Raw genomic sequence first — 57,671 nt, forward strand, 5'->3', positions numbered from 1 at the left:
CTGTCCCGTTTTGCTGACTTTGATCTGGTCGGCGAGAAGGGTGCGGCATCGGTAGGACATTGAGGAGTCTGACATGAAATTACTGGATTGTCCGGTGATAGGCGCCCGTCCCATCAGTGAATTTGACTACATGGGTGAAGTTCGGGTACCGCCGTTTGAAGCGGATGAAGCGGCCTGGAGTGACTATGTATTCAACCGCAATGGTGCTCCGGGTGTGTTGAGAGAGTGGTGGTATCACCGTCCTAGCGGACGTTGGTATGTCCTGATGCGTGACACCCTGACTGACCGTGTTGTCGGTCATGTCGATCTGGCTGAGGTACGTTATGAGCTCCCGTCTTAATCCCCAACCCCTGGAGTGGATCGATCGCTCCGAACAGATCACGTTTACGCTGGAAGGCAAGTCCTATAAAGCGTTCAAAGGTGATTGTGTGACATCGGCTCTGCTGGCATCTGGCCGCCAGTTGCTGGGCCGCAGTTTCAAATACCATCGTCCAAGAGGTGTGCTGAGTCTTGCCAATCATGATGTCAATGCACTGTTTCAGTCGGAGTCACATCCCAATCTGCGAGGTGATGTGACTCAGGTGACTGAGGGGCTGACTCTGCGTCCCTGTAATGTTCAGGGCAGCCTCGATCATGATCGAGACAGCTGGATTGGGCATCTGTCCCGCTTTATGCCAGTGGGGTTCTACTACAAGGCTTTCCATAAGCCGCGTCGCCTGTTTCCTGTGTGGGAAAAACTGATTCGGCGTAAAGCCGGTCTGGGTGAAGTCAATACTCAATGGACCGTCGAGCGTCAGCCAAAATCATACGTCTATGCCGATCTGCTGGTCATTGGCGGGGGCGCCAGTGGTATGCAGGCAGCCCTCAGTGCAGCACAGGCGGGTCTGGATGTGGTGCTGGTTGACGAGAACCCGCATCTTGGCGGCAGTCTGGATTATCAACTGGTCAATGAGACGGCCGCGGCGGGTCACCGTGAGCGGCTTAAATCCGCAGTGCACCAGAACCCAGGGATTCGTGTACTGTGTTCAACCCTGGCCTGTGGCTGGTATACCGACCATTACCTGCCGCTGCTGACACCCACCGGCATTATCAAGCTGCGCAGCCGTGCTGTGATTCATGCGGGTGGTGTGATGGAACAGCCTGCTGTGTTTCGTCATAACGATTTACCAGGTGTGATGTTGGCATCCGCTGCCCAGCGCCTGATCAGTCGTTATGCAATCAAACCGGGCAAGCGTGCAGTGGTCCTGACGGCTAATGACGAAGGCTACCGTGCGGCGCTGGATCTTCAGACCGCAGGTGTAGAGCTGGTTGCAGTCATAGATATGGGCGCGCTGAGCAGCCGGGGTGAGTGGGCACGCAAGCTGGTCGACCTGGGTGTGCCGGTCTGGCAACAGAGTTGTGTCTATGAAGCCTGTGGGGCGACCCGGCTGGAGCAGGTGGTACTGGCTCCCTGGCACCAGGGTGAATGTGACCTGAGCCGCACGGAAACACTCGCGTGCGACCTGCTGTTGATGAGTACGGGCTGGTCGTCCGCAGCTCAGCTGGTCTACCAGGCCGGAGGGAAACTGAGTTATCAGCCCGGGCTGGAGCAATTGCTGCCAAGTCATTTACCTGATGGCATCTTTGTCTGTGGTCGCCTCAACGGTGCCTATACTCTGGAACAGCGTCTGGCCGATGCCCGGGCGGCAGCGGAGGAGGCGGTTGCCTGGTTGGCAGGAACGCCAATTTCCCGTGATCTGGCAGCCTGCCGCGATGATCAACCTCATAGCCATCCCTGGCCTATTGTTGAGCATCCCAAGGGCAAAAACTTCATCGATTTTGACGAAGATTTGCAGCTCCGTGACCTGATCCATGCGATGCAGGAGGGGTTTGACAATATTGAATTGCTCAAGCGCTTCTCGACAGTCGGTATGGGACCTAGCCAGGGCAAACACGCCAACATGAATGCCATTCGGGTGCTGGCACGTTATCAGGGTGTCAGTATCGACGCGGCTGGCTCAACGACCGCGCGGCCATTTTTTCATCCGGTTCCTGTTGCCGCGCTGGCCGGACGGCGCTTTCGTCCGCAACGACTCACCGCGCTGCATCAGCAGCATCAGCAGTCAGGTGCGCAGTTCATGGAAGCGGGTGTCTGGCTGCGCCCGGAGTACTATGGTCCAGCTGAGCAGCGGCGAAGCAGTATTCAGGCAGAAGTACAGGCAGTCAGAGAGGCGCTGGGTATTATCGATGTCTCGACACTGGGCAAGATCGAAGTGATGGGGCCGGATGCCGCGAGACTGCTGGATTGTGCATACACCATGAAAATGTCGACTCTGGCAGTGGGTATGACCCGCTATGCCCTGATGGTGGATGATTCAGGAGTCATCGTCGATGACGGCATTGTCGGGCGCATCTGTGATGATCGCTTCTACGTTACTGCCACCACCAGCCATGCTGATGCCACCTTCAAACAGCTGTCAAAACTGATTCAGTGTGCCGGTCTGAATGTACGTCTGGTCAATCGTACCGGTTCCCTTGCGGCGATCAATCTGGCGGGTCCTCACAGTCGACGTGTATTGCAGTCGTTGACCGATATCGATCTGGATGACGCTGTATTTCCTTATCTGGGCATGCGTGAAGGTCAGCTCTGTGGCTATCCGGTACGTCTGATCCGGGTGGGTTTTGTCGGTGAGCTGGGATATGAGATTCACCTGCCTCACTCGGCTGCGGTAACGGTCTGGCAAGCCTTGATGCAGGCCGGATCATCCGTCGGCATTCGTCCTTTTGGTGTCGAGGCGCAGCGTATTCTGCGATTGGAAAAAGGACACCTCATCGTCGGTCAGGACACCGATGGACTGACCAATCCTTATGAAGCAGGTATGGCCTGGGCTGTGCCGCTGAAAAGCAAAGTCTGGTTTACCGGCAAACCTTCTCTGGCACTGCTGCAGTCACGCTGCCAGCGGCGCCTTGTAGGCCTCCGTCTGGCACCGGGTACACCTCAGGATCAGGTCAAGGAGTGCCATCTAATTATGGCCGCAGAGGCGATGGTCGGGCGTGTTACCAGTGTCGCGTTCAGTCCGTCACTGGGCGTAGTGATTGCGCTGGCCATGCTGGATCTGCCATTGGCAGATACGGCTGAGCAGGTGGAAATTCAGGTGGATGACGGGCAGCGCATTCAGGCGCAGCTGACCAGTCTGCCCTTTTATGACCCGGACGGTGCCCGTCAACGAGTCAATCTTGAGGAGGTGGCCTGATGACTCAGCTGAATTTTGAGCGCCTGGCGGATTGGCAGGGTTGGATTATGACCGGTCCGGACAGCACGTCTGCGCTGACCGGCGCAGGACTGCCTGTCCCTGATGGGCCTTTGTCTGCACTTCAGGCCGATGCTGCGATTGTGGCACGGACTGGCCGTGATGAATTTATGGTGTTTATGCCCAGCGGCGGTAGCGCTCCGGTGGGTGAGTGGTGCTTTCAGCGCCATGACACGATTTTCCGCTTGTCCGGGGCTGACTGGTTGGCGGTGATGGCACAGCTGTGCCAGTTCGATTTTCGTCAGATGCGTCCGGGAGATTGGCAGATGTTGGCTGTTGCCGGCATCAATTGCTGGCTATACGCCCCTGCTGACCGCCCCGACACCCTGTTGCTGGGCTGTGATCCTGGATTCAGTGCTTATCTGGCACACACTTTTGAGGCCGTCATCAACGATGTTGGCCAGACTTCTGTTGACCGAGGAGATGTATGATGTTGCCGACCGATGTTCAGAGCTTTATCAGCGAACACAAGATCAAGTATGTGTTGGCTCAGTTTGTTGATATCCATGGTGTGGCCAAGACCAAATCCGTTCCTGTGCATACCCTGATGGATGTGGTTGAAAAAGGAGCCGGTTTTGCAGGCTTTGCGGTTTGGGGAATGGGCATGCAGCCACATGGTCCGGATTTTATGGCTCGTGGTGACCTGAATACCCTGAGCGCGGTGCCCTGGCAGCCGGGTTATGCACGTCTTGCCTGCGATGGCTATGTGAATGATAAGCCGCATCCTTTCTGCAGCCGTGTACTGTTAAAACAGCAGTTGCAGCGTCTGGAGCAGCGAGGCTGGACCTTGAATACCGGTCTGGAACCGGAGTTCTCGCTGTTTCGCAAAACGCCCGAAGGAAAACTGATGCCGGTGGACGAAAGTGATGTACTGGACAAACCCTGTTATGACTACAAGGGGCTGTCTCGTTCTCGCGAATTTCTGGAACAATTGGTCGAATCTTTGCAGGCAGTTGATTTCGATGTGTATCAGATCGACCACGAAGATGCTAACGGTCAGTTTGAAATCAATTATACCTACAGTGATGCCTTGACCTCTGCAGATCGCTTTACGTTCGTGCGTATGGCGGCGGGTGAAATTGCTAACAAGCTGGGTATGGTCTGTTCCTTCATGCCGAAGCCGGATTCCAGTCGAACCGGCAACGGTATGCATTTCCATCTGTCGATCAGCGACGCGCAGGGACGCAACCTGTTCCATGATGCATCTGATAGCAGTGGCATGGGATTATCCAAGCTGGCGTATCACTTCATTGCAGGTCTGCTGCACCACGCTCCGGCGCTCTGTGCTTTTGCCGCACCTACCGTCAACTCCTACAAACGCCTGGTCGTTGGACGGTCACTGTCAGGTTCGACCTGGGCGCCTGCCTACATCTGTTATGGCGACAACAATCGTTCTGCCATGGTTCGTATTCCCTATGGCCGACTGGAGTTTCGCCTGCCCGATTCCGGCTGCAACCCCTACCTGGTACATGCTGCATTGATTGCTGCGGGTCTGGATGGTATCGAGCGCGAACTGGACCCGGGCGAGCCACATAACATTAACCTCTATGAACTTGATCGTCAGCAGTGTCTGGAACAGGGCATCGGCGTGCTGCCACAAAACCTGGATGAAGCGATCAATGCACTGGAAGCGAACCCTATGTTCAGCGAGGCCCTGGGAGCCGACTTTGTCCAGGAGTTTATCAATATCAAGCGGATGGAGTGGGTAGAGTACAGCCGCCATGTCTCCGACTGGGAACTGAAACAGTACGCTGAATTTTTCTGATCAGGTTGAATGAGGATAACACCATGTGTGGAATTGTAGGGCTTTACCTGAAAAATCCGGCCCTGGAGGCACGGTTGGGTGAGCTGTTTGAACCCATGTTGATCGCCATGACGGACCGCGGGCCTGACAGTGCCGGGTTTGCTATCTATGGCGATGAAGTTGCCGAACAGAGTATCAAGCTGACCCTGCGTCATCCGGATACAGAATTTGACTGGGAAGACTTGGCTGAACAGGCCAAAACCGGTCTGAGTGCCAGTCTGGAGTGGTTCCAGAACGCCAATGTTGCGGTGTTCAAACTGGCGGCTGACGAGAGTGCTGCGCGGCAATGGTTTGCTGAACATGCACCTGATGTGCTGATTCTCAGTATTGGTCGTTCCATTGAGATCCTCAAAGAGGTGGGCCTGCCAGTGGAGATTGCCGAGCGTTTCTCACTGGCGTCGATGCAGGGCACACACATTATTGGTCACACCCGTATGGCGACTGAATCAGCGGTCACCATGGAAGGCAGTCATCCCTTTTCAACAGGTATGGATTTGTGTCTGGTGCATAACGGTTCACTGTCTAACCACAATCGTTTGCGTGAAGCGCTGCGACGCGAGGGGATCAGTTTTGAAACCGAAAATGATTCTGAAGTGGCTGCCGGTTACCTCACCTGGCGGTTACGCCAGGGGGATACGCTGAAACAGGCCCTGGAAAGTGCGTTACAGGACCTGGATGGCTTTTTTACCTTCACCATAGGCACGCGTAACGGTTTTGCCGTGATTCGTGACCCGATTGCCTGTAAGCCGGCGGTACTGGCTGAAACGGAAGACTATGTTGCGATGGCATCGGAATATCAGGCATTGACCAGTCTGCCGGGTATTGAGAAGGCCCGTGTCTGGGAACCTGAACCCGCCACCGTTTATGCCTGGGAACGTCAGGGTCAGTAAGGAGCTGATGATGAAAACAGTTGATTTAAGCAAGACCAGTGTACGTGAACTGAATCAGGCACTGCATGACCAGGCGCAGACATGTACCGAGCGCGAATGGCAGGTGCTGCAACCTGCAGGCAAGCACAATCTGGTGTGTGGTCTGGACCAGAACCTGTCCATCGATATTCAGGGTCATGCCGGTTACTACTGTGCCGGTATGAACAAGAAAGCCCATGTCGTGGTACATGGCAATGTTGGACAGGGCGTGGCCGAGAACATGATGTCTGGCAGTGTCCGGGTCAAAGGTGATGCCTCTCAGTCCGCCGGTGCCACCGCACATGGTGGATTGCTGGTGATTGAAGGCAATGCAGCGGCGCGCTGCGGTATCTCAATGAAAGGTGTGGATATCGTGGTGCAGGGTAATGTCGGTCATATGAGCTGCTTTATGGGGCAGGCCGGTACGCTGGTGGTCTGTGGTGATGCCGGTGATGCACTGGGGGACTCGCTCTATGAGGTACACATCTATGTCAAAGGGCAGGTGAAATCCCTGGGAGCAGATTGTGTTGAGAAAGAGATGCGCGATGAGCATCTGCAAGAGCTGGCTGCACTGCTGAATCGGGCGGGAGTGAATGAAGACCCAGCTCAGTTCCGCCGTTATGGCTCAGCACGTGAACTCTACAACTTTAAAGTCGATAACGCAGCGGCTTACTGAGGACTTCATCATGAGTGATATTAATGTAAAACCCGGATTGCGTGAGTCTGCAACCTTCGATCGTCATACCATTGCCGAAATACAGCGTGCAGCGGATACCGGTATTTATGATATTCGCGGCTTCGGGGCCAAACGCCGCTTGCCGCATTTCGATGACCTGCTGTTTCTCGGGGCCAGTATGTCCCGCTATCCTCTGGAGGGTTATCGTGAGAAGTGCAACACTCAGGTCACCCTGGGTACCCGTTTTGCGAAAAAACCGATCGTCATCGAAACGCCTGTCACCATCGCGGGTATGAGTTTTGGAGCGCTATCTGCCAATGCCAAGGAAGCACTGGGGCGTGGAGCGTCAGCTGTAGGCACCTCAACCACCACCGGGGATGGCGGGATGACGCCAGAAGAGCGCGGTCAGTCGAGTAAGCTGGTGTATCAATACTTGCCGTCTCGCTATGGCATGAACCCGGATGATCTTCGCAAGGCGGACGCCATTGAAGTGGTGCTGGGGCAGGGGGCCAAACCAGGTGGTGGCGGTATGCTGCTGGGGCAGAAAATAACGGATCGTGTTGCCATGATGCGAACCCTGCCAAAAGGCGTCGACCAGCGTTCCGCTTGCCGCCATCCTGATTGGACGGGGCCGGATGATCTGGCTATCAAGATCCAGGAATTACGTGAGATCACTGACTGGCAGGTACCAATTTATATCAAGATTGGTGCGACACGCACCTATTATGATGTCAAGCTGGCAGTCAAGGCTGGCGCTGATGTGATTGTGCTGGATGGTATGCAGGGAGGGACCGCTGCTACCCAGGATGTGTTTATCGAGCATGTCGGTATTCCGACCATGGCGGCAATCCCCCAGGCGGTACAGGCCCTGCAGGAAATGGGGATGCACCGCAAGGTACAGCTGATCGTTTCAGGTGGCATACGCAATGGTGCGGACGTAGCCAAATGTATGGCGCTGGGTGCCGATGCTGTTGCCATCGGAACTGCTGCGCTGGTTGCACTGGGATGTAATCATCCGAAATGGCAGGCCGACTATGAGAAGATTGGCTCTGCGGCGGGCTATTACGATGACTATCATGAGGGCAAGGACCCGGCGGGTATCTCCACTCAAGACCCTGAGCTGATGAGCCGTCTGGATCCTGAAGAGGCCGGACGTCGACTGGCCAACTATCTGCGGGTGCTGACACTGGAGGCTCAAACGCTGGCGCGTGCCTGTGGCAAAAATGACCTGCGTAATCTGGAGCCGGAAGATCTGGTCGCGCTGACCGTTGAAGCCGCCGCCATGGCACGCGTGCCGCTGGCAGGCACGCAATGGATTCCCGGACAGGGATTCTGACCTGTCTGGACTCTTTCAAAACACCGGCTACAGGCCGGTGTTTTTGCATCTGCACAATTAAATGACACTGAAGCACATTCCTGGTGCAAGCGTGCTCATGATGTCTGTTTGTCTCAGAGTTTTTATATTCTAATTATTTGATTTTAATAAGCTAATAATATATTGGCATGATTATTTCATACCGTTAATTGTTTATTAAAAAGAAATTTAATTTCTCAAAAGTTAACTTGTAAGGGTGGTGACGATGCAGAGCAATCACGCACAGAACACTGGAGGGGTTTGGCATGGATAGTATGATTCTGGAACTGGGCTATGCCCTGGATACCTTTTATTTTCTCATGTGTACCGCACTGGTGATGTGGATGGCGGCGGGTTTTGCCATGCTCGAAGCGGGTCTGGTGCGCAGCAAAAATACGGTGGAAATTCTGAACAAGAATGTGCTGCTGTATGGCGTGGCCTGTACAGTTTATCTGTTTGTCGGCTACAACATCATGTATCCGGGTAGCCCGGTCAGCAGCGTGATTCCAGGTATCGACTTCCTGCTGGGAGGTGATAACTCTGTCGACGATGTGGTCATGGGCGGCGAGGATGCTCCCTATTACTCCAACATGGCTGATTTTATTTTCCAGGCTGTGTTTGCAGCTGCGACCATGTCAATTGTCTCCGGGGCCGTTGCTGAACGTATGCGTCTGTGGCCATTCCTGGTCTTTGCTGTGTTCATGGTCAGTGTTATTTATCCGGTATCCGGTTATTGGAAATGGGGTGGTGGCTTTCTGGACGAACTGGGCTTCCAGGATTTTGCCGGATCCATTGTGGTACATGCAGCGGGTGCCTCTGCCGCGTTGGCAGCCGTGATTCTGGTGGGTGCACGTAAAGGAAAATATGGCCCGAATGGAGAGGTCAGAGCGATTCCGGGCGCCAACTTGCCAATGGCAACGCTGGGTATGTTCATTCTCTGGATGGGCTGGTTCGGTTTCAACGGTGGTTCAGAGCTGAAAATAGCCAATGTTGAAGAGGCTAATGCTGTGGCCCAGATCTTCGTCAACACCAATGCGGCAGCAGCGGCCGGTGCCGTGGTGGCAGCCCTGTTTGCCCGCATGCTGTTTGGCAAAACAGATATTACCATGACCATTAACGGTGCGTTGGCCGGACTGGTGTCGATTACCGCTGAACCTCTGCTGCCTGGTGCCGGGTTGGCTGTTTTGATCGGCGCTGTTGGCGGTATCGTGGTGGTGCTGTCGGTGCTGATGCTGGACAAGCTGAAGCTGGATGACCCTGTTGGCGCTATCTCTGTACATGGTACTGCGGGTATCTGGGGGATTTTTGCGGTGCTGTTGAGTAATCCGGATGCCACCTTCATGGGGCAGCTGATCGGTACTCTGGTGATTATTGCCTGGATGTTTGCTGCCAGTATGATCGTGCTGGTGATTCTGAATAAAGTGATGCCGCTGCGTGTCAGTGAAGAGGAAGAGATGGACGGTATGGATATCCACGAATGTGGCATGCTGGCCTATCCGGAATTTGGTCCGGCCTCTCAGGCATCTGAAATGCACTCGGGTGGTGATTCTGGACAGAGTCCTTCGCGAGTCAACCCGGTTTCCAAGGCGGCTACCTCCTAGTCGTCATGTGAAACAAGCCCTCCATCAAAGGCCCGTGAGGGCCTTTTTCGTTCAGGGTCTGAGGCATGGACATTTTTATCAACTGTGTCTATTATTGTCAGAATTTCATACGGTATCTGTGGGAATATAAACGCTATATTTGTTTAAAAATTAAATTTATTCAATGTGTTAGTGTTTGTTAAGAAAAAATATTAAAACAATAAATCGCCTGTTCATGCTGAGCTGAAAAGCACTATTGTATAAAAAGGATGGAACATACTCATGAGCATACAGGCCCCTGAAGGACAGCTGATCACCTCCGCCCGGGAGATTCGGCAGATGTTGGTGAAATTAAGTGAAACGGCAACGCCGATCACTATTCAGCCTCAGGATTCCGAGAATCGACTGACGACCTATCTGGCATCTATCCAGAGTGAACAGGGGATCATGTGTTTTGATATGCCCTTGCCCCAACAGCGTCATGTGTTGCTGAAAAACCGTAACTTGACACTCACCACTCGCTTGAATGGTTGCCTGTTAACGCTGAGTGATGTGCGCCTGTCACCGATCGAAGACGTTGCTGCTGAAGCCGGGTTTCAGGCAGCTATACCCAGCCAGCTACATTTTCTGCAGCGTCGGCGTTCCTTTCGTGCTCCGGTGCGTCCGTTGCTGGATATCTTTGCCAGTCTGCCTTTTGTGGATGAGTTACCGGTCACCGGGTTATTAAAAGACTTGTCTGCCGAAGGTTGTCGCATTGAACTCAGTGGTGATCGTCAGGCTGACTTCAGTCAGTTGTCTGAACCCTTGCCACTAACGCTCAGTTTCCCCGACAGCAGTAGCTTCAATGCCAATCTACGGATTATGCGCAGCCACTACGACCCGGTAAAACAACGTACTGATCTGGGATGCAGTTTCGAGTCGCTGCAAACGGTGCAGCAACAGCAGTTGACCCGTCTCGTGGCTGATCTGCAGCGGGATTACATCAACCATCTGCGTCATGGTGGGCATCCTTCCGGTACACCTGCAGTGTTTGTACCGTCTGAACATCGCGTTATGGCAGGGCAGGCGATTAAATCTTCCCCGCCGCCTGCTGAGTCTGTCAAACCGGTGCCGACTCCGGTTGATTCTATGCCCATCGATATTCGGCGTGCTCATCAGTCAGCTATCAGCGCGATCAAGGGCATGATTGTAGCATTGCGCAGTGCCAAAACACTGCCGCTGGATCAGGCGGAAGAAGCCGCTCAACATCTGCTGCAGGCCTGGCGGCAAGATCGTCAGGGCATTTTGCTGTTAAGCCGATTGCGAGACGCAGACACCTATCTGTTTCAGCATTCGGTAAGCTTTGCACTGAGTCTGGTGGACACTCTGGCTACCCAGTATGGCGATCAGCTGAAACCTGCCTTGCTGGAACAACTGATGCTGGGGGGGCTGTTCCATGAGCTGTCACGCGCTCTGTTACCGGGCGGCATTCAACAGACGGATCTTGAGGGTGAGCCGGAACAACGGTCCATCTGGATGGAACAGCAGCTACAGTTGATTGAGACGCTGTCACATGGCTCCCGCTTGAGTGTGGAAGCGATTCATTTGGTTCGTGACAGCCATGAACGCCTGGATGGCAGCGGTTTATTACAGCGGGGGGATGCGCAGCTGAACCGTGTCAGTCGCTTGGCAGCAACACTGTATGCACTGGAGCGCTTGAGTCAGTGCTGGTACAACTGCGACTGGCATTACCACCCGCTACGCGCGTTCAAAATGGTGGCAGAGCGCACCGCTGAGTTCCATGCACCCAGTGTGCGCCTGATCCTGAAACAGCAGGGCAAGTATCCGCTGGGGTCTGCCGTACAGTTGAACAATCAGATGCTGGGGTTGGTGATGCGCCAGGATGAACAACGTCAGCCCACACATCTGCGTTTAGTATACAACCTCAAATTCAACAGTCTGATCCCCCCGAAAGATCTGTGTCTCACCGATCAGCCGGGGCTGTATATTGAGCGTCCGGTCAATCCTCTGCGTTTCGAAATAGGCGCGTCCTTGCTGAAAATGCCGCTGCGTGACGCGCGCTGATACAGAGAAAATGCGGCAGTGATGATCAGCTGCGGGTCTGGACAGCTCCCGGCAGTCCTTTGATGACAGCCTGAGCTACACCGGCAGCAATCACGGCTTTAACCAGATCGCCGGGGATGAAGACCGCCATGATCAGCGTTGCATCCAGCCAGTCGCGCCCCGAAATCAGTTTGAAGCCGGTAATGCCAAACAGGTAAAGGACCAGGATGCCGCCAAAAATAGCGGCACAGAGGCTGGCCGGAAAGACCGGCAGGCGTTTCAGCCACAAGGCCATATAGCCGGTGGCAAATGCGGCGAATGGAAAGCCTATGGCAAAACCGGCTGTTGGACCGACAAATACACCAAGTCCGCCGCGTCCTCCGGCAAGCAGAGGGGCACCGAGTGCGACGACAAACATAAACAGTGCCATTGCCAGTGCGCCGCGCCAGGGGCCAAGCATAATACCCGCCAGCATCACCCCCAGGGTTTGCGCCGTGATCGGAATACCCGTCACAAACGGGATGGGAGGAATCAGTCCCAAAGCCGCGATCAGTGCGGCATAGAGTGCGATCTGTACCAGAGATTTGTCTTTGCTCATCTAAATGAACCTTTTTGGTGGAGTTGATCTTGTGTCAGTGGGCTGGATATGCCGCCCCGTGCGGCCAGGGCTTCAGCAACGCTATCCGACAGACGGATGGACTGAATGGTGAGTGGAATGACCAGTCGCCAGAGTTTGCGTCCGCCGCCACGTGCTTTCCATGCATCCAGAAGATGATTGACAACAGCCATCAGGACCGGAATAAAACGTATCAGTAAGGTGACGGCAAACGCGATACGGCGTGTCTCAATCTTCAGCAGGCGCAAAGGCGCAAAGAGTGGCATTACGGCGTCCATCATGTCGTCCATGCGTGTGGTCAGGGTAATCAGGTTTGCCAGCAGTATCAGTGTGAGCATACGCATGACCAGAAGAGCTGCTGGCGCGAAACCAACACTCCACCACTGCAACAGAAAAATCAGGGCGAAAAGAGGCAGCAGGGTCTTCAGGGCAAGGAGCTGACGCAGTGCCGCATAACCCACGGTTGCATAAGCCAACAGCGTGGCAATGAGGAAAAGCAGTAATACACTGGGCTGTTCTACCGGATAGAGCAATAGACTGATGGCGGCCAGAAACAGCAATTTGATCCCGGCAGACAGCCGGTGTAACCAGCTCTTTTGAGCGATATAGAGGCTGATCATAATGTCTGCAGCCTTCTGGCAGCCGCCTGATAGGCCGGAAGCACCTGATCCGGTGGCCCATCCTGAAATACCTGTCCCTGTTCAAGCCAGATAATCCGTTCAAATGTCTCTAAGGTGTCCAGTTCATGGCTGATCATCAGTAGCTGCTGCGGCAGTTGCGATAACAGGTCCATTAGTTGATAACGCGTGGGCAGATCAAGTGCAGAAAAGGGTTCGTCCAGAATCATCACGCCGGGCTGCATCAATAGCACTGAGAGGATACACACCAGTTGTTTTTGCCCATCTGACAGGCTGTGCACGGCCTTGTCTGCCCAGTCGGAGCGCTGGTGTTTGGCCAGAATATCGGCCACCTGTTGCCGGGCCTCTTTTTTCGACACGCCCTGATTCATCAACCCAAAGCTGAGCTCTTCTTCGACAGTCGGAAAAATAATCTGATGATCCGGATTCTGAAAAATAAAACCAACGTGCGCCGACATTTTCTCAGGACCCGAGCGGGGACTGCGGCCATGTACATCTATGTTGCCGGAATCCGGTTGCAACAGTCCATTAATCAAACGTACCAGAGAGCTTTTACCCGAACCGTTATGACCTATCAGACCAATACGGCGTTCATTTAGCTGAAGGCAGAGGTCATGTAACACGGGGTGAGCATTGCGGCTCAGTGATACCTGATCAAATACAATGGAACCGGAAGCAGAGAATTCAGACGACATAACCGGGCGGTCTTTAAAAAATGCTAATAGTAGCTTAATCTGAAGTTAGAACCCAGTAGTGAGGTAGCCGATGAATTCAGCTGAACGTTTGGCCTGTATCAGGCTATTGCCCAAAGCAGAGCTGCACCTGCATATCGAGGGCAGCCTGGAACCCGAGCTGATGTTTCAGTTGGCGGAGCGTAATGCTATTCAACTCCCGTATGCCAGTGTAGACGCTCTGCGTCAGGCCTATCAGTTTCATAATCTGCAAGAATTTCTTGATCTCTACTACCAGGGCATGTCTGTGTTACAGACGGAGCAGGACTTTTATGACCTGACCTGGGCCTATTTGCAGCGTAGCGCTGCAGAGGGTGTTATTCATGTCGAGATTTTTTTTGATCCTCAAGGACATTTGCAGCGCGGCGTCGATTTCAGCGTCCAGATTGAGGGTATCTATCGGGCCCTGTGTGACGGGGAGACACAACTGGGCATCAGTTTCAGGTTAATCCTGTCCTTTTTACGTCACTTGTCTGAGCAGAGTGCATTTGAAACTCTGGAGCTGGCCATGCCCTGGCTGAATCGTATTGATGGCGTGGGGCTGGATTCTTCCGAACTGGGCCATCCACCGGAAAAGTTTGCCCGGGTATTTGCGCGTTGCCGTGAACTGGGTTTGCGGGTGACGGCTCATGCCGGTGAAGAGGGGCCGCCGGAGTATGTCTGGCAGGCTCTGGATCTGCTCAAGGTGCAGCGTATCGATCACGGTAACCGGGCTCTTGAAGATGAGGTACTGATCGAGCGCTTACGCAACGAGCAGATTCCACTGACAGTCTGTCCCTTGTCCAACCTGAAACTCTGCGTGGTTGAGGATATGTCACAGCACCCTATCCTGAAGTTGCTGGATGCAGGGCTCAGGGTGACAGTGAACTCAGATGATCCGGCGTATTTCGGTGGCTATCTGCAGGATAATTTTGCCGCCTTGCTGGCACATTTGCCCATCACGGATGCTCAGATTCTGCAACTTATTCGTAACAGTTTTATCGGAAGCTGGCTGTCTGATTCAGAGAAGCAGGCTTGCCTGAAACGACTGGAAGCTGCTGCCTCAGAGGTTATGCCATGACAGATGAACTGTTTGAATTTCTGGATGATACCGATTCTGCCAGGCAGAGTATCAGGGTGACTGAAACCTCGACAGAGCGGTTTATCAAACTGCTGGTGGTCGATGATGATGAAGATGTGCATCTAATGACCGAACTACTGCTCAAAGGTCTGAACTTTGATGGCTATCAGCTACTGGTTCAGCATGCCTACAGCAGTCAGGAAGCCTATGATCTGTTGCTGCGTGATCCGGATATTGCGGTGATGCTGCTGGATGTAGTGATGGAGTCCGAAGATGCCGGCTTGCAGTTGGTGCACCGCGTCCGCCAGAGTCTGCGGCGCAGTAAACTGAGAATTATTCTGCGTACCGGGCAACCTGGCTATGCCCCGGAGCTGGAAACGATTCAGCGTTACGATATCAACGATTATAAAACCAAGACCGAGCTGACCCGAGAGCGTCTCTATACCTGCCTGATGACGGCGGCCCGCAGTTATCGTCAGCTGGATCAACTTGAACACCTGGCCTACGAAGATCACCTGACCGGCTTATTAAATCGAAATGGTCTGCTCAGAGCACTGGAAATCAAAGCACAGGACAGCCATGAGCCCTATGCACTGGTGCTCATTGATATCGATAATTTCTCCATGATTAATGATACCTTCGGTGCATATTATGCAGACCGCTTTCTGGTGGACTTCTCCAGTCTGCTGAAAGAACTGCCTATGACCGAAGGCATTGCACGGCTCAGTGCCGATCAATTTGGTTTGGTGATGCCGAGTACCGGTTGTGTGGTCGAGGAGATGTGTCGGGGTCATTTGGCGTCACGCACACTGACAATCGAGGGTGTCGAAACTGCGCTGAGTTTTTGTATGGGGATTGCGCATTGTCATAAAGAGCTGGCACCGGCCGAGATGCTTGGACATGCTTCACTGGCGCTGAAACGGGCGAAAAAAGTCGGAATCGGGCAAACCGTTGTCTTTAATGATGCCATGATCTGCTCCTTGCGTGAGCGTGTGAGCATGTTGTCTTCACTCAAGCAGGATCTTGACCGGCATCGTCTGTATCTGGTGTATCAGCCCCAGATCCATCTGCAATCGGGACAGTTGATTGGTGTTGAGGCGTTGATTCGCTGGGTTGATGAGTCCGGACAAATGATTTCTCCGGTAGTGTTTATTGAACTGGCAGAACAGTCAGGCCTGATTGTGAAGCTTGGGGAGTGGGTCTTACGTCGGGCACTCTATGATTGTGCTGAGCTCTGTCGAGTCCATCCTGGCTTCAGAGTGGGGGTGAATGTGTCTCCGCTGCAGTTTCAACAGGCTGATTTTGTCGCTCAGGTAAAAGCGGCGCTGGCTGAACAGGGGCTGGAAGGACAGCATCTGGACCTGGAGATCACTGAATCAGTATCAATGAGCTATGCCGAAGAGACAGTGGAAAAATTCAATGCATTGCGTGAGTTGGGTATTACGATTTCGATTGATGATTTTGGTACCGGATTTTCATCCCTCTCCTATTTGGAAAAACTGCATGCAGATTGCTTGAAGATTGACCGCTCCTTTGTGGATAAGTTAACCACTTCGGCTTCAGGTTATCGTATTGCACAGACCATTCTGACGTTGGGGCAACGTCTGAATATGCGTGTGCTGGCCGAAGGGATTGAAACCGATGCTCAGTTGAATGAACTGCTCAAGCTCAATTGTGATGCAGGGCAGGGGTATCTGATTGCCCGGCCCATGAAACTGGATGCCTTGAATGAGTGGATTCAGGTCTATACGGAACAGCAGACCCTGAATGTTTGAGTCCTGGTCGATGAAACACCTGTCACGATATGTACGCTCCCTGTTGGCCGCGGCCTTGCTGCTGGTGCTGTCGTTAGGCCTGGTTCTGTTTCTGGCGCTGTTTTTATTGCAGCAAGCCAACCGTGAAAGTGAGGATGCATCGGTAGCACTGCTGCAGGAATCTCTGAACGAACAGTTGCAGTTAAATACCGAAGCCTTGCGTGACAGCCTGCTGACCTTTATGGATCAGGCCGGTCAGAGTCCGAAGCTGTTGGCTTCGATCTTGGGACAGACAGCCAAACAGCAAGGGCAGTTGAACCGATTGCAAGTAAAAAAACTGACGGCTGCTACGTTGAATGCCAATGCCCTGGTCAGCTCAGCTTATGTGCACTTTGAGCCCAACGCCTATGATGGTTTGGACAGGGTGTATATTGGTATCGGTGACTATAGCTCGGCGGAAGGCAGCCTCGATGTCTATTGGGTGCGTGAAGCGGACGGGATACGTTTTTATCCAATAGAGGATGTGTCTTTCAAATACAGTGAAACGCCGGACACATACGGGCAACGTGAGTCGGAGTGGTATCTTTGTCCCCAGGAACAGCTACATCCCTGCCTCACAGAGCCCTTCAGTTGGGAGCTGAATCCGGGTGAGTTTATCGACTTGATGTCCTTGACCAAACCGATTTTTGTGCGCGACAGCTTTGCCGGTGTGGCGGGTGTTGATTTGAATCTGGACGACTTTCAGCGTACGGCCCTGCATCTGGCCAGCCCGGTGTTTGCCGGACAGGCGCGGCTGGTTTTGCTCAGCCAGCAACAACGTATTTTGGCAGCGACAGCTTATCCACAGCATCGGGGCCAGTATCTGGCGGATGTGGATGCCGAGCTGGCTCTGTATCTTGCCTCTGACAGGGAGGCGCTGTTTCAGTCCAATGATCAGACCTATCTGGTCAAGCAGTTGGCGATGCCGGTCGTGAATACAGAGTGGCAGGTGGTGTTGATGCTGCCGATGCACAGTGTTCTGGCGACAGAGCAGGCGATGCGGGCGGATCTGATTCGCCGCAACACCGAAAACGTAGTGTTACTGTTGCTGGTGTCGGGTGTTGTACTGTTTATCAGCCTGTGGATTGCCTTCCGTTACGTGCGCCAACGTGAGTTTGCCTTGAATCGCAGTCGTAACCAGCTGGCCATGGTGTTTAACACGGCTCCGAGCCCAATGGCGGTTGCCCGCTGCCATCAAGGCCAGTGCGTGACTACACGTATCAATCAGGCCTGGTTAAGGGAGTTCGGATTCAGTGAGCAGCAGGTACTGGGTTCCAATGGAGAGCAACTGGGTTGGTGGTGTTCCGAGGACGATCGACGTCGCGTAATTGATCAGATTATGGATGAAGGGCAGTTGGAGCAGTTCCAGGTGTGGCTGCAACGTGCAGATGCCAGTCAGTTTCTGGCCTCTGTGTCCGGCTCAACGATTGAGCAGGACGGTGAAAAAATGCTGGTGATGGTGTACGACAATATAACACCTACCCATCATCTGCAGCAGGATTTACTGCGCCTGAACCGTGAACTGGATCAGCGGGTACAGGCGAGAACACGCGACTTGCAGCAAGCAATTCAGGACCTGGAGCTGGCGCAGCAGGAGCTGATTCAGTCGGGCAAGCTGGCTGCTTTGGGTAATCTGGTGGCGGGTATTGCCCATGAGCTGAATACACCGGTCGGTAATGCGGTGATGGCTTCATCACGTTTCCGGGGTGACTATCGGGAGCTGCGCAAGAAAGTGGAACAGGGTATGCGTCGCTCGGATCTCACCGAATTTATCGAACAGGGCGAGCAGACCAGCGATATTCTGATCCGGAATTTGCAGCGTGCGGCTGAGCTGATTAACAGCTTCAAACAGGTTGCAGTGGATCAGGCATCGTCTCAGCGTCGTCAGTGTACCCTGAACGAAGTGGTGCACAATGTGCTGTTAATGCTGCAACCCTCAATTCGCAAGTCACCTCATGAGGTGGTCAGTGAGTTACAGGAAACGATTTTGATGGATACCTATCCCGGGCCTCTGGAACAGGTACTTATTAATCTGATTCAGAATGCGCTGATTCATGCGTTTGATGAGCAGCCTGGCCGTATAATCCTGAGCGCCTCAGCCACAGAAGATCGTGTCTACCTGTACATCCGCGATAATGGCAAAGGAATCCCTGAAGACTTGCAGGCGAGAGTCTTTGAACCTTTCTTTACCACGCGTTTGGGGCGTGGAGGCAGCGGGCTTGGGTTAAGCCTGGTGCACAATATGGTGACGGGAGTCCTGGGTGGCAAGATTCGCTTGAGCAGTCAGCCGGGGCAGGGCACAGAGTTTGAGTTAAGCTTGCCACGCGCCTCCAATTAATGCTTCTGGAGTCATTATGTTGCAACCCCTTTTTGTATCTTCCATGGCAGCTGATCTGCTGGTCCAGGCTGAACAGCAACCCTTGTCAGCCTTGCCGGTCAGTGTCTATCTTGCCGGACCGTCGGTATTTTATGCTGACGTCATGGCGATATCTGCGCAGCTCAAGGCCGATTGTGAACAGCTGGGTATGACGCCCCTGTACCCGCTGGATAATGAGATTCAGTCTGATCATCTGACGGCTGCCGAGATTGCCCAGGCGATAGCGCAGGCGAATATTCGTATGATCCAGCAGGCGGATGCCATCATTGCTGATATCAGTTGTTTTCGGGGTACCGCCATGGATGTCGGGACGGCTTTTGAAATCGGGATGGCCGTTCAGCGAGGTATTCCGGTTGTCAGTTATACGGATGCCCCGCGTCCTGACTACCTGAGTCGTGTTCGCGCTGCAGATGCGGCGGTCATTGAGCAGGACGGCATCTGGCGTGACGCAACCGGTATGATTGAAAATTTTGGCTTGCAGGAAAATCTGATGGTGGCCTGTACCACCGCCTATACTGATCAGGGTGCGAAAATGGCTTTGGCGATGGCGAGAGTCATGCTGTCCGGTCAGTTGCCAAAAGCCGTGTAACCCTCAAGAGAGCGTGTCGATGAATATTGTTTTTTACAGTGCCCAGTCGTATGACCGGGTGTTTTTTGATCGTGCCAATCAGTCGTTTGGTTTTACCCTGCACTATCTGGATACCCCGTTAAATGCAGAAACTGCACGGTTGGCATCAGGTGCTCAGGCGGTCTGTGCTTTCGTTAATGATGTACTTGATGAAGCCTGTCTGGATGCATTGAAGCACCAGGGTGTATCCTGGATTGCGTTGCGTTGTGCCGGGTTCAATCAGGTTGATCTGGAAGCTGCCAAAGCGTTACAGCTGCCGGTCGTTCGTGTACCCGGTTATTCACCTGAAGCTGTTGCCGAGCATACACTGGCACTGATCCTGACACTTAACCGTCACACCCATCGGGCATATAACCGGGTCCGTGAAAGCAATTTTCAGCTACAGGGATTACTGGGCTTCAATCTGCATGGTAAAACCGTGGGTCTGATCGGTACCGGACAAATAGGTATGGCAACTGCACAGATCCTGAAGGGCTTTGGCTGCGAGCTGCTGGGCTATGATCCTTATCCAAACCAGGTGTTTGAAGCCTTAGGCGGTGAGTATGTTGAGCTGGGAGAGCTCTACCGTCGTGCCGATATTATCAGTCTGCATTGTCCTTTATCGCCGGAAAACCATCATCTGATCAATGGCGCTGCACTGGCTGCGATGAAACCCGGTGTCATGCTGGTGAATACCAGTCGTGGCGGGCTGGTTGATACCCGGGCTGCAATTATGGCGCTGAAATCAGGTCAATTGGGTTATCTGGCGCTGGATGTGTATGAACAGGAGAGTGAGTTTTTTTTCAGAGACCTGTCCGATGAAATACTGACCGATGATGACTTGTCCCGCTTGATGACTTTTCCCAATGTGCTGATTACCGGGCATCAGGGGTTTTTCACCGGGGAAGCCTTGACGCAGATTGCCGAGATTACTTTAGCCAATTTGCGTGATCTTGCTGAGAAAGGCCAGTGCGATAATCAGGTGGTCTAGTCAGCCGGGATAAAAATGGCGCCTGATGTTCAGGCGCCATTTGGCAGCAGAGGTTCAAGAGAATGAAACCTGACCGCTGGATCTCCTGTAGGTGATCAAACGTTCGGCATCCAGCCCGTTATAATCACCCAGTACACATGCATCGCGAGATGCAAATCGTTACCAGGCCTGCTGGAAGATGGCTTCAATTTGAGACTGGTTCGCCTGGATCGGGTTGGTGAATCCACAGGCATCTTTCAGTGCATTGGCAGCCAGAACCGGAATGTCTTCCGCTTTAGCCCCCAAATCAGCCAGCCCACGTGGAATGCCGACCTGGTCTTTCAGGGCTTTGATCGCGGCAATACAGGCGTCTGCACCGGCCTGAGCGTTATCGCTTGCCGCCAGGCCCATGGCAACCCCGACCTGAGCCAGTCGCTCTGCCGCTACCTGGCTGTTAAAGACCTGTACATGTGGTAACAGCACCGCATTGCAGACACCGTGCGGCAGGTCATAAAAGCCGCCCAGTTGGTGTGCCATGGCATGCACATAGCCGAGTGAGGCGTTATTAAATGCCATGCCTGCGAGGAACTGGGCATAGGCCATCTGCTCGCGTGCTTCAAGATCGTCTCCCTGCTGTACAGCCCTTGGCAGAAACCGGGTAATCAGCTCAACGGCTTTTAATGCACAGGCATCGGTAATGGGCGTTGCCGCAGTAGAAACATAGGCTTCAACCGCGTGTGTCAGAGCGTCCATCCCGGTTGCTGCTGTGAGTTGTGTGGGCATGCCGACCATGGTCAGCGGGTCATTGACCGACAGAATAGGTGTGGTGTGTTTATCCACAATGGCCATTTTAATGTGACGTGTTTCATCGGTGATGATACAGAAACGTGTCATTTCGCTGGCGGTACCGGCAGTGGTGTTGATGGAAATCAATGGCAGCTGTGGTTTGGCGGATTTATCCACACCTTCGTAATCGCGAATATCACCACCATTGGTGGCAACCAGTGCAATGCCTTTGGCGCAGTCGTGTGGAGATCCGCCACCCAGTGAGATGACCAGGTCGCACTGCTGTTGTTGCAATAATGCCAGACCGGCGGCGACATTGGCGGTGGTTGGGTTTGGCTGTACATCGGCAAATACACAGGTTGCAACACCGGCCTGTTGCAGCAGTTGCGTCACCTCATCGACCAGCCCGGCGCTGACCAGCCCTGCATCTGTGACAATCAGGGCGCGGCTGAATCCTTGTTTCTGAATATTGCCAATGGCTTGTTTAAGCGCTCCGGCTCCCATCAGATTGAGGGCCGGGATATGAAATTCGCTGACGGACATAGCCTGTCTCCTTGTCGATGACTGATTAGACTTTAGTGTAGCAGCTTCAAAAAAGTGGCTGTTGATCCGAGTCAAGCTCCAGGCTATTGATCAGATTCAATAAACTTGTGCACAAAAACCGGGGAAAAGGCTGTGTATAACCCGTGGGGTAATGTGGCAAGTGCCGGGTAGCGTGGTGTACAGCGATGCTGGGCAGGAATTGTTCAACAGCACGAACGCCCCGCAGGGCGTCCGTATTCTCAGCTTAGTTGTACTAGGTTAGTTGTACTCGTTGATCAGAGCAGATCAAACCGGTCTGCATTCATCACTTTGGTCCAGGCGGCGATAAAGTCTTTTACAAACTTCTCTTTCGCATCATCCTGTGCATAGACCTCGGCGTAAGCGCGCAGAATTGAGTTGGAACCAAATACCAGATCAACACGTGATGCAGTGTATTTCACCGCACCTGTTTTACGTTCCACGATGTCATAGCTGTTTTTGCCAGTGGGCTTCCAGGTGAAGCGCATATCTGTCAGGTTGACAAAGAAATCATTGCTCAACTGACCTACACGCTCGGTAAAGACACCTTTCGGGCTGCCACCATGGTTGGTACCCAGTACCCGCAGGCCACCGATCAGCACGGTCATTTCAGGTGCAGTCAGCCCCATGAGCTGAGCACGATCAAGTAACAGTTCCTCTGGGCTGACGACATAGTCTTTTTTCACCCAGTTACGGAAACCATCATGTATCGGTTCCAGGTAGCTGAATGATTCGACATCGGTCATCTCCTGAGTCGCGTCACCACGACCTGGCGTGAAAGGCACTGTCACCTGAACACCGGCTGCTTTCGCGGCTTGCTCAACCCCGACATTACCTGCCAGTACGATGACATCTGCAACACTGGCACCTGTTTCGGCGGCAATACCCTCGAGCACACCCAGCACTTTGCCAAGACGGGCAGGTTCATTACCTTCCCAGTCTTTCTGAGGTGCCAGACGGATACGTGCACCATTGGCACCACCACGCATGTCTGAGCCACGGAATGTACGTGCGCTATCCCAGGCTGTACTGACCATCTCACTGATGCTCAAACCACTGGCCTCGATTTTGGCCTTCACGGCAGCGGCATCATAATCACGTTTGCCTGTTGGCACCGGATCTTGCCAGATCAGGTCTTCCTGCGGTACTTCAGGACCGATATAGCGTGCTTTTGGACCCATATCGCGGTGTGTCAGTTTGAACCATGCACGGGCAAACACTTCATCGAAATAGGCTGGATCCTTGTAGAAGCGTTCGGAAATCTTGCGATATTCCGGATCCATCTTCATTGCCATGTCGGCATCAGTCATGATCGGGTTATAGCGAATGGATGGGTCTTCAACATCCACCGGCTTGTCTTCTTCCTTGATATTGACTGGTTCCCACTGCCAGGCACCGGCCGGGCTCTTTTTCAGTTCCCACTCATAGTTCAGCAACAGATAGAAGTAGCCGTTGTCCCACTGCGTCGGATGTGTTGTCCAGGCACCTTCCAGACCACTGGTGACAGTGTTGCGGCCTACACCCCGTGAGGTTTTGTTGTTCCAGCCAAGGCCCTGCTCATCGATGTCAGCCGCTTCAGGCTCAGCGCCCAGCAGAGCTGCATCGCCGTTACCATGTGCTTTACCCACAGTATGACCACCTGCAGTCAGTGCCACGGTTTCTTCATCATTCATGGCCATGCGGGCAAAGGTTTCACGGACATCCTTGGCGGTTCTGAGTGGATCCGGGTTGCCGTCGACCCCTTCCGGGTTAACATAGATCAGCCCCATCATTACTGCGGCCAACGGATTTTCCAGATCGCGTTCGCCTGAGTAACGACTGTTGGCGTTGTCCGTAGGTGCCAGCCATTCTTTTTCGGAACCCCAGTAGATATCCTCTTCAGGATGCCAGATGTCTTCGCGACCAAAGGCAAAACCGTAGGTTTTAAAGCCCATGGATTCATAGGCAACATTACCTGCCAGAATGATCAGGTCAGCCCAACTGAGTTTGTTACCGTATTTCTGTTTGATCGGCCAGAGCAGGCGGCGGGCCTTATCAAGGTTGGCATTGTCCGGCCAGGAGTTTAGTGGCGCAAAACGCTGGTTGCCGGTACCGGCACCACCGCGGCCATCGGCGACACGGTATGAACCGGCAGCATGCCAGGCCATACGAATCATCAGACCACCGTAGTGTCCCCAGTCGGCAGGCCACCATTCCTGACTGTCGGTCATCAGGGCGGTCAGATCTTTTTTCAGTGCGGCGACATCCAGTGATTTTACCGCTTCACGGTAATTGAATTCGGGGTCCAGAGGATTGGTCTTGGTGTCATGTTGATGCAGGATGTTCAGGTTCAGAGCATTGGGCCACCAGGCCATGTTGGTTTTGCCACTGGCGGTATTTGCACCATGCATGACGGGGCATTTACCGAAAGAACTGGCATTCTTGTTATCCATATCACTCTCCTGTTTTATGACTTGTATCTTCTGTAACGCCGTAGTCTTTGTAGGCATTTACAGCTCACAAACAGAATAGATGAAAAGCAGGGTTTTCGCCTTATTTAGGCAATTTTAATTAATTAACAAGTTGATAGATTTAAGCTATATATGGGCTGCTGGTCGATCAGGGAAGAATGCTGTTAAAATTCGCGGTTTTATTCCGTAAGAATTCCTAACTAAGAGAATCACATTCCATGACCCCTCAACCCGTGCACTATCCTTGGTACAAAAAGGAGGATACTGACGCCTTCTTTGCACTGTTCCAGAACAACATAGCCAACTTCGTGATCATCGCCATCACGATGTTGGGTATGGGGTTCTCGCCCTCAATCGTTTTCGGACAGGTCCTGCCGGGCGCTGCGGTCGCGGTGATGGTCGGCAACTTCTACTATGCCTGGAGTGCTGCCCGCCTGGCACGTAAAGAGAATCGTGCTGATGTCACGGCACTGTCCTACGGTATCAGTACGCCAGTGATGTTTGTGTTCCTGTTTGGTGTACTGTTGCCAGCCAAGTCCCTGACCGGGGACGAAGTCATGGCCTGGAAAATCGCCGTGGCTGCCTGTTTCATCAGTGGATTGATCGAAGTCTGTATCAGTGTGATCGGGCGCTGGATTCAGACCCATTTGCCGCGTGCTGCCATGCTGGGTGCAGTCGCCGGTGTGGCGCTGACCTTCATTGCCGGTGAAATGCTGTTCAAAACACTGGAAATTCCGGTGATTGGCCTGTTGGTCCTGGCGATTATCATTGTCGGTCTGGTTGCCCGGGTTTCCATGCCGTTCCGGATACCGGCATCACTGTTTGCGATCATTATCGGTACTGCCATGGCCTATCTGATCGGGGCGGCAGATACCGCCAAGTTTGGCGATGCCTTTACCCATCTGGGATTCTATCCCTTGCTGCCGGGTCTGGCCTGGTTTGAGGGTCTGGGGCTGTTGTTTACCAGCATGCTGGCGATTCTGACGGTAGTGCTGCCAATCACACTCTACAACGCCATTGAAACCATGAATAACGTGGAAGCAATGGAAGCCGCGGGTGACAAGTATGATGTGCGTGAATGTCAGGCGGTAGATGGCGTGGGTACCATGCTGGGTGCAGTATTTGGCGGTGTTTTTCCGACGACTGTGTATATCGCTACCGTGGGTTCAAAATGGATGGGCGCAGGTCGAGGCTACAGCATTCTGAATGGCGTGGTGTACGGTCTCGCCACCATGTTTGGTCTGATTGCGGCACTGGCTGCCATTATTCCGGTGTCTGTCGTGGCCCCGATTCTGGTATTCGTCGGTATGTCGATGATTGCCACCGCCTTTCAAAGCAATGAAACACGCTACTATCCGGCGATTGCGCTGGCCATGCTGCCGTACTTTGCCAATTATGTCATGACTCGCTTCAATCGCGGTGCGGGTGATGTGGTGGACAATATCTCCAGCGCCATCGTTGTGCTGGGACAGGGAGCCATGTTCACGGCTATCTTACTGGGAGCCATGACGGTTTCCGTGATCGATCACAAGTTCCGTCAGGCAGCTGTGTTCGCTCTGGTGGCTGCAGGTTGTTCGTTTATCGGCCTGATGCATGCCCCTGAGCTGTCCTTCAATGCATCACAGGATTTCACCCTGGGTTATCTGGTGATGGCTGCATTTTTTGGCGGTTTCGCACTCAAACAGAATAAGATCTGATAAGCGTCCGGTCTTCCCACGGGGGCAACCCGTGGGAACTGCTTGAGTTATGCCGGCAGTGCCGGGGAGGCTGGACGGCGCTGTGCCAAGGGGCGCTCATCAATCGGTAGATGAATCAGCGCCGAGAGTGCGCCGAAGCCGACACCTATCCACCAGACAACGGTATAGTTGGCGTACAGGTCATAGAGCGCTCCACCCAGCCAGACACCCAGAAAACCACCGAGCTGGTGCGAGAAAAACACCAGGCCATAGAGTGTCCCCATATAACGCAGTCCATAGATCTGTGCGATCAATCCAGAGGTGAGTGGAACGGTTGCCAGCCACAGCGATCCCATGGCAATGGAGAAGAGCAACACACTTTCCGGCGTAATCGGGTTCATGATAAACAGCGCAGCAACAATCGTACGTAACAGGTAAATTGTCGCCAGCAGATATTTACGTGAGTAATGCTGCCCCAACCAGCCTGCCATCAGTGTGCCACCGATGTTGAAAACACCGATCAGCGCTATGGCCACCGCACCCAGCATGGTCGTGGAGGAAACCCCCAGCGACTGAATGATACTGCCGGGTGCCACAACGCTGCACATCTCTGTGATAAAGGCGGGGAAGTGCGCAGTGATAAACGCGAGTTGATAACCGCAGGAAAAGAAACCGATAAAAATAAAGGCAAAAGATGGATCACGCAGGGCTTTCTTTAACACTGCTCCCATACGCTCATCTGACTGGGTCGCTTTCTGAGGTGCTGGTGCACGCAAAAAGATCAGTGCCAGCATGGAGAGCAGAATAAAACCTGCAAAGACGATAAATACCGATTGCCAGGGCATTTGATTCAGCAGCAGTTGCGCTACCGGAGGCCCGACAATCTGTCCGGCAGACCCTGCGGCCGTGGCGATACCCAGTGCCATCGAACGGTTCTTGTCCGATGCCGCACGGCCCACCACCGCCAGAATGACACCAAACCCGGTACCTGCGATGCCGAAACCGACCAGCATCTCCAGCAACTGATGTTGGCCAGGCGTAATGGCATAGGCCGACAGCACCAGTCCGGCGATATAAAAGCCTGCACCTGCAAGAATTGCCTTGCGATCACCATAGCGCTCCGCAAACGCACTGAACAGCGGCTGGCCAATCCCCCAGAACAGATTTTGAATGGCAATAGCAAACGAAAACGCCTCGCGTGGCCAGTCAAAGGTTTCGGCTACCGGAATCTGAAACAGGCCGAAGGATGCACGTACAGCGAAACTGACCAGAATGACAATGCAGCTGGCCAGCAGTACCGGGGTAAACAAGCGGTCATAACGAGCAGTCGTGGCCGAACTCATCGGGTAGCACTCCATCAACAAAAAACCGAACCTATCCTGCCAGCTTAAAAATAAAATGGCCTGAGAGCATCTGTTTTATTGTTGTCCTGACAAAATGGATGACCCGTTTGCTTTAATCAGCAGGTACCGTTCGCTGTGATGCCCAATGGCGCAGTTCAGCAATTTTTTCAGCCATGACCACCGATAAGGGACGTGTTTGCTGGATTTCATTCAAAAGCATGTCGGTATTCACCGGCTGGTTCATGCCATAGGACTGGTACAGGGCTGAAACAACGGCTTGCTCTAACTCGGCACCTGAAAAACCCTCAGAGGCGGGGACTAACAGTGAAAGGTCAAACTCCTCATGTTTCAACTGACGGCGTTTGAGATGCACCTCAAGGATGTTGAATCGTGCCGAGGCATCGGGAAGATCTACAAAGAAAATTTCATCAAAACGCCCTTTGCGTACCAATTCAGGTGGCAGTGCTGAAATATCATTCGCGGTAGCGACAATGAACACCGGTTCTTTTTTCTCGGCCATCCAGGTTAACAAGGTACCTAATACACGTTTGGATGTACCTGAGCCTTCACCTGAATCGGAGCCCAGTCCTTTTTCAATCTCGTCTATCCAGAGCACACAAGGTGCCATCACTTCAGCGGTTCGCAAGGCATCCCGAAGATTTCGTTCGGTTTCACCATGATACTTGTTGTACAAAGCGCCAAAATCCAGCCGTAATAAGGGAACACCAAAACTACCGGCCACCGATTTGGCTGCCAGACTTTTACCGCACCCCTGGACCCCTAGCAGCATAATGCCTTTGGGGGCTTCCAGGCCGGGCGGTGGTGTGGCGCCAAAGGATACAGCGCGGCGTTCCAGCCAGGCTTTTAAGTGCTTCATACCGCCTAAATCTGAAAAGCGGGCGGTGTCATATTCAAAGGTCAGTGCGCCATCGTTTTCCAGTAAGCGGTATTTGGCCTGCATCACGGCGGGAATATCTTCCTGGGTGATGGCACCGTCCAGAAAAATGGCGTTACGCACCAGACGTCGTGCATCCAGAATCGGTAAACCGGCAAGGTTCTTCACCAGCATATCGACAGCGGTCGAATCTGCCCTGACGCGTTGACCGGGATTGGCACTACTCCACTCACGTGCTACCTCATTAATCATGCGTTTCAAAGCAGCAGGGTTGGGCAGGGCGAGTTCGAAATGAGCACTGTAACGTGCTAATTCACCCGGAAGGCTTAATTCATGGCTGAGCAATATCAAGGTTCCGCCCCAATGCTCCGCTTCCAGAGCGATATCTTTCAGCATCCTGACATTCATCGGGTTGTCGAGATAGGGATGAAAGTCGAGAAGGACATAGAGTCCGGCTGTTTTGGCACTCCGAATATGACCCAATACAGCTGCCGGATCGCTATTATGTTTCTGGGCGGCCATTTCACGATCCAGACGTCGTAGACCTTCGGTGACTGACCAGCGAAACAGCGGGGTGACCATGCGTCCGGCAATGCGCTGTAAAAGCTCCAGAACTCTCGATTCCTCATGTGTTTCTACAACAACAATGGGCGTACGTGAGCGAAGCATCAACTCCAGATCTTTACAATCATCCATCCGTTAATCCTTTGATGAAGTAAGCTCGGCAGATATTTCTCCGAGTCTTAAGATGAACAACGTGAGTGCGATATGATCCCTATTCTTACGATGAACAACTATAGTGCGATATGCCCCCTGTATCAAAAAATTCAAGCGGTTGCCGTTGATAAAACCTGCTGGCGACGCTCGCGGACTGTTCCTCATAAGGGTGGGTGATGACCTGTTGCAGCTCACGAATCAGCTCATATTGACCGTCTGCAGCCTGTTGATAGGCTGGCGCAACTAACCACTCACGCAAGGTGTATTTGGGATTGGTGTGTTTAAGCTGACTGGACAAAGTGTCACGTGAGATATGTTGTAAGCGCTCTGTGATGTGTTGTCTCCAGTGTGTAAACCAGTGCTGCCAGCGGGTTTCTAGAGTTGCAGAATCGGCATCAGAACCCGGTTCAGGGTAAAAGCTATTTCTCAACGGTGCCAGGGTTTCTGGCAAGTGGGACAGCTCCCGGAAGAAAAGGGTGTAATCCACCGGCGTTTGCATCATCAAAGCAAAGAGTTCCGTTATCAGCTCCGCATCATATCTGGCGAGTCCGAGTTTTTTCGCCCACATGGATTCAAGCTCTGTTTGCATCAGTGCAGCAAATCCTGCCTCAATCGCATCGAGTTGCTCTAATGCGTCCGGGTTTTCCGCAACTAAAGGCCGTAACGCGCTGCAGAAGGATTGAAAGTTACGCTCCGCCGCGACAGGTTGATACAAGAACGAGAAATGACGACCACCACCTGTCCAGGGCTGAAAATAGGGGTGAAAGGCCTGGCAAAATCCGTAAGGACCATAATCCAGCGTAAACCCACCGACGGCACAGTTATCACTGTTAAAGTTGCCCTGACAGTAGCCAACGCGCATCCAGTTGGCCACCAACGCCGTCAGGCGGGATCGAAAAGCCTGGGCGAATTGAAGCAGCTTCTGTTCAAGGGCTAACGCAGGGTCGATCTCATCGGCATACTCTCTGTCTATGGCATGCAACACAATCGACTCCAGTTCGGCGAGCGCCTGTGGATGAGCCTGACTGCGTGCACGACGTGCAAAGAGCTCCAGTTGCCCCACCCGGATAAAGGAGGGCGCCACGCGGGTGGAGATAGCGACCGGTTCATGGATCATTTTGTCAGGATCACCTGAGCGAGACCCTTCTGAATACCAGGGGCGCTTGGCTGTCTCTGTGGTTGACACCATCAACGCCAAAGAGCGAGACGTTGGAATCCCCAGCGCATGCATATGCTCTTGAGCTAAAAACTCCCGCACACTGGATCTGAGCACCGCGCGACCATCGCCGCCTCGACAATAAGGCGTTCGTCCACCGCCTTTCAGCTGCATCTCCCAACGCTTGCCTTGAATCACCGCTTCGACAATCGAAATCGCGCGCCCATCACCGTAACCATTGCCTGTTTGAAAAGGGCATTGTTGGGTGTATTCAGTGCCAAAAATAGACAGCGCATAACCGCACGCCCAACCCTGCTGGCGCATGGGAGTCGGCAGTGCGTCCATATCTCCCGAGAAAAGTCTGATAAAGTCCTCAGATCGGGCAAGCGAATCATCAAACCCTAACGCTTTGAAAAAACCATGGCTATGTGCCACATATTCAGGTTGTGGAAGCGGGGTCGGTTTAACCGGTACATAATGCCCGGAAAAGATCTGACGTGGGGTGTGATCAATACCATCATCAGTTGCATCAGGATCAGGTACCAGCTGAGTGATCAGTGAGTAATCAACCTGTTGAGCCAAATCCTCTAGCCTTGTGATCAGACGGGTAGCGTGGGTACTGTTTTGCATCGGCATAGCGGTCTCTCTTGGTTCGATCGAACACTGACTGTTTTGGGTATCATACCACCGAGCAACAGGTTTGACGCAGGAGTAAGCATCGCAGCGGATGCATACAGCCAAACGATGTTCCAGGTAGCCTGCGCGCGGCAAATTCGCATAAGTAGCGCACGGCCACTTTCATGTGTTTTCTTCATCCCAGCGTACATGCAATACGCTCACCGGAATGTCGTGTGCCAGCATGGTCTGCATCCATAAACGCTGATGATCCTGTAGGCGATCGCCCGGGCCTTTCACTTCAATAAGACGATAGCATGCGGTTGCTCGATTCAGTTCGATCAAATCGGGCAGGCCACGGCGGTGGTTGCGTAGATCGAGCAGCAGGTGGCGAAAAATCGCTTCAAGGTGCGTGGCCGGGATCAGCTTCAGGGCGGCTTCAACCAGTTCGGGTTGTAGACTGGGCCAATAGATCAGCGAGCAACTGATACCCTGTTTCTGCTCAAAGCGCTGCAGGATAGTGTGTCGATAAGCGCCTGTGCTTAACTGCTCAAACGCTGATGCAATCAACTCGGATCGTCCTTCAGTAAAGTCGGGTCGGAACAGATCGGCAGGACTTGACTGAAATGGATTGAAAAAGGCACCACGTAAGGGTGCATACAGAGCTGGCCAAAACAGCAGCGCAAACAGGCCGGTAAACAGATGGTTTTCGACATGATATAACTGCGTGTCAGCATCCGACAGGAATTCAATCACGGCACTTTCTACCCTGATATACTCAGGTTTGGGCAGGGTTAGCGCATGGACTGGCACCTTGATGGATTCCGGTGGACTGAAATCCAGACCGGCTTTACGCGCACAACGCTGCTGAATACGCTGTAACCCGATTCGAATTTCAGGCTGGCGTATCTGCTCATGTGCTTGCGTTGCCAGGGCAAATACCTGCTCGGCTAATTCCCGTTTTTCCAGCACTCTCAGGGTACGTAAGCGTGCTTCACGGTGTTGGCTCTGCTGGTAAAGCTGCAGTGCCAATTCTATCTGCTGGCGCCGCTCCGCTTCATGCCCGAGCTGAAACAGCACCTTCTGATAGCGATAGTGTATCCAGTCACAGTCAATCGGCTCTGGCAGGGATTGGCACAGGGCTTCGATGTCTTCACCGGCCTCAACCCGTTCTCGCAACTGCTGTAACTGCAGATACAGATCGACCTCGTCACGATGCTGAAACGGCCTGGATTCTGGAGTAAATGCAACCGGTTCAAACTGCTGAAGGCCCAGCTCGGTCAGCACAAATTCTGACCAACTTTGATAGAGGTTGCCAAAGAACATCAGCCGTACACGATCAAACAGAGGGGTACAGCTCAGTTCCACCAGTTCAAAGGGTGCTTCTGACCACCAGCTGTGCAGCGTTTGCTGATCTGAACCCTGTTCAACGAGCATCGCCACCAGATCTGATTTGCGCATGGATGCGACCAGTCTTTGTTCAGGCAGACGTTGGCGAGCCAGTAGCAAGCACTCTTCGCGTCGACAGAGATCGCACAGTGCTTGTAGTGATAACTCAGGTTGATCATCGACCAACCCTGTCACTTGCAACTGTTGCAGGGCGACTTCCAGATCAGGCACTTCGTGGTAGTTCAGATTATCCTTGCGGAATAACACCCCTTTACGCATCACCATACGGATCAGTAACGCCTGTGCGGACTCATCCAGTAACAGTAACTCTTCCAACTGTCGAATTTCGTCTGGCAGTAGCAGATCGGCATACTGGTTCAGACACAACTGAACGACCTGCTGGGCATTGCGCAGGTAATAGAGTGGATCGTCCAGTGACGTAGGTGAAAGGCTAGTCAGGTCCATGGGGATATTGTACGGCAAGTTTGTTCAGGGTTGATTGGGTTGCCGTTGAAAAACGTACAGGGTTCAGGTTACTTGATGAGTTCTGTATAGGCGAGTAATGGATGTTGGCGTATCAGTAAGATTACCTTGTGTTAAAGCAGTGCGTTTTAGTTTGATTTTTATTATATTCAGACGTTTACAGCATATTGTCACCTCATGGCTATAACAGATTAGGAGTATCGAGCGTGCGTCAGAAGGGAAAAATCAAGGCTTGGGATGATAATAAAGGCTGTGGCTTTATTCAGCCACTTATTGATGGGAAAGATATATTTTTCCATATCAGTGGTTTTCCCAGCAGGCGGCGACGCCCTGAAGTTGGACAGCTAGTCACATACAGCCTGGGTCAGGATGCCAGAGGTAGGGTTCGTGCTGAGCAGATTGCCTTTTCGGCGGATCAAATCAGAACATCGGTACAAGCCGGCAATAAAGGCAGTCATTTTTCTATATGGCTTGTCAGTTTGTTTCTGGTATTTATGTTGTTGAGTGTGATGTTTTCACATCTGCCCGTTGAGATAGTTTTCCTGTATCTGGGACTCAGTATCGCGACTTATGTGTTGTACTGGATGGATAAGCAGCAAGCTAAAAATGGTGGCAGAAGGACTCCAGAGAGTACCTTGCATCTGTGCGCATTGCTGGGCGGTTGGCCTGGCGCTGTATTTGCGCAACAAACCTTGAGACACAAGTCTAAGAAAGAGTCGTTTCGTAATACGTTTTGGGTCACCTGTATTGTCAACTGTGCCGCTTTTGCTTGGCTGATTACTGAGCAAGGACAGCAGTTGCTTCAATTTTTAGGTGATTTTCTGTAGCTGGCATTATGTTTGTGTGCCTTCTAGAGCAAAGGTGAAATTGAGTTGAGCTGCTGAGTCCTGCAGATTGCTCGGTCGGGTTACGACAAGCAGGTCGCCAGAGCCCGTAATCTTGAGTTGCGCTTTGATCGCTGTAAACGGATGACCCGCTCTGTATTGAAATTTAGCGTGGATGTGGTAAAAAAATGGTGGGCCCACCAGGACTTGAACCTGGGACCAACGGATTATGAGTTTGGATATTAAACTATAAATCTTTATAAATCAATAGGATGTTGGCGTAAGTGAGCGTAGGCTAAAGTACTTTGGTGACAGTAAGTTAGCGTATTTTTGGGTAAGGGAACCAAGCTTATGGGTGTACCGGGAGTGTACCGGCAAAAGAGGCTTGCAGGCCCATTTATATGAAGTTGTTGAAGTGTTCGTCTGAAATAACAAGTGAGCCGTAAGAATTAAGCATAGACTCGAAGTATCGTACACTAAACAGATAATTTGATGCCAAAGCTATAATGGTTGCTCTGCAATGGCTGCTCTGCGCACATCACGGACGTTACTGGGATAGCTTTGTCGCTCAGAATATGAGTGCTTGCGGCATACCTTTGGAATCGGCATGCCCAGATCCGCTTACTTTTGGAGCGATGACGATTTGTTTTTCCGTGTATCGTGATTGCTTCATGGCATGTGCCTCAGACCTCATGGGACATCATGCCGGATTATCTGGTTTTTAAGTGATTAATAATTTGGGGGTAGGGGATACTGTAGCCCTTCCCTAAAACCGAACCGGCATAATTGGAGTTCTCAGCTATATTGCAACGATGCTGATGGGGAACATATGATGCGTAAATCACGCTTCACAGAGGAGCCACAGTACAGTTCACTTAATATCAACGAATTGTGCATTTACCAGTGCCAAGTACCGGTCAATCGGCAGTGCTATAGGTAATCGGTGTGCCAAATAGTGGATGCAAACGTAAGGGGCTTGTGAGATTATTTGCAAGACGAGGTGGGTGCTTTGCGCCTACTGTGAGTAAGGTCAAGCAGATGCTTGGCCTTGACTTTTTCTGGTAGGAGTATTCATGGATAAGGCATACAAGGAAGCATTTTCTATTTCTTATGACGATAAAGAGGGTGATTTGAGTCGTCATATTATGGATGCACACACCCTTGGAAAGGCTATTCTTTCTGTCTGCGAGCTACTTAACAACGCCAATAAGCAGATTGGCAAGGGTTCAGAGATCACGGTGTCCGTTACCGCTCCGCCAAAAGAAGGCTCGCTGATCGTCGACTTCCTACTGATGGCCTCCAATGCAGAAACATTAGACATCTTGAAAATGCTTGGCTTCGCTGCTGCTGGTGCCATGACAGGTGGAGGCTTGATGGAGGTCGTGCGTCAGATGGGGTCGCGCAAGGTTGTTAATGTGGAGATTGACGAGTCCACAAGTACTGCCAAAATTGTGGTGTTGTCGGAAGAAGGTGGTGCGATTGAGACTGTCGAATGTCCGAAGGCTGTTGCACGTCTGGCCACTGATAAAAAAGTACGTGATGCGCTGCACAATGTGATCCAAGCACCCATTAGTGGTGTTGAGGGTGGGGTATTCAAGATTCTGAAGACTGATTTATCCGACGAAACCAAGTCTGAGTTGCTAGTTGAGGTTAAGGAAGAAGAGGCTCACTACTATAGTACCGTGCCTGCGCAGAACTTGGTGGAAACAGAAAGTGCTACTGAGAGTGTAACGGTCCACTTCACTCAGGTGAATTTCGACGGATCTAGCGGCTGGCGTGCAGTTATCGGTAATGAGACTGACAAAGATTTTGCTGTCGAAATGGCTGATGGGGCATTTCTGAAAAAAGTGCAAGGTAACCAGCAGGCTTTTTCCAAGGAAGACCTTTTTGAGGTGACGCTGGAGGAGGTCAAGACCTCCAGTGTAAGACGCTCGAGCTATAAGCGGGTTATCAAATCGGTTGACCGGCACTTTGCCAGCAAGAATCGCCGTCTTACCTAAGGTGATGTTTATGCCGCAGACTGAACAAATACTGAATATTCTGATAGTTGTGTCAGGGTTAGTACTTCTGCCTGGTTTTTGGCAACTGGGACGTTTGATTGTTCGCTGGGCAATGGCTCGATATGTGCGTAAACACACTCTTATTATCACTGTCAAAGGTACTGACGGACAGGTACATGTTACCAAGGTCTCTGCTACTGACTCTTTGATCGATAAGTTGATGTTGATTGATGATCACTGCACTGGGAGGGGCGGGTGTAGTCATGGCTGAAAAAGAGAAGTCTGTTAACCAAATTGGAACTATGGCCTTTTGGTTTGGTTCGCTTAGTACTCTAAGCAACTCTTGTATTGCTCAGTTTGCAGATGATAAGTGGCAGACTATATTATTCTCTGTCAGTGGTATTGTTGTCGCTGTAGTATCAGCTGGAATTGTCTGGCTTTTTTGTAGGTTTGGTAAGCCATTAGAATTGGTTAAGTATGAAGCCCAGTTGATGCGAGATATAAAAAGTATTGAGAATGCCCTTTCGCGTCAAGGTATTTCTGATGAAGCTAGGTCAAGGCTGCAAATGAAGCTTGATAGTGCAGTGGAAAAATATGCCACTGCGGGGAGTGACTTTAATTCTGGCAGAATATCGATCAGTACTGAGTGAATTCATCGGAATTACTTCTAATAAGTGACCGTAGTGCAGCCTATTACTTACACTTTATCCCTTTAAGCAAGCACAGTGCTTTAGGCAATCAGGTATTGGTAACTTGCCTGTTTTTTATGAACCCGATGACCACTTTGGGCCAGTTACAGTCTTGAAAGCCTGCTTTGGTATATTAACTCGGCGGCTGCTTCTGTTGGAAATAGTCCAGGCAAGATACTGCTATAAAAGGATTTGAAAGATCTAAACGCCACTAGCGTTAAGGGCCAAGCCACCGTTCTCCTGGTGACCCAGCCCCTGCATCAGGCTGTTACTGTTGGACCAACTATGTCCATCAACTTCGCATAGTCCGTCACCACGTCATATTTCACCTTGTCCTCAGTTATCTGCTGGCTGATCTCATTGAAGAACTTCCGAGCACACTCGATTTTGGTCTTCTCGATCTCGCGCAGTTTCATGGAGGACATTGTCCCTTTCGTTTCAGCTACAAAGTAGATGTGGCGCACGCTGCCGTTGCGGAAAGATATTGCCCAGTCCGGGTTGTAGTCGCCTACCGGTGTTGGGATCAGGAAGCCTTTTGGCAGCTTCGCATACACCACGACTTCACTGCTGGTATCCAACTCTTTGACGAATTCACGCTCTACGGCTGAGTCTGTAATAGCGTAGTCGTAGACGTGGTTTTTCAGCTTGGCTGAGGCGCGTGAGAAGTCTTGGCCGGTCTGGTTGGCCATGAAGATATCGACATCGTAGCGTTCGTCGACTTCGTCATATGCCAGGCGTTCGATGACCATGGCTGCCTTTTGTTCGGTGATCAGGCGGCTGGCTTCCGAAATGAAGTGCTCCGGGTTCTGCTGGAACTGCTTGAATACTGCAGCCTGGATGCCTTTCAGTATCGCCGCCGTAGTGTGTCGGATCAGCTGTGTATTTTCGGCCACCTTGCCCAGCAGGTCGTATTTGACCATTGAATGAATGGAATCGCCGTACTCTGTTGTCGTGTCTTCAACCTTGAAGCCTTCGCCTTTACGCAGTTGTTCGTCGGTGAGCCCGTCTTGCTGGATACCTTTATGCACGGTGTACTGCAGTGGTGTTACCCGCAGATGGGCATCCAGGGCACTGATGCATTTCTGGATCAGCTCGTTAGAATCAAAGTCGACCTTATATACGGCTTTGCGGTTGATCCGTTGCCAAAGCTCCCGGAACTCCTTCTTGTCGAAGTTGGCGTTGAGTGGGTTGGTTTTGGGTTTGCGGCCATCCTCCGGTTTCGGCAACTGATTTTCACTGAAGACGCTGTCGATCAGTTCGAATATTTGGTCAGCATAGGGCCGCAGATCGTCTGGCAGCTCGGCCAGATCGCCACTCTCTTTGGCCTGGTGGTAAAGGTCAGCGATATGATCCGCATCGTCGGTGTAATCGTTCTTCAGCAGGTAGCGGTAGATCTGCTTAGCCATTACGGCCGTGACTTCAACTTCGCCATCCTGAGTGTTCAGTACCTTGCCAGTGAAGAAGTCTTCATTCGCCTGGCGAGGCCGTGCCGTCAGCGTGGCTGTGATCTCCTGCTGCAAGCCTGCAACGAAATCCCTGTAGCTTTCGCTGGCAACTACTGTCAGAACATTGATGTCATGCACGACAGCAGGGTGGTCCATACGGTCACCATGCCTGTCTACCGCCAGACGCAAGCCACGGCCGACTTCCTGGCGGCGCGAAATGGTGTTGTCGCTGTGCTTAAGCATGCACATGACGAACACGTTGGGGTTGTCCCAGCCTTCGCGCAGTGCGGAATGGGAGAAGATAAAGCGTGTCGGCTCTTCAAAGGACAGCAGGCGCTCCTTGTCCTTCAAAATCAGGTCATAGGCGTCCACATCATCAGAATCAACCGCTTTCGCCCCTGTTTTCGGGTCTTTCAGGCGATTTGTCTTTTTGTCGACCGAGAAGTAGCCGTTGTGCGTTTTACCTGCCTCAATCTGTTCCAGGTACTTGCGATAGGCTTCGTTGTCGATGGCCAGCTCTGACAGATATTCATCTTTCAGGAGCTGGTATTCTTCCTCGAAAATACGTGCATATTCGCCTTGGTCATCGTCTTGGTCGTAGTCGCGGTATTTGGCCACTTCATCGATAAAGAACAGCGACAGCACCTTGATGCCCTGGGCAAACAACTGCTTTTCACGGTCCAGGTGGGCCTTGATCGTTTCCCGAATTTGGATGCGACGGATATCCCGTTCGGATACGTCGCCCGTGGCTTCTCCCGCCTTCAAAACAACACCGTTGGTGAATTCGACGGTGTCGTTGTTGAAGTCGATCTGGCTGATTGTGAAGCCGTCCCGGTACTGATCCAGCTCGCCTGACTCCACAAACAGGTCGTCACGGAACTCCAAACGGCGCAGCTGCCGCTTGATCACGCCAGACTGCAGCTTCACTTCAAGCTCGATACGGGCAACCGGTGCCTTCTTTGAGATATCGATCCCTTCCAAATACAGATAGGCATTGGTCCCTGCAAGCCCGCGGGTCTGGATACCTCGAACAGCAATCTTCTTCACCAGCTTCTGGTTGTAGGCATCCAGCGCATCAAGCCGGTGAATGCGATTATGCTGGGTTTTGTGTGTGGCCGAATACCGCAGGATCATCAGCGGATTGAACCGGGGCAGGGCTTCCTGGGTGGCCTTGCCTTCCATTTTTTGGGGTTCATCCAGAATCAGTATCGGCTTGTTGGCTGCAATCACATCAATGGGTTTGCGCGACTGGAAATCATCCAGCTCGTCATAAATACGCCGGTTATCAGCGCCTCGCGCATTGAAGGCCTGGATGTTCATGATCATCACATTGATACCGGCATCCGATGAAAAGCTTTCCAGCTCATGCAGGCGCTTGGAGTTGTAAATGAAGAAGCGCGCCTTTTTTCCGTAGTGCTCTGTGAAGTGCTCGGCGGTGATCTGGAACGACTTCTGCACACCCTCGCGGATTGCGACTGAGGGCACCATGATTATGAACTTGCTCCAGCCGTAGCGCTTGTTCATCTCGAAAATGGTTTTGATGTAGCAGTAGGTTTTACCAGTACCGGTCTCCATCTCGATATCCAGGTGCAACCGTGTTGCGGCCAGTGCCTGCTTTTTGTAGTCCGCTTTGACGGGCACTCGACTACCTTTCTGATCGAAGGTGGTGAAGTCAGTCAGGGCCTGAGTAACCGGCAGGTTCTGTCGGCGCTGCACCTGCTGAATGTTCTCCAGTAGCTGAACCTCTGTCAATGCCAAGTCGGTATTCTTGAAGCCTTCTTCGTAAGCGCTGGCCTGCTGTTTGCTGCCCGGATCAAGGCGGTAGGTAATACCATCCTGTTTGGGTTGTCCAGCAAAGCAGTCCACCACAGACTCAACGGCATTGGTCTGGTAGGCCTGGGTTTTGAATTTGAGCTTCATCCTGCTATTGCCCCCAACAGTTTGTGGAGCCGCTGGACTCCATTACGCAGTTTGTAGAGTCCAAAGTTGATTTTAGGCTCCTCAAATGTATTTTCTCTTTGTGCTCTTGTCGAAAAAAAGAGACTAAATAGAGATTTAATGTATTGAATATAAAGGATAAAACAGTCATTCTCTTTGTGACTCTCTATTGTTCTCTTTGTAAGTCAGTACTGAGGCTGTAGTGGAGTCTACAAACTCTACTATCGAGTTTGAGGAGTCTATATTTAATTTTGCGCTCCACAAGGTCATTTGTTGCCATTGCGGACTCCACAAATGGCTCACAATACATCACGTCCTTCAGCCAGATTGATCAGCTTGGGAAAGCATAGTGTTGCGGGGCGTCGTCCGCTGCTAGGCTCCAGTTCCTGCAGAATACCGGCATCTCTTAACTGCCGTAGCAAGTTGGGAGCAGTTTTCTCATGGATACCGAAATCACGGTAAAGCTGGGCACTTAAGTCCGATGTTCTGAATATGGGCTTGCTGAAAATGGCATCCAGAAGATGAACCGTGTATTGCGAGCGCGTTGTCTCCTGAATAGCTTGTTTCATCTCATCATACAGCGAGCGGATCTGCTGTACTCGATGGCTGTTTTCTTCCGCCTGTTGGCTAACGCCCCGGAGGAAAAAAGCAATCCAGCCGTTCCAGTCCCTCTCGGCTGAAATTGCTTTCAGGCGCTCGTAGTATTCATCCCGGTTGTGCTCCAGGTACTCGGACAGGTAGAACATGGGCTGTGAGAGCGCCCGTTTCTGATACAAAAATAAAGGGATCAGTATTCGACCAATACGGCCATTACCGTCCTTGAAGGGGTGCAACAGTTCAAACTGAGCATGGACGACGGCCGTCTGGATGAGAAAGTCGATATCATCACTGTCCAGGTAGTGCTCCCAAACCGACAGATAATCAGGCAGTTGTACCGGGTTTGGGGGGACAAAAGTTGCGTTTTCGATTGTGCATCCGGCCCGGCCAATCCAGTTCTGGTCCTTGCGAAATTCGCCTGGTGTTTTATCCTGTCCGCGAACACTGTCCATCAGAATGCGATGCAGTTCACGGATAAAGCCCAGACGGATCGGGTAAGACTCCAAATACTCACGGGCGGCAAAGAGGGCAGTGCGGTAATTAGATATCTCCTGAATATCCTTGTATTTCTCGCCCTCCTTGATCAGACCTGCTTCCTGCTCCAGTACTTCATCCACGGTTGCCTGGGTGCCTTCAATTTTTGATGACAGCACCGCCTCCTGAGTGGTCAGCGGGGAGAGCATGACGGCAGGGTTTGGAATGCCTTGCAGCAACCCATCATAACGCGCCAAAGCGGCATTGGCCTGACCAACCAAGGGTAACAGCAGGCGGAAATCCAGTTCGGCAATGGGGAGGGTATCTGGCACATAGGGCTGCATGGCGAGGCTCCATTAAATCGCTTTGACTTCTGTGGTGGGTGACAGTTGACGGAAGACCTGCTCCACATTGATCTTCACGGCATCGGACTCAAAGCCGTTATCACGGAAGACCACACGTAGCGGCTCAGATTTGGCCAGCTCTTTGACCAGTGCTTCGCTGACGCCCTGATCGAAACAGGCGACCAATGCGTTCTCATCGACGAAGAAGACGGTTTTGCCCTGGATGGTTTCACGGCGGATCGGCAGTGTCAGATCAACGCCCCAGTCCACCAGTACCTGGAACAGCAGGTCTTCGGCTGTACGGTCCGGTTTGACGTTATCAACAGCGTCCAGCAGGTCGGTCTGAGATATCTCATCTGGGCGGTAATACACGTCTTTCATGTTGGATGAGTCAATCTTTAGGAACCTGAATCCAATGTCTTTATCCCAGCTTTCACTAGATCCTGTTTCGATTGCTTCAATGCCAGCCTGTCTGACTCTATCTAGGCACATATCAGATATAGTTTTATTATCTGAAGCAGGCTCAGGAAGCTGTACGGAAATCCACTTCCTGTTTCCTCCATCGTTAGAGTTCTTTCTCATTACCGCATGAGCAGTTGAGCCTGAGCCTGCGAAAAAGTCTAAGATAATTGCGTTCTCGTCAGGAGATGTTGCGATATCTAACATTCTCTCAATGAGTTTTACGGGCTTTGGTGTTATAAATATCTGATCCCCAGACGATGCATTTAGCAGTTTCCTTAAGTCCTGTTTAGCGTTACGTGTGCTACCAACTTCTTTCCATGACCAGTATGTCTGGGGAATTACTCCATCTCGTACTTCTGACAAGAATTTTTTAATTCCCGGTCTATTATCACCAGACGTTCCCCACCAGATTCTGTTATCAGCAGATAGTTCATCAAATTTTTCTTGCGAAATTCTCCAGTAGCTACCTGCGGGTGGGCCGCTAATTAATTTTCCTGATGGAGTTGTAATCGGATAAACACCCTTGCTGTAAAAGTTTCGAGCAGCCAAGTCGCCTAGAAGCCAAGGTCCGCGAGGGTCGTTGTCAGGATTTTGGTAACGCTCTATCATTTTTCCACTTCGTGGCAATAGTCGAGGGCGCCATTTTTCTGAGTTCTTGGCATATAGCAATATATAATCGTGATCTTCACTTAAATATTTTGCTGAGTTTTTTGGACTATCCATTTTGTGCCATATGATTGAAGCGATAAAATTATCAGATCCGAATACCTCATCGCATAGACTTCTCAAGTTGTTTATTTCACAGTCATCTATGCTTATGAATATAACTCCATCATCTGATAAGACGTTTTTAGCCAAGCGAAGTCTTGGCATCATCATCGATAGCCAGTCAGAGTGAAAGCGTCCATTAGATTCAGTATTCGCTAATAAACGATTTCCTATGTCATCTTTTTGATTTGATCGGACTAAAAAATCTTCTGATTTTTCAGAGAAGTCATCATCATAAATAAAATCTTTTCCTGTATTGTACGGCGGATCAATGTAGATCATTTTGACTTTGCCGAGATAGCTTTCCTGGAGAAGCTTTAGCGCCTCGAGGTTATCGCCTTCGATGAACAAGTTTTGCGTTGTATCGAAAGCTAAACTTTCGTCGACAACTGGACGCAAAGTTTTAGCAGTAGGGGCATTGGCTAAAAAAAGCGCCTCCCGCTTACCTGGCCAGTCCAACCGGTAACGCTCTTTCGGTCCCTCAACAATATAGTCACTGAGTTCTTGCTTGAGCTGATCAAAGTCCACAGCCAGACGCAGTTCGCCGGTGGTGTTATCCCGTGCTTCGGTTACGCAGCCGGGGAAAAGGTCGCGGATTTTGGCGATATTGTCCTGACTCAGGTCAGGGCTATGCATCTTCAACTTATCCATGGTTTGTCTCTAACACTCAGTGGTTCATGGTGGTGGGCTGACCGGCTTGCAGCCGCGCCAACTGTTGTTTGGCTTCACGCAGCGCGCTGTTGATGGCTACGCGCTTGTTAAAGTGCTTCTCACGCTTTAAACGGGTGTGCATGCGGTCGATCTCTTTCTGTTTGGCGTCAATGGCTTCTGCAAAGGCAATGCGCTGTTCCAGCGAAAGGTCCGCTTGTGCCGCTCTATTCGGTGTGTCTGGATCGATACCCGCCTGGTCTAATAGGGTGTAGCGTGCAGCCGTATCCTGAATACCTTCTACCGGCGGACTTTCTGCCGAAGTGGTACTGGCTGATACCAGCGGTGTCAGCAACTGTTCGTAAAGCACTGACAGGTTCAACGCCAAAGGTAACGGCTCCCGTGGGGCTGTGTCCGGCTGCCATTCGCTCTCAAAATAACGGCCCACTACCCAACGGGTGGTGTCCGCTTCATGACACCGCTTGTAGGCGGCCACCAGCTTGATTTGGTCGTGGTAGCATACCTCAAACAGAATCGGGAAGGGGATAGCCTTGTCGATTGCCTGCAGGACCCTGTGATCCAATTGAGACGATTTCTGCGAGACCTGAAATACCTGGATCTCGCTGATCGCCTCCGTTGATGGGACGTTTATGGTTTCAGGTGCCAGCTTGTAGCCCCAGGTGATCTGCTCGACTTGCTGGACGAACAGATTCTTGAGGGCGGTATCGGCATTGGTGTGCTCATAGATCTTCCGCTTGTGGACCACGCTGCCAACGTGGGCCTGCTTGGGGAAATTGAGCAGGGCGAAACTGGTTCCGTTCATGAGGCTGCCGTTTCGCTCTCGGCCGCAGAAGAAAGCTCTATTTCGACTTCAGAGATCAGCTGTTTGCCCATCGCTTTTTCAATCAGCTTTGACAGCTGGCGTCGGCGATCTTCGATGAACTCTTCGAAGTTGTCGGCCCGTAGCAGGGCTGGTGACAGCGCATGGCTGGCAAGCAATGCGTCCATCTCTTGATCGGCAAGGCCAACCTGCTTTTCAGATTGAATTTTGCCCACATACTGTGAAGGAGCATCGCCACCGATTTTCCGGTTGGCTTTGTAGGAGATCGGTGTTTTGTTCAGCAGTGTGTCATAGCGATCTCTGGATATGCCTTGTGCCTCACACCATGCACGCGGGAAGATATGATGAATATCCAGCGCGACCTCATGGGTATCCAGCTCCTGGATACCGGCCTTCCAGAACCAGTCTTTGGCACCTTCTCGCAGTACCAGGATATTGATGCCCTTGTATGCTGCACTCAAGCGGGATCGTAGCGTATTAAAGCGTTCGGGGTGGAAGTTAGCGTCGCGCACAGTTCGTGGCACAGCTTCATCGTTCTCGAACCAAACCAGGAGCTCTTCATAATCATTGGCAATGCGTGTTTCGACAGCGCCGCCATACAGTTCGCCCAGCACACCACACCAGTACCAGCGAGAGAGCTTTTCGTAAATCTTCGGCTCAAGCCAGCGCTCTGCAAGCCGGGCAAGTACGGCAGCAAGTGGGACTAGCTGAGTGCTGTAGGGGAGCTCTTTACGCCCATAAAAGCATTCTTTGCGTAAAAAACGCCCCGCTAATTTGAATCCCGTTTCCAGTGGCGCAGCCCAGGTATGCCATGCTGATAACGGCAGTTGCAGTACATCCGCACGTTTGGCGCTAACAGGACGCACCTGTTTACCCGTTTTGCCTGCGGCAAGATCGGTCTTGCGCTGTTCGTGGGTGTGCAGCAGGCTGACGGCTTGCAGGAATTCGGTCGCTTCAATTCCTTTGAGCAGTTCGTCTTTTTCAATTTTGGCTTTACGTGATTCGACATTTCTCTGACGTGAGCCAAACCAGTCATCGCGCAAGTTGTAGCCATCGGCAGCGTAGCTGGCTGTAATCAACTCGAATACTGACAGGGATACCCCGCCCGTGTTGACCTTCTCGAATACTAGGCAGACAGCTTCTTTGGTGGTCTCTTTTTTCAGAAGAATGACCGGTAACTGGTAGTTACGGAAGGGCGTCAGTACCAGGTTGCGAAAGTCCATGTACGTTCCAAAATGTTCAGGTGCAACCTTGTGTAGCGTGGCTTCCCAGTCATCCGACACCATAATCTGGCTGCATGGGAAGCAAAGTTGTTGGCATTCCAACTCCCTTGTCGATAGGTCCAGTTCAACATCCCGGCCGAAGTTTGTTCGGCGTTGCCGGTTTTCATCCACGGCAATGATGGCTTCATCAAGTGCCAGAGGGTTGTCCAGCGCCTTCTTGATATCGAAATAGTAATAGCGCTTGATCGACTTGCCCTTGGAGGTACGTGTATTAACGAAGCTGTTGGAAGCAAGTGCCTGGGACAAGGTGGTCAGGCGCTGCTGTCCGTCAAGGATCAGCTTTTCAGGCTGCTGGTCCTTCGGTATGCCTGATTCAGCACCTTCCACGGGCCTTGTCTGAAAGCGCACGTCACCACCGGTTTCAAGCAACATTACTGCCCCAATAGGGAATGAACGGGCAATGCTTACCAATAGATCGCGGATGTGGTCGTCGTCCCAGACCCAACCGCGCTGAAAGTCGGGCAGCTGAATTTTCCCTTCACGAATGTCACGCAGCAGGTCACGTAGCGAAGACTTGGTGCTGTCGAATGTAGTCATGCGAACTCCTTTTACACTTCAATGTTGTCTGCTGCAGTTGGTTCGATCACCAGGAAGGCAATCAGCTCAAAGTCATCCAGCCCTTTGATGGTGGTGGTCAGTGCTGTGGTGCGCCCGCCACTGAACAGGCTGTCGATATCACTTTCTTCTTTTACTTCGATCATGGAGTGAATCGCTTCACTCAACAGCTCGGAGTAGGCATCCATGTGACGACCGTCTTGGGTGCGGTCGTTGAAGGTGCGACACACTGACTGAATCGGCTCGGGTTTGCCTTTGCAACTGGAGCGGATCAGGTCCAGTAAGCGTTTAACTTCAGTATGATCTGCAACTACCTTACCGTCTTCCGCGATGTAGGCCAGATAGTAAGGGTGCAGGCGATTCTGCTGGTTGATGTTGACGCCGTCATGGATGTTTCTCAGGGAGAAGATGACACCGGGCTCTAAACCACGTTCCGGCTGCGCGGGTACTACGGCATGCAGGCCATGAGGAACAGAATCCAGATCGCCATGCTCCTTGACGTAATTAAGCAGGTCCATGCGGAAGTCATTCAGGCCCAGGTCGGTGATGGATATACCGGCTTTGACGTCTTCCAGCTCGATGACTTCATCTTGCAGGCGCTTGAGCTGTTCCTTGCGGTACGCAATATCGCTGGATTTGGCGGTGAGTACGTTGTCATCCCCGGTTGCGGTAATGTCGGAGATCACCATGCGATTTTCGACGCGCTCCTTGAGGTTGATGTACTCATCCAGGGTGATATCGGGCCAGTAATTGACCAGTTGGATCTGGCTGTTGGGTGAGCCTATGCGGTCAATCCGGCCAAAGCGTTGAATGATCCGCACCGGGTTCCAGTGGATGTCGTAGTTGATCAGGTAGTCACAGTCCTGCAGGTTCTGGCCTTCGGAGATGCAGTCGGTACCAATCAGGATATCCAGCTCTGCAGTCTCATTGGGCAAGGCAATGGCCTTCTCCTTGGAGCGAGGGGAGAACAGTGTCAGCAGGCTTTGATAGTCATAGGCCTTCTTCAGCGTGGATTTGGGTGCGTCTGAGCCGGTGACTTTGCCAACATTCAGGCCAAGTTGGTGTGCCAGCGGGACCAAGTTGTCGTACAGGTAGTGGGCGGTGTCGGCAAAGGCGGTAAAGATCAGTACCTTCCGATTGCCGGGATTGATGGGTTGTTCGATTTTACGGCGAATCAGCTCCAGGAGGTGCTGAAGCTTGGCGTCGTCTTCAGGGGTGATCTTGTTGATGCTCTCCTGCAGGGCCTCAATCAACACCAAATCAGCTGACAACTCATGCCGCCAGGATGGCAGATCCATATCAGCCAGGCTGATTTTGATCTTCTTGCCAACGGTGAAGTCGTTAAGGCCGGACAAATCTTCATCATCCGGGTCGAAACCGCTGAAATCAGCCAGGTCGTCGCTGATATCGTCGCTAAGGCCGTTTTGTCCGAATGCGTCTATTGCCTCCAGTGTTCGCTGAATATTGCCCTGAAGGACGCCCAGCGTCTTCCTGAAGGCATATATGGAGCTTTCCAGACGCTTGAGGAGGTTGGTTGTCATCAGCGCCTGCAAGCTACGCTCACGGTCGGCCTGTTTCAGTTTGCCTTTGCCGCCTTCAACCTGGGTGTCGTACATCTCCTCATATTTACGCAATCGGCTTGGCAGTATGTAGCTGATCGGCGCATAGACCGCCAGTTTGAGCAGTGACAGTTGCCCGAAGATGGTATTCAGATCCGAAACATCGTCACGACTGGTAATTGGACAATGGAATGACAGGGGTTTGCGGCGCTCAGGAAATTGGCCGATATCGCTGGTGTCGTAGAACGTCTGGATATGCTTGCGCGATCGGGCGATAGTTACGGCGTCCAGCAGCTCGAAAAAATCGAAGTCCAGAGCCTTCAGGATAGACGCAGCGGTGCGCTCTTCCGGTGGTAGGGCAGACCACTCGTTGAATGCCTTTTGTGCCCGGCGGAAGATCTCTTCCACGCTGGTGTTTATTTTGAGGTGTTGCCCCAGTGCATCCGATTCGCCCTCATAGGCCAGTGCCAGCTGGTTACGCAGATCGGTAAAGCGGTTGTTCACGGGTGTTGCAGACAGCATCAGGACCTTGGTTTTGACACCGGCCTGAATCACCTTGCGCATCAGCTTCTGGTAGCGGGTTTCCCGGTCACGGTACACATCGTTGTTGCGGAAGTTGTGCGACTCATCGATGACGACAAGGTCGTAATTGCCCCAGTTTACGCGGTTAAGCGGGATGCCGAAGGATTCGCCTGAGGTTCGCGTGAGATCGGTATGGCAGAGCACGTCATAGTTGAACCGGTCCTTGGCGAAGATATTGGTGGTCAGGTTGCTGTTGTAGTTGCGCCAGTTGTCCGCCAGTTTCTTTGGACACAGGACCAGTACAGCACGGTTGCGCAGCTCGTAATACTTGATAACCGCCAGTGCTGTGAACGTCTTTCCCAGGCCAACGCTGTCGGCCAGAATGCAGCCGTTATGAGTTTCCAGCTTGTTGATGATGCCGGTGGCAGCATCCCTTTGATAGTTGAACAGCTTGTTCCAAACCAGAGTGTCCCGGTAGCCAGTTAGATCCTTGGGAAGTACATCTTCGTCAACGTCTTCCAGGAAGTCACGAAAGATGTTGTAGAGCATGGTGAAGTAGATCCGCTCTGGCGAGTTCTCTTGGTAGACAGATTCGATATGATCACAAATCGCGGTGGTTACATCCTGAACCTTGTTCGGATCTGACCAAATTTGGTTGAACAGCTGCAGGTACATTTTAGCATGTGCCGGGTCATCCATTCGGTTTACGAAATTGGAGACAGCATCACTTTGCTGATAGCCTAGATCGACAGCGGTGAAGCCGTTAACAGGCATGTAGGCGCTGCCTTTGCCTTGATGTTCAACATGCACGAAGGGCTGCATGGAGGCCTTGGTTTTGTTGGAACGGAAGCTGGCTTTCTTGCGTATCCAGGCAGCGCACTCCCGCGCCACTGCACGCTGGGTGAGCTTGTTACGCAGCTGAATTTCGAACTCAGTGCCGTAGAGTCCGGTTTCCCGTTGAATTTTGGGGATAAAAAACTCGCGGCGCTCTTTCTTCATGCGGTCCGTGACTTCGTTGGGAACGAAGGTGGGCGCGGTGAAAATGAACTCCAGGCTGTCAATGTTTGTAAGCTCGGTTTTCAGGGCTTCAAAGGCATAGATGGAGAAGCAGGAGGCCGCAATTTTCAGCCTGGAGCCCGGCGTGACGGTTTCCTTCAGGTCGTCACCGAGCAAGCGGTTGATGTTGTCGATCATCTCCAAAATCGGCCCTCCTGTGGGCATGCCAGCCTGGGTGTTTACACGTCAACAGTGGAAGGCCCTGCTTCCCTAGAATCATTTATGAACAGCTCTGTTTGTCCTGTTCTTGGGTTTCAGTCTGCTGGTGGGCCTCAGCCTCATCAATCGCTTGGGTCGAACCTTTGTCCTCCACTGCAGTGGATAGGATAGCCCGGACTTCGGCTTCCATGCTGCGTCCGTTGTGCGCTGCTTGGATACGCAGTGCCCGATGAATCTCGTCAGGCAGATTACGGACGGTCAACATCGCCATCATGAATGTCCTCTGGTGCATACAATGCATGCAGTTTAGGGTGTGCTCGGGCTTGAGGCAAGATTTAACTTACAGTTTTGTAAGCACTTCCCGGATGTTCTTGATGTGAGCATCAAGATTTTTCACCATGGTTTGTATGTTGATTTTTTGGGATACTCGAGGACGATAATCTGTTTTTTTAGATTGACACTGTCCCTGTGTCAGGGTTGTGATCTCAGTGATCCTCCTGTTTTTATAGGGTTTCATAGTTTTTCTAAACGTCTGAGAGCAACCTTCCAAGGTAGGCGGCTACCTGCTTGTCACCTGCCCATACTTGATTTGGAAGTCCATGATGCGGAGTCCGGTGAGCTGGCAAAACACCTCATCGAACGGGCTCTCATCCGCGAGGGGTGCTGACATAACCCGCCGGTGTTGCACTCAGATAATGGTGCACCGATGACGTCTTATACCCTGCGTACCCGCTTAGCTGAATTAGGGATGTTGATGTCGCATAGCCGCCCACGGGTGAGTAACGACAACCCTTACTCTGAGTCACTCTTTAAAACGGTCAAATACTGTCCGCAATGGCCATCAAACGGCTTTGCTTCGTTGCAAGCTGTACGCGAATGGATGTTCTGTGTATGTATATCAAGATCTCTCTATAGCTTTTGTGTAGTGGTTTTTAGAGGTCAATCTCGCTGTTTGTTCTGTAACTCTTGGCCGGAGCTAGTCCTTTCCGTCGCGTTTGCTTTGGTTCTTGAATGCATCTTTGAAGGCATCTGCCATAGATGAATTGCCGCCTCGCTTCGCTTTGCCTTTTGATATTGCCTCTGCTCTCTGTGAAGGGGTCAGAAATCTTTTTATGCACTGTATAGGGTGGCTTTCGATCTTACTTACTGAACTGAATTTAGCTTCTGTAATACTACGAGAGAATTTCTCGGTGCTTTGTGAACTTTTGGTATAGTGAAGAAATGTTGATTCTCTTGATTTGATCAGGCCATCCATAAATTCTTTATGTTCTGTATTGGTTAGATCAAAGATGAAGAAAAGCTCACCCTCCTCAGAGTGCCCTATTAAGAGAGCAAGGCTTCCATCGTCATTGGGCATTTGCAACTTAAGCTGTTTCAGTTCGTAAGAATCGGTATGAGCTGGCACTACCTTCCCAAGAATTACACCGTCTAATGTTTTCTCAGAGATTCCTGACTGAATCGAGACAGTTAGTTGATTTTTTTCTTGTCTTTGCTGGATGAGGGCGTCTTTGACGCTCTCTAAACCAATATGAAGTTTCTTACGTGTTGGAAGTGTAATTCGCACAGAAAATAGTAAGCCTTCAGACTGGCAGGTGACTTCGAAGTTGCCCAAGCTGTCCCGGTCGCTCACTCTGGTTACTTTTGCAGGTATCCATCCGTGATCTCTCCAGGATGGTGTATGAGGCATTATATTTTCAGTTACTGTTTGTTTTTCTCTGTTGAATAACGTGGGTGCTACAGTATTGAAATACCCGTTATCAGTGCAAGGATGCTTTGGCCAAGGGGGACCAAGTTCGTCAAAGTAGACCTTGGCTCCGTTAGAATGCTCATAATAGAAAATTTCTGCTCCGCACACAGGGCACTTGGCATTAGGGTTCACGTATGCGGCTGATGACCGGAAGTGCTCTTTGGCCAGCCAGCTGGTTGGCTGCTTTTTTCCGGGTTTGTGTAAGCGTTGATATGTGCGCGCGGACTGGTACTCGTGCTGAACCTCCATGGGCACAACGCGGCCGTTTATGTACCTAAAAATCAGCACAGATAGTTTCTCCCTTAACGAATGACATATCTAGCTGGGTAATCCTACACCTGATGAACCTCTGAGAGCGAGTTGTAGATATCTTTAGTCATCATCGTTTGTGCTTATCACCAATGTATAGACCAGGAGCAGGGCGGTCAACATTGGTTTCTGGGTTGTAGGTGAGTCCAATACCCCATTCTTTGATTGCGATATTGAAGAGATGACCCAGTAGCGCTAACTCCAAACGAACCGTATTACTTGAGCAGGCTTTGGGTTTGCCGTCCTTATCAAGACGATCATGGCCAGACAATCGTTGGTCACGATACTTTGCAATAAGTTATGGAGTGATTGCTGCTAAGGAGTATTTGCCGGAGTAAGCTTTGAGTGGTGGTACCCTGGTTAATTCAGCTTTTTGAGTCCGCTCGCGCTTCTTGGAAGATATTTCTTTGATATAACGATCAAGGGCGTCACTGAAAAGCATTCGCTCGGCAGGGGCGCGTTGAATATAAACGCCACAAACCATTTCATCTTCAGTACGTCGTGCCCAATCTTCGGCATCGCGTTTTGTTCTGAAGGTTTTTACAGTCGTTGGGAAGCCTTTTTTGCGGATGAGGGCTTTCCAGGTTTTGGACTCTGTTCTGACAATTATAGCCATGCTATTTCCTCACTTTCCTTGTACCTGACTGTACCGTTGCACTTTGTCAGTGTACCGAAATTGTACCGTTTGGAAATCCGTGAGGTCATCAGGCGTAGCGGAAAATACTTATCAATCCTTAATGCGCTGATTTTTAAGTATTTTTTAAGCTTGAAATGGTGGGCCCACCAGGACTTGAACCTGGGACCAACGGATTATGAGTCCGCTGCTCTGACCGACTGAGCTATAGGCCCTGAAAAACGAGCGCCAATGATACCGGTTCGTATGCATTGGCGCAATAACTGCTAAGAGATTGAATTTACTCGTCGAGGAAGCCACGCAGATGGTCAGAACGGCTGGGGTGGCGCAGCTTGCGCAGGGCCTTGGCTTCGATCTGACGGATACGTTCACGGGTGACGTCGAACTGTTTGCCGACTTCTTCCAGAGTGTGATCAGTGTTCATATCGATACCAAAGCGCATCCGCAGTACTTTGGCTTCACGCGCTGTGAGGCCAGAGAGTACGCTGCGGGTTGCTTCACGCAGGCCTTCGCCTGTGGCGGTATCGACGGGTGAGGTCATGACCACGTCTTCAATGAAGTCGCCCAGGCTGGAGTCTTCGTCATCGCCGATCGGAGTTTCCATGGAGATCGGCTCTTTAGCGATTTTCAGCACCTTGCGGATCTTGTCTTCTGGCATCTCCATCTTCTCGGCCAGTTCTTCAGGTGTGGGTTCACGTCCCATTTCCTGCAGCATCTGACGAGAGATACGGTTGAGCTTGTTGATCGTTTCGATCATGTGGACCGGAATACGGATCGTGCGTGCCTGGTCAGCAATCGAGCGGGTGATCGCCTGACGTATCCACCAGGTTGCATAGGTCGAGAACTTGTAGCCGCGACGGTATTCGAACTTGTCGACTGCTTTCATCAAGCCGATGTTGCCTTCCTGGATCAGGTCGAGGAATTGCAGGCCGCGGTTGGTGTATTTCTTGGCAATAGAGATAACCAGACGCAGGTTGGCTTCAACCATTTCTTTTTTCGCACGGCGGGCACGGGCTTCACCGATGGACAGGCGACGGTTCACATCTTTGATTTCGGCCAGCGAGATACCGACTTCTGTTTCTATCTGAATCAGGCGGCGCTGGGCGCGTTTCAGGTCGCCAAGGTTCTGGGTGATTTTGTCAGCCCAGGATTGTTTGCCGGATGCCAGGGTGTCAAACCAGTCTGGATTGGTTTCGTTGCCCGGGAATCCCTGAATGAAATCTTTACGAGGCATGCCTGCACGCTGTGTACAGATACGCATGATGGTACGCTCTTGCGTACGCACTTTTTCAATGTACTCGCGAATACGATTGACCAGCAGGTCGTAAAAGCGTGGTGACAGTTTGATCGGAGCGAAAGCAATGCTCAGCTCTTCCAGTGCCAGTTTGGCTGCCTTGCTGTCCTGGCCTTCTGTGGCAATAGCTTGCTGATAGGCGGTCAGGCAGTCACGGATCAGACCGAAACGCTGACGTGCTTCTTCAGGATCTGGACCACGATCTTTTTCGTCGTCACTGCTGTCTGAATCGTCATCATCTTCATCGTCGTCATCATCTGAATCGCTATCGCTGTCGTCATCTTCGTCCAGATCTTCGATATCGATTTCATCTTCAGGTACCGGTGCGTCCGGATCGATGTAACCACTGAAGATATCGCTCAGGCGGCCTTCTTCCTGCAGTGTAGCGTCGTAGGCTGCAAGAATGGCATCGACACTGCCGGGGAAGTAGGACAGGGCCATCATCACTTCACGAATGCCTTCTTCGATACGCTTGGCGATTTCGATTTCACCTTCGCGTGTCAGCAGTTCGACAGTGCCCATTTCACGCATGTACATGCGTACGGGGTCGGTGGTGCGGCCTGCATCGGATTCAACGGCAGCCAGGGCGGCAACGGCTTCTTCATCCGCTTCGTCGGCTGAGTCACCTTCCGTCATCAGCAGTGTTTCTGCATCCGGCGCCTCTTCGGACACGCTAATGCCCATGTCGTTGATCATGCGGATGATATCTTCAACCTGATCTGGGTCGGCGATATCCTCGGGCAGGTGGTCATTGACCTCAGCGTAAGTGAGATAACCCTGTTCCTTGCCGCGCGCGATGAGTTCTTTCAGACGAGACTGCTGTTGGGAAGTATCTGACATAGAGCCCCTGCGATGAATGCTGATGTGAGTGATGGGTGGAAAAAGAAGCGCAACATTATAGCCGTTTCAGGTCTGGCTGAACAGATTCAGCATGCTAATTCCTGTAATACTGTATAAAAATAGAGCATAAACCGGTAATTGCCAAACCTGTATCAGGTTTTTTCACGGCCTGAGAGCAGGAGTTGCTGCAGCAATTTCTTCTCTGCGTCTGTTAATGGGGACTGTCGCTGTTTTTTCAAGAGGCGATCCAGCTGGTTTTCGGTTTGACGGCTGGAAAGTTTTTTCAGCGCATCGCGTAGCTCGGTTAATGGATCGGCTGTATCGGGTATGGGTTCCAGGTGTGCGATCTCATTCAGGATCATTAAGTAGGCTGAGCGCTGTGGATCATGCTGCCAGTCCACCAGCAGGGTACCGAGCGAATTGTCTGGATGCTGGCGCAGGTAGCTGAGCAGTTCGATCAGCAGATCGATGTTGGATTCCTGCAGGTGTCCCAGCGTATCCGGGTCATCGAGTTCACGTGCCAGTTCGGGACGGTGCAGCAGGATGGAGATAATTCGGTTTACCAGGCTGATGGTACGGCTCTGCGTGCTGCGCCGGGCAGGCGTCCGTGCGGCGGCTGTTTTATATTCTGTATCGATGTAGGTGGGTGGTTCGTCCAGCTGGCTGAGTTCGGGGTAGGCGTCATAGGGTGCTTCGGCCAGGTCATCGGTGTAGCTGGTTTCCGGTGCGGCTGCAGGTGTGGCGGTTGCCGCTGGCTGACTGATCTGGTGCAGATTCACCAGGCTGTTGAGCTGGTCAATGCTCAGGCCAGTCATTTCACTGATGCGCTCAAGCATCATCTGCTGCAGCAGCCCGGGTTTCATCTCGCGAATAGGGGGGAGTGCGCTGGCCGCAAGGCGTGCGCGGTCATCCATGCTGTCCAGTTGGCTGTCGGCTGTCAGGCTGTTGAAAAAGAAGGTCGACAGAGGTGTAGCTGTCAGGATGCGTTGTTCAAAGGCGGGTTGGCCTTCCTTGCGGATCAGGCTGTCCGGATCTTCCCCTTCGGGCAGGAACAGAAAACGTACTGATTTGCCGTCTTCCAGAATCGGCATGGCAATTTCCAGTGCTCGTTGTGCCGCTTTGCGGCCAGCCTGGTCGCCGTCAAAGCAGAAAATCAGCTCGGGTACCAGCTTGAACAGCCGGGTGAGGTGCTGTTCTGTGGTGGCGGTACCGAGTGTGGCGACAGCCCATTGAATGCCGTGCTGCGCCAGGCCGACAACATCCATGTAGCCCTCAACGATCAGCAGTCGGTCCAGCTGTCGGTTGTGCTGTCGGGCTTCATAAAGCCCATAGAGTTCTCGGCTTTTATGAAATGTGTCGGTTTCCGGTGAGTTCAGATATTTGGGTTTCTCATCGGTGAGAACGCGTCCACCGAACGCGATCACCCGGCCACGCATATCCCGTATCGGAAACATGATGCGGTCGCGGAAGCGGTCGTAGTGGCGGTTTTTTTCCGTGTTGTGGATGACCATGCCCGCTTTTTCGAGTGCTTCAGCTGCGTTTGGCAGTGCTTTGAAGTGCTGTAGCAGGTTGTCCCAGCCTGGTGGCGCGTACCCGATCAGAAAGCGTGCGGCGATGTCGCTGGAGAGGCCGCGTTGCTTGAGATAGTTAACGGCCTTGTCGCGACTGTCGGACTGACGCAGTTGTTGACGATAAAACTGACAGGCCTGGTCGAGCAGGGATATCTGTTGCTTGACTTGTTGCTCGCGCTCAATCTGTTGGGGATGTTGTTCTTCTCGTGGTATGTCGACACCGGCCAGTCGTGCCAGCTCTTCGATGGCCTCCGGAAAAGACAGGCGTTCATATTCCATCAGAAAGCCGAGCGCATTGCCGCCGGCACCGCAGCCAAAGCAGTAATAAAATTGTTTGTCCGGACTGACGGTAAAAGAGGGTGAATTTTCTTTGTGGAACGGACAGAGGCCGGAGTAGTTTTTGCCGCTGCGCTTCAGTTTGACGCGGCTTTCCACCACATCAGTAATATTGATACGGGCCAGCAGGTCATCAATAAAATATTGCGGAATACGCCCTGCCATGAACTCTCCAGAGTCAGTTGTTTCCGCTGGTGATGATCACCTGTGTATTAGAAGCGGGCTTTAACCCGAGCGGATACCTGTCCCATCTCCGCGCGTCCCTGGACGCGGGGTTTGACCAGTGCCATGACCTGGCCCATCTGCTGCATGCTGTTGGCGCCTGTTGCCTGCATGGCTTCGTCGATAATCTTTTCAATTTCATCATCACTGAGAGGTTGCGGCAAGAAAGTTTTAATCACCTCCAGCTCTTGCTGCTCCTTATCGGCCAGTTCTGGGCGCTCAGCCGCCAGATACTGGGTAATCGAATCGCGTCGTTGTTTGGCCATCTTGTCGAGTGCCACCAGTACGCGTGCATCATCCAGCTCGATACGTTCATCAACCTCAATGCGATTCAGATCAGACAGGATCAGACGTATAGTGCCAAGTCGTACCTTGTCTTTGGCACGCATGGCGTCTTTCATCTGGGCTGTGATCTGTTGCTTCAGGTCTGACATTGCTTTCTCTGTCACTTGAACACTGGAGATTCCGATTACGTGTTACGGCTCGTTAAACGTATTGATCAGTACAGACGGACGCGACGAGAAGTATCACGAGATACTTTTTTAGCGTGACGCTTAACGGCTGCAGCTGCTTTGCGCTTACGAACAGTAGTTGGCTTTTCGTAGTGCTCACGACGACGTACTTCAGCCAGGACACCTGCTTTTTCACAAGAACGCTTGAAGCGACGCAGAGCAACGTCAAACGGCTCGTTGTCTTTTACTTTTACTGCTGGCATAGATGCTCCTTCAGTAGTGGGTTATAAGAAATGCCTTGATCGGGACCCTTAAAACAATCGGGGGTTTTTGACCAAGGTGCAAAATTTTACTGATTGACAAGTGGGAAGTAAAGCCGGGAATAGGTGAAATTGTGTGCGGATTTGGCGATAATGCCTCTTTTTCATCCCTCTGTCAGGTTCTGTACCTGAAGAAAGTGCAAATGGGCTAGATCGATGCGAGTGCTGGGTATTGAAACCTCATGTGATGAAACCGGTGTGGCAATTTATGACAGTGAACAAGGGTTGCTGGCAGATGCGCTCTACAGTCAGGTTGCCATGCATACTGAATACGGGGGCGTTGTCCCTGAACTGGCATCGCGTGACCATGTACGCAAGCTGTTACCGCTGATTCGGGAAGTGCTGTCTACCGCGAATCTGACACTGGCCGATCTCGATGCTGTTGCCTATACCGCAGGTCCCGGATTGATCGGTGCCTTGATGGTGGGTGCGTCTACCGGACGCGCGTTGGCGCTGGGTCTGGGGATTCCGGCAATTGCCGTGCATCATATGGAAGGTCATCTGCTGGCACCGATGCTGGAAGAGCGCCCCCCCGCATTTCCGTTTGTTGCGCTGCTGGTGTCTGGTGGGCACACCCAGTTGGTACGGGTCGATGCAATTGGTGAGTATCAGTTGCTGGGCGAGTCGCTGGATGATGCTGCCGGCGAAGCGTTTGACAAGGCCGCTAAAATGTTGGGGCTGGAGTATCCCGGCGGACCATTGATTGCCCGCCTGGCAGAGCAGGGAGATCGCAGTCGTTTTCGTTTTCCACGACCTATGACGGATCGGCCCGGACTGGATTTTAGCTTCTCTGGATTGAAAACGTTTACCTTGAATACGGCTGACAGCTGTCGTGACGCAGCCGGAAAAATTGATCCACAGACCATGGCCGATATTGCCGCGGCCTTTGAAGATGCCGTGGTCGATACCCTGGCAATTAAATGCCGTCGTGCATTACGTGAGACCGGCCTTAAACAGCTGATTATTGCCGGTGGTGTCAGTGCTAATCGACGTCTGCGGGCACGTCTTGAAGAGATGGTCGCCGCTGAAAAGTCGCATTTGTATTACGCTCGCCCCGCATTTTGTACAGACAACGGTGCCATGATTGCTTATGCAGGTTGTCAGCGCTTATTGGCAGGTCAGCAAAGTGATCTCACTATTCTGGCCCGGCCGCGGTGGCCGATGGAAGCCTTGCCGCCACTGTCTTGAATCAGAAGCGGCTTTCCTGGCCTTGAAACAGACGCAGCAGGTTTAGCCGGTGTCGGGCAATCAGCAGCAGGGCAAT

At 52.0% G+C, this 57,671-nt stretch carries 43 protein-coding genes, 1 tRNA gene and 1 pseudogene (2 of these 45 running past the window's edge); 21 read left to right on the forward strand and 24 right to left on the reverse strand.

The annotated features are described in order from the left end of the window. From ADINL_RS06025 to ADINL_RS06070, 10 genes are all read left to right on the forward strand, one after another. A protein-coding gene (locus tag ADINL_RS06025) for an FAD-dependent oxidoreductase (RefSeq protein ID WP_036544868.1) crosses the window boundary here: on the forward strand, positions 1–63 show its end. Its footprint begins 1,179 nt before the window's first position; 63 of the gene's 1,242 nt are visible here — the last part of the coding sequence; the start codon falls outside the window, past its left edge; it ends in the stop codon at positions 61–63. Between the two features lie 10 nt (positions 64–73). Beyond that, positions 74–340, forward strand: a complete 267-nt coding sequence (locus ADINL_RS06030; RefSeq protein ID WP_036544870.1) for a sarcosine oxidase subunit delta — start codon at positions 74–76, stop codon at positions 338–340. Then, positions 324–3,233: a glycine cleavage T C-terminal barrel domain-containing protein gene (locus ADINL_RS06035; protein WP_036544874.1), complete on the forward strand. Its 2,910-nt coding sequence runs from the start codon at positions 324–326 to the stop codon at positions 3,231–3,233. The genes ADINL_RS06030 and ADINL_RS06035 overlap by 17 nt, the downstream gene beginning before the upstream one ends. Further along, positions 3,233–3,721 (forward strand): hypothetical protein, encoded by a 489-nt coding sequence (locus ADINL_RS06040; protein ID WP_036544876.1) that lies wholly within the window; start codon positions 3,233–3,235, stop codon positions 3,719–3,721. Before ADINL_RS06035 ends, ADINL_RS06040 begins: the two co-directional genes overlap by 1 nt. Beyond that, positions 3,721–5,055: a type III glutamate--ammonia ligase gene (glnT, locus tag ADINL_RS06045; RefSeq protein ID WP_036544878.1), complete on the forward strand. Its 1,335-nt coding sequence runs from the start codon at positions 3,721–3,723 to the stop codon at positions 5,053–5,055. Before ADINL_RS06040 ends, glnT begins: the two co-directional genes overlap by 1 nt. Before the next feature lie 23 nt (positions 5,056–5,078). Then, entirely contained in the window at positions 5,079–5,984 is a 906-nt protein-coding gene (locus tag ADINL_RS06050; RefSeq protein ID WP_036544881.1) for a class II glutamine amidotransferase, read from the forward strand. A gap of 10 nt (positions 5,985–5,994) precedes the next feature. Further along, positions 5,995–6,678: a GltB/FmdC/FwdC-like GXGXG domain-containing protein gene (locus tag ADINL_RS06055; protein WP_036544883.1), complete on the forward strand. Its 684-nt coding sequence runs from the start codon at positions 5,995–5,997 to the stop codon at positions 6,676–6,678. A gap of 10 nt (positions 6,679–6,688) precedes the next feature. Then, positions 6,689–8,014 (forward strand): FMN-binding glutamate synthase family protein, encoded by a 1,326-nt coding sequence (locus tag ADINL_RS06060; RefSeq protein WP_193364958.1) that lies wholly within the window; start codon positions 6,689–6,691, stop codon positions 8,012–8,014. 284 nt (positions 8,015–8,298) lie between these two features. Beyond that, a complete protein-coding gene (locus ADINL_RS06065; RefSeq protein WP_036544885.1) occupies positions 8,299–9,633 on the forward strand; it encodes an ammonium transporter in 1,335 nt (444 codons plus the stop codon). Between the two features lie 261 nt (positions 9,634–9,894). Continuing rightward, positions 9,895–11,676 carry a PilZ domain-containing protein gene (locus ADINL_RS06070; protein ID WP_036544887.1) on the forward strand — a complete coding sequence of 594 codons (1,782 nt, stop codon included), beginning with the start codon at positions 9,895–9,897 and terminating at the stop codon, positions 11,674–11,676. 25 nt (positions 11,677–11,701) lie between these two features. Here the strand turns inward: ADINL_RS06070 and ADINL_RS06075 are convergent, their stop codons facing one another. From ADINL_RS06075 to ADINL_RS06085, 3 genes are read right to left on the reverse strand one after another with little or no spacing between them, the layout of a single operon-like run. Beyond that, positions 11,702–12,253, reverse strand: a complete 552-nt coding sequence (locus ADINL_RS06075) for a biotin transporter BioY (RefSeq protein ID WP_036544889.1) — start codon at positions 12,251–12,253, stop codon at positions 11,702–11,704. Further along, entirely contained in the window at positions 12,250–12,891 is a 642-nt protein-coding gene (locus tag ADINL_RS06080; RefSeq protein ID WP_036544891.1) for an energy-coupling factor transporter transmembrane component T family protein, read from the reverse strand. Before ADINL_RS06080 ends, ADINL_RS06075 begins: the two co-directional genes overlap by 4 nt. Further along, positions 12,888–13,604, reverse strand: a complete 717-nt coding sequence (locus tag ADINL_RS06085; RefSeq protein ID WP_051632598.1) for an energy-coupling factor ABC transporter ATP-binding protein — start codon at positions 13,602–13,604, stop codon at positions 12,888–12,890. Before ADINL_RS06085 ends, ADINL_RS06080 begins: the two co-directional genes overlap by 4 nt. Positions 13,605–13,674: 70 nt before the next feature. On the opposite strand from ADINL_RS06085, the gene ADINL_RS06090 reads away from it, so the two are divergent. Genes ADINL_RS06090 through ADINL_RS06110 form a run of 5 tightly spaced genes read left to right on the forward strand, consistent with a single transcriptional unit; the run spans position 13,675 to position 20,468 of the window. Beyond that, positions 13,675–14,700: an adenosine deaminase gene (locus ADINL_RS06090; protein ID WP_036544893.1), complete on the forward strand. Its 1,026-nt coding sequence runs from the start codon at positions 13,675–13,677 to the stop codon at positions 14,698–14,700. Further along, complete coding sequence (locus tag ADINL_RS06095) at positions 14,697–16,475, forward strand: putative bifunctional diguanylate cyclase/phosphodiesterase (RefSeq protein WP_036544895.1); 1,779 nt, start codon at positions 14,697–14,699, stop codon at positions 16,473–16,475. Before ADINL_RS06090 ends, ADINL_RS06095 begins: the two co-directional genes overlap by 4 nt. After that, positions 16,468–18,831: an ATP-binding protein gene (locus ADINL_RS15920; RefSeq protein ID WP_051632599.1), complete on the forward strand. Its 2,364-nt coding sequence runs from the start codon at positions 16,468–16,470 to the stop codon at positions 18,829–18,831. Before ADINL_RS06095 ends, ADINL_RS15920 begins: the two co-directional genes overlap by 8 nt. Before the next feature lie 16 nt (positions 18,832–18,847). Next, entirely contained in the window at positions 18,848–19,459 is a 612-nt protein-coding gene (locus ADINL_RS06105; RefSeq protein WP_051632600.1) for a nucleoside 2-deoxyribosyltransferase, read from the forward strand. 19 nt (positions 19,460–19,478) lie between these two features. Further along, entirely contained in the window at positions 19,479–20,468 is a 990-nt protein-coding gene (locus ADINL_RS06110) for a 2-hydroxyacid dehydrogenase (protein ID WP_036544897.1), read from the forward strand. Positions 20,469–20,627: 159 nt separating this feature from the next. Here ADINL_RS06110 and yiaY read toward each other — a convergent pair whose 3' ends face one another. Together yiaY and katG are read right to left on the reverse strand one after the other, a co-directional pair. After that, positions 20,628–21,776, reverse strand: coding sequence for an L-threonine dehydrogenase (yiaY, locus tag ADINL_RS06115; RefSeq protein ID WP_036544899.1), 1,149 nt, complete (start codon positions 21,774–21,776; stop codon positions 20,628–20,630). Positions 21,777–22,051: 275 nt separating this feature from the next. Then, the gene (gene katG, locus ADINL_RS06120) at positions 22,052–24,226 is read right to left on the reverse strand and encodes a catalase/peroxidase HPI (RefSeq protein ID WP_036544901.1); all 2,175 of its coding nucleotides are present in this window, start codon (positions 24,224–24,226) and stop codon (positions 22,052–22,054) included. A gap of 236 nt (positions 24,227–24,462) precedes the next feature. Between katG and ADINL_RS06125 the strand changes: the two genes are divergently transcribed. Then, complete coding sequence (locus ADINL_RS06125; protein WP_036544904.1) at positions 24,463–25,941, forward strand: uracil permease; 1,479 nt, start codon at positions 24,463–24,465, stop codon at positions 25,939–25,941. A 47-nt stretch (positions 25,942–25,988) separates the two neighbouring features. On the opposite strand, the gene ADINL_RS06130 is transcribed toward ADINL_RS06125, so the two are convergent. The 4 genes from ADINL_RS06130 to ADINL_RS06145 form a co-directional block, all read right to left on the reverse strand. After that, complete coding sequence (locus ADINL_RS06130; RefSeq protein WP_036544906.1) at positions 25,989–27,263, reverse strand: MFS transporter; 1,275 nt, start codon at positions 27,261–27,263, stop codon at positions 25,989–25,991. 112 nt (positions 27,264–27,375) lie between these two features. Further along, positions 27,376–28,854, reverse strand: coding sequence for an AAA family ATPase (locus ADINL_RS06135; RefSeq protein WP_036544908.1), 1,479 nt, complete (start codon positions 28,852–28,854; stop codon positions 27,376–27,378). Positions 28,855–28,939: 85 nt separating this feature from the next. Then, positions 28,940–30,667 (reverse strand): protein adenylyltransferase SelO, encoded by a 1,728-nt coding sequence (locus tag ADINL_RS06140; RefSeq protein ID WP_036544910.1) that lies wholly within the window; start codon positions 30,665–30,667, stop codon positions 28,940–28,942. A 162-nt stretch (positions 30,668–30,829) separates the two neighbouring features. Beyond that, on the reverse strand, positions 30,830–32,500 hold the full coding sequence (locus tag ADINL_RS06145) for a VRR-NUC domain-containing protein (RefSeq protein WP_036544912.1): 1,671 nt from the start codon (positions 32,498–32,500) through the stop codon (positions 30,830–30,832). Between the two features lie 224 nt (positions 32,501–32,724). Between ADINL_RS06145 and ADINL_RS06150 the strand changes: the two genes are divergently transcribed. From ADINL_RS06150 to ADINL_RS06165, 3 genes are all read left to right on the forward strand, one after another. Further along, entirely contained in the window at positions 32,725–33,345 is a 621-nt protein-coding gene (locus ADINL_RS06150) for a DUF1294 domain-containing protein (protein ID WP_036544914.1), read from the forward strand. A 1,070-nt stretch (positions 33,346–34,415) separates the two neighbouring features. Continuing rightward, positions 34,416–35,342, forward strand: a complete 927-nt coding sequence (locus ADINL_RS06155; RefSeq protein ID WP_036544916.1) for an LAPAL motif-containing putative phage structural protein — start codon at positions 34,416–34,418, stop codon at positions 35,340–35,342. Positions 35,343–35,605: 263 nt separating this feature from the next. Continuing rightward, positions 35,606–35,992, forward strand: a complete 387-nt coding sequence (locus ADINL_RS06165; protein ID WP_036544919.1) for a hypothetical protein — start codon at positions 35,606–35,608, stop codon at positions 35,990–35,992. A 299-nt stretch (positions 35,993–36,291) separates the two neighbouring features. On the opposite strand, the gene ADINL_RS06170 is transcribed toward ADINL_RS06165, so the two are convergent. The 7 genes from ADINL_RS06170 to ADINL_RS16350 all read right to left on the reverse strand — a co-directional run bounded on the left by ADINL_RS06170 (position 36,292) and on the right by ADINL_RS16350 (position 48,953). Further along, positions 36,292–39,396 carry a type III restriction-modification system endonuclease gene (locus tag ADINL_RS06170; RefSeq protein WP_036544921.1) on the reverse strand — a complete coding sequence of 1,035 codons (3,105 nt, stop codon included), beginning with the start codon at positions 39,394–39,396 and terminating at the stop codon, positions 36,292–36,294. A 317-nt stretch (positions 39,397–39,713) separates the two neighbouring features. After that, positions 39,714–40,829 carry a Fic family protein gene (locus ADINL_RS06175; protein ID WP_036544923.1) on the reverse strand — a complete coding sequence of 372 codons (1,116 nt, stop codon included), beginning with the start codon at positions 40,827–40,829 and terminating at the stop codon, positions 39,714–39,716. A gap of 12 nt (positions 40,830–40,841) precedes the next feature. After that, entirely contained in the window at positions 40,842–42,710 is a 1,869-nt protein-coding gene (locus ADINL_RS06180; RefSeq protein WP_036544924.1) for a site-specific DNA-methyltransferase, read from the reverse strand. Positions 42,711–42,726: 16 nt separating this feature from the next. Beyond that, positions 42,727–43,530, reverse strand: a complete 804-nt coding sequence (locus tag ADINL_RS06185) for a DUF4391 domain-containing protein (RefSeq protein ID WP_036544926.1) — start codon at positions 43,528–43,530, stop codon at positions 42,727–42,729. Further along, entirely contained in the window at positions 43,527–45,368 is a 1,842-nt protein-coding gene (locus ADINL_RS06190; protein WP_036544928.1) for a GmrSD restriction endonuclease domain-containing protein, read from the reverse strand. The genes ADINL_RS06185 and ADINL_RS06190 overlap by 4 nt, the downstream gene beginning before the upstream one ends. Before the next feature lie 11 nt (positions 45,369–45,379). Next, entirely contained in the window at positions 45,380–48,661 is a 3,282-nt protein-coding gene (locus tag ADINL_RS06195) for a helicase-related protein (RefSeq protein WP_204368209.1), read from the reverse strand. Between the two features lie 82 nt (positions 48,662–48,743). Further along, entirely contained in the window at positions 48,744–48,953 is a 210-nt protein-coding gene (locus ADINL_RS16350; protein ID WP_152547620.1) for a FitA-like ribbon-helix-helix domain-containing protein, read from the reverse strand. Positions 48,954–49,262: 309 nt separating this feature from the next. Between ADINL_RS16350 and ADINL_RS16640 the strand changes: the two are divergent. Continuing rightward, positions 49,263–49,565 (forward strand): annotated as a pseudogene (locus tag ADINL_RS16640) (IS3 family transposase); the annotation flags it as partial. Positions 49,566–49,658: 93 nt separating this feature from the next. On the opposite strand, the gene ADINL_RS06205 reads toward ADINL_RS16640, so the two are convergent. The 7 genes from ADINL_RS06205 to rpsU form a co-directional block, all read right to left on the reverse strand. After that, complete coding sequence (locus tag ADINL_RS06205) at positions 49,659–50,717, reverse strand: hypothetical protein (RefSeq protein ID WP_036544934.1); 1,059 nt, start codon at positions 50,715–50,717, stop codon at positions 49,659–49,661. A 319-nt stretch (positions 50,718–51,036) separates the two neighbouring features. Beyond that, entirely contained in the window at positions 51,037–51,354 is a 318-nt protein-coding gene (locus tag ADINL_RS15925; protein WP_051632602.1) for a hypothetical protein, read from the reverse strand. A gap of 156 nt (positions 51,355–51,510) precedes the next feature. After that, a tRNA-Ile gene (locus tag ADINL_RS06215) sits at positions 51,511–51,587 on the reverse strand. A gap of 65 nt (positions 51,588–51,652) precedes the next feature. Further along, on the reverse strand, positions 51,653–53,506 hold the full coding sequence (rpoD, locus tag ADINL_RS06220) for an RNA polymerase sigma factor RpoD (protein WP_036544936.1): 1,854 nt from the start codon (positions 53,504–53,506) through the stop codon (positions 51,653–51,655). 152 nt (positions 53,507–53,658) lie between these two features. Continuing rightward, positions 53,659–55,578, reverse strand: a complete 1,920-nt coding sequence (gene dnaG / locus ADINL_RS06225; protein ID WP_036544939.1) for a DNA primase — start codon at positions 55,576–55,578, stop codon at positions 53,659–53,661. A 47-nt stretch (positions 55,579–55,625) separates the two neighbouring features. Next, positions 55,626–56,069 carry a GatB/YqeY domain-containing protein gene (locus tag ADINL_RS06230; protein WP_036544940.1) on the reverse strand — a complete coding sequence of 148 codons (444 nt, stop codon included), beginning with the start codon at positions 56,067–56,069 and terminating at the stop codon, positions 55,626–55,628. Between the two features lie 65 nt (positions 56,070–56,134). Further along, positions 56,135–56,350: a 30S ribosomal protein S21 gene (rpsU, locus tag ADINL_RS06235; protein ID WP_036544942.1), complete on the reverse strand. Its 216-nt coding sequence runs from the start codon at positions 56,348–56,350 to the stop codon at positions 56,135–56,137. Between the two features lie 213 nt (positions 56,351–56,563). Between rpsU and tsaD the strand changes: the two genes are divergently transcribed. Next, entirely contained in the window at positions 56,564–57,595 is a 1,032-nt protein-coding gene (tsaD, locus tag ADINL_RS06240) for a tRNA (adenosine(37)-N6)-threonylcarbamoyltransferase complex transferase subunit TsaD (protein ID WP_036544944.1), read from the forward strand. A gap of 1 nt (position 57,596) precedes the next feature. On the opposite strand, the gene plsY is transcribed toward tsaD, so the two are convergent. Then, a protein-coding gene (gene plsY / locus ADINL_RS06245) for a glycerol-3-phosphate 1-O-acyltransferase PlsY (protein WP_036544946.1) crosses the window boundary here: on the reverse strand, positions 57,597–57,671 show its end. Its footprint extends 513 nt past the window's final position; 75 of the gene's 588 nt are visible here — the last part of the coding sequence; its start codon lies beyond the right edge, outside the window; it ends in the stop codon at positions 57,597–57,599.

Origin of the sequence: Nitrincola lacisaponensis (genome assembly GCF_000691225.1) — a bacterium.
Lineage (GTDB): Bacteria > Pseudomonadota > Gammaproteobacteria > Pseudomonadales > Balneatricaceae > Nitrincola > Nitrincola lacisaponensis.

What these genes read in the sequence shown, in the direction of transcription:
- ADINL_RS06030 (WP_036544870.1), top strand. Translation starts at nt 74, where the DNA reads ATGAAATTACTGGATTGTCCGGTGATAGGCGCCCGTCCCATCAGTGAA.
- ADINL_RS06035 (WP_036544874.1), top strand. Translation starts at nt 324, where the DNA reads ATGAGCTCCCGTCTTAATCCCCAACCCCTGGAGTGGATCGATCGCTCC.
- ADINL_RS06040 (WP_036544876.1), top strand. Translation starts at nt 3,233, where the DNA reads ATGACTCAGCTGAATTTTGAGCGCCTGGCGGATTGGCAGGGTTGGATT.
- glnT (WP_036544878.1), top strand. Translation starts at nt 3,721, where the DNA reads ATGTTGCCGACCGATGTTCAGAGCTTTATCAGCGAACACAAGATCAAG.
- ADINL_RS06050 (WP_036544881.1), top strand. Translation starts at nt 5,079, where the DNA reads ATGTGTGGAATTGTAGGGCTTTACCTGAAAAATCCGGCCCTGGAGGCA.
- ADINL_RS06055 (WP_036544883.1), top strand. Translation starts at nt 5,995, where the DNA reads ATGAAAACAGTTGATTTAAGCAAGACCAGTGTACGTGAACTGAATCAG.
- ADINL_RS06060 (WP_193364958.1), top strand. Translation starts at nt 6,689, where the DNA reads ATGAGTGATATTAATGTAAAACCCGGATTGCGTGAGTCTGCAACCTTC.
- ADINL_RS06065 (WP_036544885.1), top strand. Translation starts at nt 8,299, where the DNA reads ATGGATAGTATGATTCTGGAACTGGGCTATGCCCTGGATACCTTTTAT.
- ADINL_RS06070 (WP_036544887.1), top strand. Translation starts at nt 9,895, where the DNA reads ATGAGCATACAGGCCCCTGAAGGACAGCTGATCACCTCCGCCCGGGAG.
- ADINL_RS06075 (WP_036544889.1), bottom strand. Translation starts at nt 12,253, where the DNA reads ATGAGCAAAGACAAATCTCTGGTACAGATCGCACTCTATGCCGCACTG.
- ADINL_RS06080 (WP_036544891.1), bottom strand. Translation starts at nt 12,891, where the DNA reads ATGATCAGCCTCTATATCGCTCAAAAGAGCTGGTTACACCGGCTGTCT.
- ADINL_RS06085 (WP_051632598.1), bottom strand. Translation starts at nt 13,604, where the DNA reads ATGTCGTCTGAATTCTCTGCTTCCGGTTCCATTGTATTTGATCAGGTA.
- ADINL_RS06090 (WP_036544893.1), top strand. Translation starts at nt 13,675, where the DNA reads ATGAATTCAGCTGAACGTTTGGCCTGTATCAGGCTATTGCCCAAAGCA.
- ADINL_RS06095 (WP_036544895.1), top strand. Translation starts at nt 14,697, where the DNA reads ATGACAGATGAACTGTTTGAATTTCTGGATGATACCGATTCTGCCAGG.
- ADINL_RS15920 (WP_051632599.1), top strand. Translation starts at nt 16,468, where the DNA reads ATGTTTGAGTCCTGGTCGATGAAACACCTGTCACGATATGTACGCTCC.
- ADINL_RS06105 (WP_051632600.1), top strand. Translation starts at nt 18,848, where the DNA reads ATGTTGCAACCCCTTTTTGTATCTTCCATGGCAGCTGATCTGCTGGTC.
- ADINL_RS06110 (WP_036544897.1), top strand. Translation starts at nt 19,479, where the DNA reads ATGAATATTGTTTTTTACAGTGCCCAGTCGTATGACCGGGTGTTTTTT.
- yiaY (WP_036544899.1), bottom strand. Translation starts at nt 21,776, where the DNA reads ATGTCCGTCAGCGAATTTCATATCCCGGCCCTCAATCTGATGGGAGCC.
- katG (WP_036544901.1), bottom strand. Translation starts at nt 24,226, where the DNA reads ATGGATAACAAGAATGCCAGTTCTTTCGGTAAATGCCCCGTCATGCAT.
- ADINL_RS06125 (WP_036544904.1), top strand. Translation starts at nt 24,463, where the DNA reads ATGACCCCTCAACCCGTGCACTATCCTTGGTACAAAAAGGAGGATACT.
- ADINL_RS06130 (WP_036544906.1), bottom strand. Translation starts at nt 27,263, where the DNA reads ATGAGTTCGGCCACGACTGCTCGTTATGACCGCTTGTTTACCCCGGTA.
- ADINL_RS06135 (WP_036544908.1), bottom strand. Translation starts at nt 28,854, where the DNA reads ATGGATGATTGTAAAGATCTGGAGTTGATGCTTCGCTCACGTACGCCC.
- ADINL_RS06140 (WP_036544910.1), bottom strand. Translation starts at nt 30,667, where the DNA reads ATGCCGATGCAAAACAGTACCCACGCTACCCGTCTGATCACAAGGCTA.
- ADINL_RS06145 (WP_036544912.1), bottom strand. Translation starts at nt 32,500, where the DNA reads ATGGACCTGACTAGCCTTTCACCTACGTCACTGGACGATCCACTCTAT.
- ADINL_RS06155 (WP_036544916.1), top strand. Translation starts at nt 34,416, where the DNA reads ATGGATAAGGCATACAAGGAAGCATTTTCTATTTCTTATGACGATAAA.
- ADINL_RS06165 (WP_036544919.1), top strand. Translation starts at nt 35,606, where the DNA reads ATGGCTGAAAAAGAGAAGTCTGTTAACCAAATTGGAACTATGGCCTTT.
- ADINL_RS06170 (WP_036544921.1), bottom strand. Translation starts at nt 39,396, where the DNA reads ATGAAGCTCAAATTCAAAACCCAGGCCTACCAGACCAATGCCGTTGAG.
- ADINL_RS06175 (WP_036544923.1), bottom strand. Translation starts at nt 40,829, where the DNA reads ATGCAGCCCTATGTGCCAGATACCCTCCCCATTGCCGAACTGGATTTC.
- ADINL_RS06180 (WP_036544924.1), bottom strand. Translation starts at nt 42,710, where the DNA reads ATGGATAAGTTGAAGATGCATAGCCCTGACCTGAGTCAGGACAATATC.
- ADINL_RS06185 (WP_036544926.1), bottom strand. Translation starts at nt 43,530, where the DNA reads ATGAACGGAACCAGTTTCGCCCTGCTCAATTTCCCCAAGCAGGCCCAC.
- ADINL_RS06190 (WP_036544928.1), bottom strand. Translation starts at nt 45,368, where the DNA reads ATGACTACATTCGACAGCACCAAGTCTTCGCTACGTGACCTGCTGCGT.
- ADINL_RS06195 (WP_204368209.1), bottom strand. Translation starts at nt 48,661, where the DNA reads ATGATCGACAACATCAACCGCTTGCTCGGTGACGACCTGAAGGAAACC.
- ADINL_RS16350 (WP_152547620.1), bottom strand. Translation starts at nt 48,953, where the DNA reads ATGGCGATGTTGACCGTCCGTAATCTGCCTGACGAGATTCATCGGGCA.
- ADINL_RS15925 (WP_051632602.1), bottom strand. Translation starts at nt 51,354, where the DNA reads ATGGCTATAATTGTCAGAACAGAGTCCAAAACCTGGAAAGCCCTCATC.
- rpoD (WP_036544936.1), bottom strand. Translation starts at nt 53,506, where the DNA reads ATGTCAGATACTTCCCAACAGCAGTCTCGTCTGAAAGAACTCATCGCG.
- dnaG (WP_036544939.1), bottom strand. Translation starts at nt 55,578, where the DNA reads ATGGCAGGGCGTATTCCGCAATATTTTATTGATGACCTGCTGGCCCGT.
- ADINL_RS06230 (WP_036544940.1), bottom strand. Translation starts at nt 56,069, where the DNA reads ATGTCAGACCTGAAGCAACAGATCACAGCCCAGATGAAAGACGCCATG.
- rpsU (WP_036544942.1), bottom strand. Translation starts at nt 56,350, where the DNA reads ATGCCAGCAGTAAAAGTAAAAGACAACGAGCCGTTTGACGTTGCTCTG.
- tsaD (WP_036544944.1), top strand. Translation starts at nt 56,564, where the DNA reads ATGCGAGTGCTGGGTATTGAAACCTCATGTGATGAAACCGGTGTGGCA.